Annotated in this window: 50 protein-coding genes (2 of these 50 only partly in view); 31 read left to right on the top strand and 19 right to left on the bottom strand. The window is 68.9% G+C overall.

Features of this window, described 5'->3' with window-relative positions:
- The 6 genes from AB0P21_RS25915 to AB0P21_RS25890 form a co-directional block, all read left to right on the top strand.
- Positions 1-706, top strand: the 3' portion of a protein-coding gene (locus AB0P21_RS25915) for a family 2 encapsulin nanocompartment cargo protein polyprenyl transferase (protein WP_363699773.1). It extends 347 nt beyond the left edge of the window; 706 of the gene's 1,053 nt are visible here — the last part of the coding sequence; its start codon lies off the left edge, out of view; it ends in the stop codon at positions 704-706.
- A 10-nt stretch (positions 707-716) separates the two neighbouring features.
- Positions 717-1,652 (top strand): 4-hydroxy-3-methylbut-2-enyl diphosphate reductase, encoded by a 936-nt coding sequence (ispH, locus tag AB0P21_RS25910; protein ID WP_363699772.1) that lies wholly within the window; start codon positions 717-719, stop codon positions 1,650-1,652.
- Entirely contained in the window at positions 1,649-2,803 is a 1,155-nt protein-coding gene (gene ispG, locus AB0P21_RS25905) for a flavodoxin-dependent (E)-4-hydroxy-3-methylbut-2-enyl-diphosphate synthase (protein WP_363699771.1), read from the top strand. The genes ispH and ispG overlap by 4 nt, the downstream gene beginning before the upstream one ends.
- A complete protein-coding gene (locus AB0P21_RS25900; RefSeq protein ID WP_363699770.1) occupies positions 2,800-3,567 on the top strand; it encodes a hypothetical protein in 768 nt (255 codons plus the stop codon). The genes ispG and AB0P21_RS25900 overlap by 4 nt, the downstream gene beginning before the upstream one ends.
- Before the next feature lie 14 nt (positions 3,568-3,581).
- Complete coding sequence (locus AB0P21_RS25895) at positions 3,582-4,871, top strand: hypothetical protein (RefSeq protein WP_363699769.1); 1,290 nt, start codon at positions 3,582-3,584, stop codon at positions 4,869-4,871.
- Positions 4,872-4,970: 99 nt separating this feature from the next.
- Positions 4,971-7,544: an AAA family ATPase gene (locus tag AB0P21_RS25890; protein WP_363699768.1), complete on the top strand. Its 2,574-nt coding sequence runs from the start codon at positions 4,971-4,973 to the stop codon at positions 7,542-7,544.
- 44 nt (positions 7,545-7,588) lie between these two features.
- On the opposite strand, the gene AB0P21_RS25885 is transcribed toward AB0P21_RS25890, so the two are convergent.
- The 4 genes from AB0P21_RS25885 to AB0P21_RS25870 form a co-directional block, all read right to left on the bottom strand.
- Positions 7,589-9,637 carry a phosphocholine-specific phospholipase C gene (locus AB0P21_RS25885; protein ID WP_363699767.1) on the bottom strand — a complete coding sequence of 683 codons (2,049 nt, stop codon included), beginning with the start codon at positions 9,635-9,637 and terminating at the stop codon, positions 7,589-7,591.
- 185 nt (positions 9,638-9,822) lie between these two features.
- The gene (locus AB0P21_RS25880) at positions 9,823-11,961 is read right to left on the bottom strand and encodes a M6 family metalloprotease domain-containing protein (protein WP_363699766.1); all 2,139 of its coding nucleotides are present in this window, start codon (positions 11,959-11,961) and stop codon (positions 9,823-9,825) included.
- Between the two features lie 100 nt (positions 11,962-12,061).
- Positions 12,062-12,478, bottom strand: coding sequence for a PaaI family thioesterase (locus tag AB0P21_RS25875; RefSeq protein ID WP_363699765.1), 417 nt, complete (start codon positions 12,476-12,478; stop codon positions 12,062-12,064).
- Between the two features lie 17 nt (positions 12,479-12,495).
- Positions 12,496-13,023, bottom strand: a complete 528-nt coding sequence (locus AB0P21_RS25870; RefSeq protein WP_363699764.1) for a type 1 glutamine amidotransferase domain-containing protein — start codon at positions 13,021-13,023, stop codon at positions 12,496-12,498.
- 62 nt (positions 13,024-13,085) lie between these two features.
- Here AB0P21_RS25870 and AB0P21_RS25865 point away from each other — a divergent pair, with 62 nt between their 5' ends.
- The 4 genes from AB0P21_RS25865 (at position 13,086) to AB0P21_RS25850 (ending at position 16,215) form a co-directional block, all read left to right on the top strand.
- Positions 13,086-13,739, top strand: a complete 654-nt coding sequence (locus AB0P21_RS25865) for an HAD family hydrolase (protein ID WP_363700225.1) — start codon at positions 13,086-13,088, stop codon at positions 13,737-13,739.
- Positions 13,740-13,817: 78 nt separating this feature from the next.
- On the top strand, positions 13,818-14,963 hold the full coding sequence (locus AB0P21_RS25860; RefSeq protein WP_363699763.1) for an NAD(P)/FAD-dependent oxidoreductase: 1,146 nt from the start codon (positions 13,818-13,820) through the stop codon (positions 14,961-14,963).
- Positions 14,960-15,538, top strand: coding sequence for an NAD(P)H-dependent oxidoreductase (locus AB0P21_RS25855; RefSeq protein WP_363699762.1), 579 nt, complete (start codon positions 14,960-14,962; stop codon positions 15,536-15,538). Before AB0P21_RS25860 ends, AB0P21_RS25855 begins: the two co-directional genes overlap by 4 nt.
- A gap of 14 nt (positions 15,539-15,552) precedes the next feature.
- Positions 15,553-16,215 carry a TetR/AcrR family transcriptional regulator gene (locus tag AB0P21_RS25850; RefSeq protein WP_363699761.1) on the top strand — a complete coding sequence of 221 codons (663 nt, stop codon included), beginning with the start codon at positions 15,553-15,555 and terminating at the stop codon, positions 16,213-16,215.
- On the opposite strand, the gene AB0P21_RS25845 is transcribed toward AB0P21_RS25850, so the two are convergent.
- The 5 genes from AB0P21_RS25845 to AB0P21_RS25825 form a co-directional block, all read right to left on the bottom strand.
- Positions 16,216-16,548: a hypothetical protein gene (locus AB0P21_RS25845; protein WP_363699760.1), complete on the bottom strand. Its 333-nt coding sequence runs from the start codon at positions 16,546-16,548 to the stop codon at positions 16,216-16,218.
- A gap of 69 nt (positions 16,549-16,617) precedes the next feature.
- Positions 16,618-17,475: a helix-turn-helix transcriptional regulator gene (locus AB0P21_RS25840; protein ID WP_363699759.1), complete on the bottom strand. Its 858-nt coding sequence runs from the start codon at positions 17,473-17,475 to the stop codon at positions 16,618-16,620.
- Between the two features lie 22 nt (positions 17,476-17,497).
- A complete protein-coding gene (locus AB0P21_RS25835) occupies positions 17,498-18,007 on the bottom strand; it encodes a DUF6879 family protein (RefSeq protein ID WP_363699758.1) in 510 nt (169 codons plus the stop codon).
- Positions 17,988-18,224, bottom strand: a complete 237-nt coding sequence (locus AB0P21_RS25830) for a hypothetical protein (RefSeq protein ID WP_363699757.1) — start codon at positions 18,222-18,224, stop codon at positions 17,988-17,990. The genes AB0P21_RS25835 and AB0P21_RS25830 overlap by 20 nt, the downstream gene beginning before the upstream one ends.
- Before the next feature lie 402 nt (positions 18,225-18,626).
- On the bottom strand, positions 18,627-18,830 hold the full coding sequence (locus AB0P21_RS25825; RefSeq protein WP_363699756.1) for an antitoxin: 204 nt from the start codon (positions 18,828-18,830) through the stop codon (positions 18,627-18,629).
- Positions 18,831-19,098: 268 nt separating this feature from the next.
- Between AB0P21_RS25825 and AB0P21_RS25820 the strand changes: the two genes are divergently transcribed.
- From AB0P21_RS25820 to AB0P21_RS25810, 3 genes are read left to right on the top strand one after another with little or no spacing between them, the layout of a single operon-like run.
- Positions 19,099-19,512: a hypothetical protein gene (locus AB0P21_RS25820; protein ID WP_363699755.1), complete on the top strand. Its 414-nt coding sequence runs from the start codon at positions 19,099-19,101 to the stop codon at positions 19,510-19,512.
- A gap of 12 nt (positions 19,513-19,524) precedes the next feature.
- Positions 19,525-20,133 carry a cell wall protein gene (locus tag AB0P21_RS25815; RefSeq protein ID WP_363699753.1) on the top strand — a complete coding sequence of 203 codons (609 nt, stop codon included), beginning with the start codon at positions 19,525-19,527 and terminating at the stop codon, positions 20,131-20,133.
- Between the two features lie 12 nt (positions 20,134-20,145).
- On the top strand, positions 20,146-20,985 hold the full coding sequence (locus AB0P21_RS25810) for a MauE/DoxX family redox-associated membrane protein (RefSeq protein WP_363699752.1): 840 nt from the start codon (positions 20,146-20,148) through the stop codon (positions 20,983-20,985).
- Positions 20,986-21,028: 43 nt separating this feature from the next.
- Here AB0P21_RS25810 and AB0P21_RS25805 read toward each other — a convergent pair whose 3' ends face one another.
- From AB0P21_RS25805 to AB0P21_RS25795, 3 genes are read right to left on the bottom strand one after another with little or no spacing between them, the layout of a single operon-like run.
- Positions 21,029-21,466, bottom strand: coding sequence for a TIGR03618 family F420-dependent PPOX class oxidoreductase (locus AB0P21_RS25805; protein WP_363699751.1), 438 nt, complete (start codon positions 21,464-21,466; stop codon positions 21,029-21,031).
- A 5-nt stretch (positions 21,467-21,471) separates the two neighbouring features.
- Entirely contained in the window at positions 21,472-22,134 is a 663-nt protein-coding gene (gene lexA, locus AB0P21_RS25800) for a transcriptional repressor LexA (RefSeq protein WP_363699750.1), read from the bottom strand.
- Entirely contained in the window at positions 22,131-23,594 is a 1,464-nt protein-coding gene (locus AB0P21_RS25795; RefSeq protein ID WP_363699749.1) for a DHA2 family efflux MFS transporter permease subunit, read from the bottom strand. Before AB0P21_RS25795 ends, lexA begins: the two co-directional genes overlap by 4 nt.
- 148 nt (positions 23,595-23,742) lie before the next feature.
- On the opposite strand from AB0P21_RS25795, the gene AB0P21_RS25790 reads away from it, so the two are divergent.
- The 5 genes from AB0P21_RS25790 to AB0P21_RS25770 are packed head-to-tail and all read left to right on the top strand — an operon-like array spanning position 23,743 to position 28,096.
- On the top strand, positions 23,743-24,525 hold the full coding sequence (locus AB0P21_RS25790; protein ID WP_363699748.1) for an NAD(P)H-binding protein: 783 nt from the start codon (positions 23,743-23,745) through the stop codon (positions 24,523-24,525).
- Between the two features lie 5 nt (positions 24,526-24,530).
- Positions 24,531-24,980: a cupin domain-containing protein gene (locus AB0P21_RS25785; RefSeq protein WP_363699747.1), complete on the top strand. Its 450-nt coding sequence runs from the start codon at positions 24,531-24,533 to the stop codon at positions 24,978-24,980.
- On the top strand, positions 24,977-25,195 hold the full coding sequence (locus tag AB0P21_RS25780; RefSeq protein WP_363699746.1) for a hypothetical protein: 219 nt from the start codon (positions 24,977-24,979) through the stop codon (positions 25,193-25,195). Before AB0P21_RS25785 ends, AB0P21_RS25780 begins: the two co-directional genes overlap by 4 nt.
- Complete coding sequence (locus AB0P21_RS25775; RefSeq protein WP_363699745.1) at positions 25,173-26,912, top strand: FAD-dependent oxidoreductase; 1,740 nt, start codon at positions 25,173-25,175, stop codon at positions 26,910-26,912. Before AB0P21_RS25780 ends, AB0P21_RS25775 begins: the two co-directional genes overlap by 23 nt.
- Positions 26,913-26,923: 11 nt before the next feature.
- Positions 26,924-28,096, top strand: coding sequence for a low temperature requirement protein A (locus AB0P21_RS25770; protein ID WP_363699744.1), 1,173 nt, complete (start codon positions 26,924-26,926; stop codon positions 28,094-28,096).
- A 2-nt stretch (positions 28,097-28,098) separates the two neighbouring features.
- Here the strand turns inward: AB0P21_RS25770 and AB0P21_RS25765 are convergent, their stop codons facing one another.
- On the bottom strand, positions 28,099-28,617 hold the full coding sequence (locus AB0P21_RS25765) for a VOC family protein (protein WP_363699743.1): 519 nt from the start codon (positions 28,615-28,617) through the stop codon (positions 28,099-28,101).
- 52 nt (positions 28,618-28,669) lie between these two features.
- On the bottom strand, positions 28,670-29,074 hold the full coding sequence (locus tag AB0P21_RS25760; RefSeq protein ID WP_363699742.1) for a DUF5997 family protein: 405 nt from the start codon (positions 29,072-29,074) through the stop codon (positions 28,670-28,672).
- 32 nt (positions 29,075-29,106) lie between these two features.
- Between AB0P21_RS25760 and AB0P21_RS25755 the strand changes: the two genes are divergently transcribed.
- From AB0P21_RS25755 to AB0P21_RS25740, 4 genes are all read left to right on the top strand, one after another.
- The gene (locus AB0P21_RS25755) at positions 29,107-29,799 is read left to right on the top strand and encodes a LysR family transcriptional regulator substrate-binding protein (RefSeq protein ID WP_363699741.1); all 693 of its coding nucleotides are present in this window, start codon (positions 29,107-29,109) and stop codon (positions 29,797-29,799) included.
- 79 nt (positions 29,800-29,878) lie between these two features.
- The gene (locus AB0P21_RS25750; RefSeq protein WP_363699740.1) at positions 29,879-30,307 is read left to right on the top strand and encodes a Fur family transcriptional regulator; all 429 of its coding nucleotides are present in this window, start codon (positions 29,879-29,881) and stop codon (positions 30,305-30,307) included.
- 49 nt (positions 30,308-30,356) lie between these two features.
- Positions 30,357-32,546 (top strand): catalase/peroxidase HPI, encoded by a 2,190-nt coding sequence (gene katG, locus AB0P21_RS25745; protein ID WP_363700224.1) that lies wholly within the window; start codon positions 30,357-30,359, stop codon positions 32,544-32,546.
- A 134-nt stretch (positions 32,547-32,680) separates the two neighbouring features.
- On the top strand, positions 32,681-38,167 hold the full coding sequence (locus AB0P21_RS25740) for a carboxyl transferase domain-containing protein (protein WP_363699739.1): 5,487 nt from the start codon (positions 32,681-32,683) through the stop codon (positions 38,165-38,167).
- A gap of 1 nt (position 38,168) precedes the next feature.
- Here AB0P21_RS25740 and AB0P21_RS25735 read toward each other — a convergent pair whose 3' ends face one another.
- The gene (locus tag AB0P21_RS25735) at positions 38,169-39,434 is read right to left on the bottom strand and encodes a helix-turn-helix domain-containing protein (protein ID WP_363699738.1); all 1,266 of its coding nucleotides are present in this window, start codon (positions 39,432-39,434) and stop codon (positions 38,169-38,171) included.
- An 86-nt stretch (positions 39,435-39,520) separates the two neighbouring features.
- Between AB0P21_RS25735 and AB0P21_RS25730 the strand changes: the two genes are divergently transcribed.
- Together AB0P21_RS25730 and AB0P21_RS25725 are read left to right on the top strand one after the other, a co-directional pair.
- Positions 39,521-40,618 carry a ferredoxin reductase gene (locus AB0P21_RS25730; RefSeq protein ID WP_363699737.1) on the top strand — a complete coding sequence of 366 codons (1,098 nt, stop codon included), beginning with the start codon at positions 39,521-39,523 and terminating at the stop codon, positions 40,616-40,618.
- Between the two features lie 13 nt (positions 40,619-40,631).
- Positions 40,632-41,789, top strand: coding sequence for an acyl-CoA desaturase (locus tag AB0P21_RS25725; RefSeq protein ID WP_363699736.1), 1,158 nt, complete (start codon positions 40,632-40,634; stop codon positions 41,787-41,789).
- 37 nt (positions 41,790-41,826) lie between these two features.
- On the opposite strand, the gene AB0P21_RS25720 is transcribed toward AB0P21_RS25725, so the two are convergent.
- On the bottom strand, positions 41,827-43,500 hold the full coding sequence (locus AB0P21_RS25720; protein ID WP_363699735.1) for a glycoside hydrolase family 9 protein: 1,674 nt from the start codon (positions 43,498-43,500) through the stop codon (positions 41,827-41,829).
- An 82-nt stretch (positions 43,501-43,582) separates the two neighbouring features.
- Here AB0P21_RS25720 and AB0P21_RS25715 point away from each other — a divergent pair, with 82 nt between their 5' ends.
- The 4 genes from AB0P21_RS25715 to AB0P21_RS25700 all read left to right on the top strand — a co-directional run bounded on the left by AB0P21_RS25715 (position 43,583) and on the right by AB0P21_RS25700 (position 49,552).
- Entirely contained in the window at positions 43,583-45,826 is a 2,244-nt protein-coding gene (locus AB0P21_RS25715; protein WP_363699734.1) for a transglycosylase domain-containing protein, read from the top strand.
- 49 nt (positions 45,827-45,875) lie between these two features.
- Complete coding sequence (locus AB0P21_RS25710; RefSeq protein WP_363699733.1) at positions 45,876-46,349, top strand: hypothetical protein; 474 nt, start codon at positions 45,876-45,878, stop codon at positions 46,347-46,349.
- 66 nt (positions 46,350-46,415) lie between these two features.
- Positions 46,416-47,171: a beta-phosphoglucomutase family hydrolase gene (locus AB0P21_RS25705; protein WP_363699732.1), complete on the top strand. Its 756-nt coding sequence runs from the start codon at positions 46,416-46,418 to the stop codon at positions 47,169-47,171.
- Complete coding sequence (locus AB0P21_RS25700; RefSeq protein WP_363699731.1) at positions 47,168-49,552, top strand: glycoside hydrolase family 65 protein; 2,385 nt, start codon at positions 47,168-47,170, stop codon at positions 49,550-49,552. Before AB0P21_RS25705 ends, AB0P21_RS25700 begins: the two co-directional genes overlap by 4 nt.
- A 54-nt stretch (positions 49,553-49,606) precedes the next feature.
- On the opposite strand, the gene AB0P21_RS25695 is transcribed toward AB0P21_RS25700, so the two are convergent.
- From AB0P21_RS25695 to AB0P21_RS25685, 3 genes are all read right to left on the bottom strand, one after another.
- Positions 49,607-52,117 (bottom strand): M28 family peptidase, encoded by a 2,511-nt coding sequence (locus AB0P21_RS25695; RefSeq protein WP_363699730.1) that lies wholly within the window; start codon positions 52,115-52,117, stop codon positions 49,607-49,609.
- 173 nt (positions 52,118-52,290) lie between these two features.
- Positions 52,291-53,295, bottom strand: coding sequence for a LysR family transcriptional regulator (locus AB0P21_RS25690; RefSeq protein ID WP_363699729.1), 1,005 nt, complete (start codon positions 53,293-53,295; stop codon positions 52,291-52,293).
- A gap of 58 nt (positions 53,296-53,353) precedes the next feature.
- On the bottom strand, positions 53,354-54,673 hold the full coding sequence (locus AB0P21_RS25685; protein WP_363699728.1) for an alpha-lytic protease prodomain-containing protein: 1,320 nt from the start codon (positions 54,671-54,673) through the stop codon (positions 53,354-53,356).
- A 165-nt stretch (positions 54,674-54,838) separates the two neighbouring features.
- On the opposite strand from AB0P21_RS25685, the gene AB0P21_RS25680 reads away from it, so the two are divergent.
- From AB0P21_RS25680 to AB0P21_RS25670, 3 genes are all read left to right on the top strand, one after another.
- Positions 54,839-55,564 carry an alpha/beta hydrolase gene (locus tag AB0P21_RS25680; protein WP_363699727.1) on the top strand — a complete coding sequence of 242 codons (726 nt, stop codon included), beginning with the start codon at positions 54,839-54,841 and terminating at the stop codon, positions 55,562-55,564.
- 69 nt (positions 55,565-55,633) lie between these two features.
- Entirely contained in the window at positions 55,634-56,332 is a 699-nt protein-coding gene (locus AB0P21_RS25675; RefSeq protein WP_363699726.1) for a response regulator transcription factor, read from the top strand.
- Positions 56,329-56,382: the start of a DUF4153 domain-containing protein gene (locus AB0P21_RS25670; RefSeq protein WP_363699725.1), read on the top strand. It continues 2,490 nt past the right edge of the window; the window shows 54 of its 2,544 coding nt (coding positions 1-54); its start codon is at positions 56,329-56,331; its stop codon lies beyond the right edge, outside the window. The genes AB0P21_RS25675 and AB0P21_RS25670 overlap by 4 nt, the downstream gene beginning before the upstream one ends.

The raw sequence follows: 56,382 nt of genomic DNA, 5'->3' as shown, positions 1-56,382 counted from the left end.
GCACCGGGCCACCGCCTGGTCGGTGTTCGGGCTGGGCGCGGCGATCCTGGCCGGCGACGCGTTGCTGAGCCTGGCGTTCGAAGTACTGGTTGACAGTGGCAACCAACACGCCGACGAGGCGGCCCGGATGCTGGGCTCCGGCGTCCAGGAGCTGGTCGACGGGCAGCTGTCCGACTCGCACTTCGAGACCCGCGACGACGTCGTCCTGGCGGAGTGTGTCCGGATGGCCCAGCTCAAGACCGGTGCGTTGCTGGGCTGCTCCACCGCCCTCGGCGCGCTCTTCGGCGGCGGGCGGCCGGAGCAGGTCGACCACCTCCGGCTGTACGGCGAGGATCTCGGTCTCGCCTACCAGTACGTCGACGACCTGCTGGGGATCTGGGGAGACCCCAAGGTCACCGGCAAGCCGGTGCACTCCGACCTGGTCCGGCGGAAGAAGTCGCTGCCGGTGATCGCGGCGCTGACCTCGGGCACCGAGGAAGGGCGCGAGCTGGCCGCGATGTACCACCGCAAGGCCGAGCTGTCCGCCGCCGAGCTGGCGCACGCGGCGGACCTGATCGAGAGCACGGGGGCCCGGGAGCAGAGCCAACTGCAGGCAGATGCCCTGCTGTCGGCCTCGCTGGGGGAGCTGGCATCGGCGCGGGCGATCGAGCCGGCCGCCGGTGAGCTGGAACAACTGGCCAGGCTGGCCACGCGCCGCGACAGGTAAGGGGGAACCGATGACGACACGCACCATCCTGCTGGCCTCGCCACGCTCGTTCTGCGCGGGTGTGGAGCGGGCGATCGAAGTGGTCGAGCAGTTGCTCGTCCAGCGCAGCCATCCGGTCTACGTGCGCAAGCAGATCGTGCACAACACCCATGTCGTCGCGGAACTGGAGGGCCGGGGAGCCGTCTTCGTCGACGAACTGGACGCCGTTCCGGACGGTGCGACGGTCGTCTTCTCCGCCCACGGAGTGTCCCCGGCGGTCCGCAGTGAGGCGGACCGTCGGGGGCTGGACGTGATCGACGCGACCTGCCCGCTGGTCACCAAGGTGCACGCCGAGGCCCGCCGGTACGCCGGTCGCGGCGACACGGTGATCCTGATCGGCCACGCGGGGCACGAGGAGGTCGAGGGCACGATGGGGGAGGCGCTCGAGCAGACCGTGCTGGTGGAGACGGTCGAGGACGTCGAGCGGCTGGAGGTGGCGGATCCGACCCGGGTCTCGTACCTGACCCAGACCACTTTGGCGGTGGACGAGACGACGGCCATTTTGGATGCCTTGCGCAACAAGTTCCGGGCGCTGAAGGGACCGTCCGAGGCGGACATCTGTTATGCCACCACGAATCGGCAGGAGTCGCTCGCGGCGATCGCCGAGGAGTCGGACCTGGTACTGGTGGTCGGCTCGACCAACTCGTCGAACTCGCGCCGGCTGGTGGAGCTGGCGCTGAAGCACGGGACGCCGGCGCACCTGATCGACGACGCGTCCGGGGTCGACGAGCACTGGCTGGACGGAGTACGGACTGTTGGGTTGACGGCCGGCGCGTCGGCGCCGCCGCGGTTGGTGGAGGGGGTGATCGACTGGTTGCGGGAGTTCGGACCGGTCGACGTGGTGGAGCGGGAGATCACCCGGGAGACGATCCACTTCACGCTGCCGTCGGCGGTGAGGCAGGCATGACCGCTGTCGAGCCGGCGGCCCGGCCGGCCGCCGCGCCGGTGGGGCTCGGCATGCCGGCCCTTCCCGCGTCTGCCCCGCGGCGCGCTTCGCGCGCGCTCGCGGTCGGAAGCGTTCAAGTCGGTGGCGGGGCTCCGGTGTCGATCCAGTCGATGACGACCACCCCGACCGCGGACGTCGACGCGACGCTGCAGCAGATCGCCGAACTGACCGCGGCCGGTTGCCAGATCATCCGGGTCGCGGTGCCGTCGCAGGACGATGCCGACGCGTTGCCGGCGATCGCCTCCAAGTCGGGGATCCCGGTGATCGCCGACATCCACTTCCAGCCGAAGTACGTGTACGCCGCGATCGACGCGGGCTGTGCGGCGGTCCGGGTCAATCCGGGCAACATCCGCAAGTTCGACGACCAGGTCAAGGAGATCGCGCGGACCGCGGCGGACGCGAACGTGCCGATCCGGATCGGGGTGAACGCGGGATCGCTGGACCAGCGGCTGCTGGCGAAGTACGGGAAGGCGACGCCGGCGGCGCTGGTGGAGTCGGCGTTGTGGGAGTGCTCGCTGTTCGAGGACCACGGGTTCACCGATCTCAAGCTGTCGGTGAAACACCATGACCCGTTGGTGATGATGGCCGCCTATCGCGAACTGGCGAAGCGGTGTGACTACCCCTTGCACCTCGGTGTGACCGAGGCGGGCCCGTTGTTCCAGGGAACGATCAAGTCGGCCGTCGCGTTCGGCGTGCTGCTGGCCGAGGGGATCGGGGACACGATCCGGGTCTCGCTGTCGGCGCCTCCGGTCGAGGAGGTCAAGGTCGGGATCGGGATCCTGGAGTCGCTCGGACTCCGGCCGCGCCGGCTGGAGATCGTCTCCTGCCCATCCTGCGGCCGGGCGCAGGTGGATGTCTACAAGCTGGCCGAGCAGGTGACGGCCGCTTTCGAGGGCTTTCCGGTGCCGTTGCGGGTGGCGGTGATGGGGTGCGTGGTGAACGGTCCCGGCGAGGCCCGGGAGGCCGATCTCGGCGTCTCGTCGGGCAACGGCAAGGGCCAGATCTTCGTCAAGGGCGAGATCGTCCGGACCGTCCCGGAGAGTCAGATCGTCGAGGCGCTGCTCGAAGAGGCGATGAGCCACGAGTGGCCGGCAAGTGAGGACGGCGAATGAACCTTTATCTGAGTGGGCTGTTCTGGGTGGTCGGCGTGATGGTGCTGACCGCGATCCTGGCGGTGATCCTGCGCCGGGCCCGGCAGCGGGTCGGCCGGGAGGCCAACAACGAGGTGGCCGGCCAGGTCTTCACCGTGGTCGGCGGGGTGAACGTGGTGATCGCCGCGTTCGTGCTGATCTCGCTGTTCGACCAGATGGACACCGCGCAGGAGACGACGTACGAGGAGGCCAACTCGCTGGTCGCGGTGCAGTGGGCGAGCGAGTCGCTGGCCGAGCCGGAGCGGTCGAAGATCCAGCAGCTGACCCAGTCGTACGCGACCGTGGTGTCCGAGCAGGAGTGGCCGGACATGCAGGCCGGACGGCCGGTCAGCGCCGAGGGCTGGACGCTGCTCAGCAACCTGCAGACCGCGGTCGAGGGGGCGAAGACCACCACCGAGCGGCAGGAAAACAGCCGGGTCGACGCGGCCGCGCAGATCTGGAAGGTCTACCAGTCCCGGCAGGTGCGGCTGAACTCGAGCGGTAGCGGGGTCAGCTCGGTGGTCTGGTTCGCGATCCTGGTCGGCAGCGTGATGTCGGTGGCGCTGATGTTCATGTTCGGCGGACCGGGGGTGTATTCGTACGCGATCATCGTCTCGATGCTGTCCGGCGCGATCGGGCTGCTGCTGTTCGCGATCTACCAACTGCAGAACCCGTTCAGCGGTGGCGCGAGTGTCGGCCCGGACGCTTTCGTGTCCGCTCTGGCCAGGCTGAGTCACGGCGGTTGACGGTGAACCGCTCGATGGCCGCTGCGCGGGACACGCGGCCGGTACTGCGTACGTCGGCGGGCGTGGCTGCCTTCCTGCTCGCCTGCGTGACGACCGTGATCGTGGCGGGCTCGTCGGATGCGGCGGCCGAGTGCTCGATCCTGCAGTTCCAGACGCGCGGGCACCACTCGCTGTCGCGGCTGGCGCGGATCGAGCTGCCGTCGGGCCGTAGTACCGATCTGGGACGGCTCGACTACCAGATCAACGCGGCCGGGTACGCGAAGGACCAGGACAAGGTCTACGGGATCGCCACCCACGACAGCACCGGCTGGCTTCGCCGCCGGCCGGTGCTGGTGGCCGTCGATCGCCGCGGCGCCGTCACCGACCTGGGCCCGGTGAGGGTTGGTGTCGGTGGGGTCGCCGATCCGACGGCCGGGGCGGTGGCGGGGTCGCGGTTGTACCTGCGGGACGGGCATCGGCTGTACACGATGGACGTCAACCCGCGCAGTACGACGTTCAAGAAGCTACTGAAGGTGGTGCATCTGGTGCCGCTGCTGCCGGCGTTGTCGGTCGACGACTTCGCGATGGATCCGTCGAGTGGGTTGCTCTACGGCATCTCCACGCTGGGTTCGTCGGCGCGGGTGGTCAGCATGGATCCGTTGACCGGCAAGGTAAGGGTCCGCGCGACCGTGCGCGGGCTGCCTGGGCACGACTCGTACAGCTCGGTGGTGATGTCGGGCGGGGCGCTCTTCGCGGTGCGGACCGGCTATGGGTCCCGTAGCCGGCTCTACCGGATCACGCTTGACGGGGCGTCGACAGAGCTGGCCGCGCTTCCGGCTTTGACGTCTTCGGATGCGGCTGGGTGTCTCTACGATCCGCCTCCGCCACCACCTCCGCCGACGCCTACACCTCCGCCGCCTTCGCCGACGCCGACGGTGACCCCAAAGCCCCCGACGCCAAAGCCCACTCCGACGGTGACACCTACCCGGACGCCCACACCGACGCCGACTCCGCGTCCTTCGGTGCGGCCGACTCCTACCCCTACGCCTACGCCTTCGCCAACTCCCACCCCGACTCCCGCGCCAGTCCTGGAGGTCCCACCACCGCCCATTCCGCCACCGCCGACCCCGACTCCGACACCGACCCCGCGTCCTCGCCCGATCCAGCCTTCGCCGACAGAGATCACCATCGCTCCGCAGACAGCGGCCACGCCGGTTCCCGAGGACCGCACTGTCCTGGTGCTGCGCCGCTGGTCGCTGGCCACCTTGCTGATGGTCATGATCGGTGGCGCCACGATGGCGGCCCAACGCCGGATGCACCGATGAGAGGCCTTCCGTGCATCGATGGAGATGCGTTGCCCTGGGAGTGTGGTCACACTGTGGGCGTACGTCTGATCGCTGTGTGTAGTGGTGGTAGGTGAGCTGGTGAAGTTGGTGGGGAGAGATCAGGAGCTGCGAGTACTGCGAACGGCGGTCCGCGCGGTTCCAGGACTGGTACTCGTGGTCGGGGAAGCAGGTGTCGGGAAGAGCCGTCTGGTGGCGGAGGTGCAGGCGTCACAGGGTGGACGCTGGCTGATCGGGCAGTGCCGGCCGGTCGAGGACCAGATTCCGCTGGCTCCGGTGATCGAGGCGCTGGGTGAGCCCGTACTGCGCTCCGGCACGCGTCACGCGGTCTTCAGTTCGGTGCTTGACCAGCTGGCGAGTGCGGGACCGACCGTGTTGCAGATCGAGGACCTTCAGTGGGCTGACCCGGGAACCCTGCAGTTGTTGAGGTTTCTGGCTGGCCGCTTGCCGCGCGACCTGGTGCTGATCGGGACGTATCGGCAGGAGGACACTCAGCATGCCGGTGAGATCACGGCGCTGGCCGGCTGCGTGCCGATCGGGGCGCGGGCGACCGAGATCCGGGTCCGGCCGCTCGACTGGAACGGCGTACAGGATCTGGCAGCGGAGCTGCTCGGAGTGAAATCGTTGCCGCCTGCCCTGACCGAGGAGCTGGTGAAGCGCACCGGCGGTCTGCCGTTCGTGGTCGAGGAACTGCTGCGCGACGAGACGCTCGGCCGCGGAACGATCGACACCGCGGCGGTGATCCGCGCGTTGGCGAACAAGCCGGCGCCGGTGGCGGTACGCGCCTCGCTCACCATCCGGCTGCAGCAGATCCCAGACTTCTGTCGCGAGGTGATCCGGGCTGCCGCGGTGCTTGATGCGCCTGCCTCGCAAGCGGTTCTCGGCGCCGTGGCCGATGTGAACGGGTGCCAGCTGACGACGGCGATGGACACCGGGCTGGCGCGCGGTCTGGTGGGTGAGCCGAAGTCCGGTTTGTACGACCTTCGGCATGCGCTGGCCCGGCGGGCGATCTACGAGACGATCCCGTCCGACGAAGTACGCCGGTTGCATCGCCGGGCCGTGAGCGCGTTGGCAGCTGTCGAGCCGCCGGATCATGCGCAGATCGCGGAACACTCGCGGTCGGGTGGGTCGCTGGATGACTGGATGATCCATGCGGAGCTGGCCGCGGATCACGCACAGGCCCGTGGTGATCATGCGGCGGCCGTCGGGCGATTGTCCGAGATGCTGGAGGTCGAGGCGCTGCCGTGGGCCGATCGGGCGCGGCTGGCCGTCAAGCTCGGTCGCGCTGCTGCGCCGACTGGGCAGTGGGCCTCGGCGGTCGCGACGATGCGGGCGGTGTTGGCTGGGTCGAGTGCGGTCAGCGCGGTTCGTGGTCGGTTGCGGTTGGCGGTCGGGGTGCTGTTGCAGGAGCAGGGCGGTGAGGTTCGCGTTGGACGGCAGGAGCTTGCGGCGGCGGTAGGCGAGTTGGGCGAGGATCCTGAGTCGGCCGCTTGGGCGTTGTCGGCGTTGGCCGTGCCTGGGTTCGGACCTGAGCCGATTGGTGAGCAGCGGGCTTGGCTGGATCGCGCGTTGCAGTTGGTCGGCGACCAATCTGAGGGGGCGGCGCAGCTCGCAGTACGGCGGAATCAGGCGCAGTACCGGTTGGCGCTGGGGGAGGTGGACGAGGCTGACGGGGTCGAGATCGCCGGTGGGTTGGCGTGGCTGGGGCACGACCGACGCAGTACTGCGTTGCTGGATCGGGCGGCCGAGACGGAGGATCCGTTCACCAGAACGGCGATCGCCGCGACCCGGGCCCGGCTGGACTTTGCCGCGGGCAACTGGGTTGGGTTGGCGGAGCGGTTGGCGCATGTCCGGCGCGAGGCTGCTGGATTGCCGTTGGTGCGGGCCGAGCTTGATCTGGTCGACGGGCGGCTGCGGCTGGCCCAGGGTGATGTTGCTGGCGGCAAGGAGCTGCTCGAGTCGGTGCTGATGGCAACGGCGGATGGTCCGTGGCCGCTTAGAGTCGCGGCGGTGGCGGCGCTTGGCCGGAGTGCCGGGGTTGGGGTGGAGGACTGTCTTGCTCTGGTGCGGCGCAAGGACGGGTGGGCCTGGGCGGGGGACCTGGTCGTGTGTGCTGCCAGCGGGCCGGGGGGCTCGCAGGGGTTGGCGGCGGAGTTTGCTGCCGCGGTAGCTGAGCGGGACGCGCCGGCCGCTGCGGCTGCTGTGTTGTTGGTGCGTGCTCTGGTCGAGGAATCGGTTGAGCTCTTCGACGCGGCCGCTGAGCAGTACCGGGTGCTCGGCCGGCGCTACGACGAATGCATCGCGCTGGAAGGCCGCGGGCTGCGGCTGCTCGCGGACGGGCAGCACGAGGAGTTGGTGTCGGTCGCGAACGCCTACGAGGCGATGGGCGCGCGAGGCGATGCTCGGAGGTGTCGCGAAGTACTGCGCGAAGCCGGAGTGGCCGTCTCGCCCAAGCGCGGTCGGCGCGGCTACGGGAACGCGCTCTCTCCGCGGGAGTTGGAGGTCGCCCGGCTGGCTGCCGACGGCCTGAGCAACAGTCGGATCGCGGCCAAGCTGACGCTGTCGGTCAGCACCGTCGAAGACCACCTGTCCCACGCAATGCGCAAGCTGGAGGTCCGGTCCCGCCACGACCTTGCCCCCCGCGTCGCACGCTGACAGCCCGTTCTGCCCTGGGGTTGCCAGGGCAGAACGGCTTGTTGTCAGGCGGTGATGATGGCCGGGTCGGAGACGCCTGCCTGGCCGGTCTCGACGTGACCGGCGAAGCGGCGCAGGAAAGCCGCATCCGCGTCGACGACCACCGACACGTCGTACCACTGCTTGCTGTGGTGCATGTTCAGCTTGTACTGCGTGCTCTTGCCCTTCAGCACCTTGATCCGCTTCGGGCGGCCGTCGTAGGAGTTCGTCAGGGTGAAGATGACGTCCGCGGCGCTGGTGTTGGTCAGCGTGAAGTCGAGGTCGCCGGTGCTGCCGTTGTGCCGCGCGGTGACCTCCACCGCGGAGCCCGGCTTGCTCTTGAAGCTGCGCAGGAAGCCGTTCGGGCCGTGCACGGTCAGGTCGGTCGCGCCGCCGGAGTACTGCGTGTTCCAGGTGTCGGCGATCGTCTTGCCGGCCTCGGTGGTGTAGGTCCACGGGCCGTCGGTGCGGCTCAGCGAGGTGATCAGGAACTGGCCGCCAGCCTCGTTGCCCGAGGCAAACGTCAGCCGGAACTTGCCGCCCTCGGTGGCGCCGTCGACGTACGGTGCGTAGGGCAACGGCCTGGTACGCCGGGAGCCGCGCTCCTGCACCGGCATCGCGCCGACAGCCGGCGGGGTCGGCCGGTAGTCCGGGTGCCGGTCGCCGTCCGGCGGCTGGTACGCCGAGGTGTCGGGCAGCTGGCCGGGCTGCTTCGCGTCCGAGCTGAAGTCGAAGGCCGAGGTCAGGTCGCCGCAGATCGCCCGCCGCCAGGGCGAGATGTTCGGCTCGTGGACGCCGAACCGCTGCTCCATGAACCGGATGATCGAGGTGTGGTCGAGCACCTCCGAGCAGTTGTAGCCGCCGGTGCTCCACGGCGAGACGACGATCATCGGGACCCGCGGGCCGAGGCCGTACGGGCCGGCGACGTACCGGGAGCTGCCGGGGAACAGGTCGGCGCTGACGTCGACGGTGGACAGGCCCTGGTTCGCCGACGCGGGCGGGATCGGCGGCACGACGTGGTCGAAGAAGCCGTCGTTCTCGTCGTAGGTGATGAAGAACGCGGTCTTGCTCCACACGTCCGGGTCGGAGGTGAGTGCGTCGAGGACCTGGGAGATGTACCAGGCGCCGTAGTTCGACGGGAAGTTCGAGTGCTCGGTGAACGCCTCGGGGGCCGCGATCCAGGAGACCTGCGGCAGGTTGCCGTTCTTGACGTCCGCGCGGAGGTGGTCGAACAAGCCGTCGCCGGCCTTCGCGTTCGTGCCGGTGCGGGCCTTGTCGTAGAGCGGGTCACCGGGGGAGGCGTTGCGGTAGTTGTTGAAGTACAGCAGCGAGTTGTCGCCGTAGTTGCCGCGGTACGCGTCGTCGATCCAGCCCCAGCTGCCGTCGGCGTCCAGGCCGTCGCCGATGTCCTGGTAGATCTTCCACGAGACGCCGGCCTGCTCCAGCCGCTCGGGGTACGTCGTCCAGCCGTAGCCGGCCTCGTCGTTGCCGAGCACCGGGCCGCCGCCGGTTCCGTCGTTACCGGTGTAGCCGGTCCACATGTAGTACCGGTTCGGGTCCGTCGCGCCGATGAAGGAGCAGTGGTAGGCGTCGCAGACGGTGAACTTGTCGGCCAGCGCGTAGTGGAACGGGATGTCCTCGCGGGTCAGGTAGGCCATCGTCGGCGCGGTCTTGGCCGGCACCCACTTGTCGAACTTGCCGTTGTTGTAGGCGGCGTGACCGTCCGGCCAGCTGTGCGCGAGACCCTGCAGGAACTGCATGCCGAGATCGTCGGCCTGCGGGTGGAACGGCAGGATGTCCTTCTTGCCGTCCGACTGGTGGAAGACCGACTTGCCGCTCGGCAACGTGACCGGGCGCGGGTCGCCGAAACCGCGGATGCCCTTCAGTGAGCCGAAGTAGTGGTCGAACGAACGGTTCTCCTGCATCAGCACGACGATGTGTTCGACATCCTCGATACTGCCGGTCCGGCGGTTGGCCGGGATCGCGGCGGCCTGCTCGATACTGCCGGCCATCGCGGCGAAGGCGGCGCTGCCGCCCGCGAGCTGCAGGAACCTACGGCGGTTGAGATCTGGCATGGCGGAAATCTCCTCGTCGGGCGGAACGGGAACGGGAACAACAGGTGGCCAGCGAGTGAAGAAAGATGCGCGTTTGGTGGCGGTTTCAAACCGTAACGGACGTGGTTAACGTTTGAGAAGCCTCTGGCGGCACAAAAAACGGTCAGGTCGCGAGAGCGCGACCTGACCGTTCGATGCTGCTCGCGCTAGCGGGCGATCGCCAGGCAGGTGGTGGTGGACTTCTTGGTCGGGTCGGACTCGGAGGTGGCGGTCAGGGTGACCTGGGCGAGCTTGGCGGCCTTGCCGGTGGGCTTGGCCTGGACCGGGATCTTGATCGTCGCGCCGGTCTCGGCGGTGGCGATGGCGTTGGGCAGCGAGACCGACCAGCCCTTGCCGGTGACCTTGGCCGCGACCCGGTAGACGTCGTTGTTCAGGTACTTCGCGACGTCCTCTGGGTGGGTGCCTTGCGGCGGGGCGGTCTTGCCGGTGTTGGTGAGCGGGAAGACGCAGGTGCTCACGCCGTCCCGGCCGGGCAGGCCGACGGTCGGCAGGACCCGTACGCCGCGCTTCTGCGGGCCGGCGCCGTCCAGGGAGCGGATCGCCACTGTGTAGGACAGCTCGCCCTTGGCGTTGCGGTGCAGGTTGGTGACGTAGAAGTGCAGCCGGTTGGCTTGGTCGACGTACTCGTACTCGCTGCCGGAGTTGGTGCCGGCGTGGAACAGCGCGTCGGACAGTTGGCGGTAGTCGCCGACCGTGATCGGGACCTTGGTGCCGTCGGGCAGCACGTAGTCGGTCATGCCGATGTCCTGCGGGTTCGCGTCGACGACCCACTCGAACGGCGCCGCGTCCTGGTTCTTGGTCTTCGCGAGCAGGACGCCGGAGTCGGGGGTGAACGAGTCGGTGCCGACCCGGTCGACCACCTCGAGGGTGTAGTTGTTGTAGCCGCCGCCGTCGCACATCGGGTCGGTGTTGATGTCGCACTTGGCGGAGAGGTCGCCGGTGCCGAGCGCGATGTTGATGCCGGAGAGTGCTTGAGCGCCTGGCTGGATCACGCGAGCGGTGACGTCGGCGACGACCACGCCCGACTGGGCGAGCGCCTCGCGGGACAACCGCAGTACGTTCTGCTCGTCGACCATCTCGAGCTTGATCTTGTTGCGCAGCATGTGTTGCGCGCCCATCGAGGCGCCACCCGTTGCCGGGATCATCCATCGGCTGTGGGGTCCGCCCGGGCCGTTGAAGGTCCCGCGGCTGAGCATCTCCCACGGACCGGAGTAGTCGCGCCGGGCCGGTACGCCGAACGGGTTGTTGTAGTTGTCGCCGATCCCGAGGATGTGGCTCAGCTCGTGCGCGTAGACCGACATGCCGGAGCTCTCGGCCTGCGTGGTCGAACCGCCGCCCGCGTTGGGCCACAGCGTCGAGCCGGCCGCCCACGAGGTCCACGGGACGTACCGGGTCAGCGACCAGTTCGGCAGCGCCGGGTCGGGCGGGCCGAAGTCGTCGGTGACGTCCTCCTTGGTCGGGAACTTCATCGACCCGAACTCCTGCCAGGTGGACGACTCGTCCTGCCCGGCGCTGAGGTAGTAGATGAAGTCGAACCCGGCCGGTACTTCGGCGCCCACATCGGCGACCCACGCGGCGCGGGCATCGGTGCGCAGGTTCTTGTTGCAGCTGTCACCGGCGGGACAGGCGGTGCCGCCCTGGAACTCCATCGCGTACTCGTGCGACTTGCCGGGCATCTGGTAGGCGCCGAAGGAGGTGAGCTCCACGCCGTACCGGCCGCCGGAGTCCTCCATCCAGTACTCGTGGATGGTGTGACCGCGGTTCAGCGCGTTCGGCTTGTTGAGGAAGTCGCGGTAGAAGCCGGCGACCTGGTCGCGCGGAATCCCGTTGGCCTCGACACTCGGGTTGCCGAACGGCGTCGAGCCTTTCGGCTGGGTCACCACGAACGGCTGGTTCGGGTAGTCGACCAGCACCAGCGCGCCCTTGAAGGTTCGAACCGACCCGGACTTGCTGGGATCGGCCCAGTTGGTGCCGGGCGGCTTCTTGTAGTCGGTCCACGTCATGTGGTCCGGGTTGACCCAGTTCTGCGGATCGATGGGCGCGCCGAAGCCAGGCTGCGCGAGCCGCTTCGCCGCCAACCCGGACTCCTGCCAAGGCTGCTGCTGCGGCCAATGGTCGAACTGCCAGGGATTGGCGGGATCAGCCTGTTCTGCGGCCGCGGCGGCCGGCCGATCCGCGCTGCTCGGCGAGGCGCCAGGCGCGGCAAAGGCAAGACCGGGAATCGAAACAGCGGCCACCAACGCAGTCGCACGCAGGGCAAGCCGAAGCTTTCGTTGCTCAGACACGGGCGGAGTCCGATCGACGAAGGAAAGATGCGGAACCTTCATCCTGCCCCATCCGCCACCCGACGGCCCAGCCGGTTTTCCCTTGACTACCGGAGAAAGGCTACTTCGGCCAGAGGATCATTTGGGTGCAGCGGAAGGTGGCGATCTTGCGGCTGGTGGACTCGTTGGTGACGTCGGCGTCCCAGACCTGGGTGGTGCGGCCGAGGTGGATCGGGCGGGCCTCGCACAGGACGACGCCGTCGCGGGCGGTGCCGAGGAAGTTGCTTTTGAGTTCGATCGTGGTGAAGCCGGTGGCGCCTTCGGGGAGGTTGGCCATGGTGCCGTAGCCGCAGAGGGTGTCGGCGATGCTGACGACGGTGCCGGCGTGCAGGTAGCCGTTCGGCGCCAGCAGTTCGGGGCGTACCGGCGTACGGGCTTGCAGGAGGTCTTGCGCGACCGAGGTGAACTCGATGCCGATCAGGCCGGGCAGGGCCCCGACGCCGAACTTGGTGAAGTCTTCCGGCGTGTACTGGGTCATGCCCGGCAGTATGCCAGTCAGCCGATGGCCTCCAGCAGCGCCTTGTTGAAGGCCGGGAGGTCGTCGGGGTTGCGGCTGGTGATCAGGTTGCCGTCGGTGGCGACGGTCTCGTCCACCCAGGTCGCGCCGGCGTTGCGGAGGTCGGTCTGCAGGCTCGGCCAGGACGTCACGGTCTTGCCCCGTACGACGTCCGCCTCGATCAGTGTCCAGGGCGCGTGACAGATGGCGGCGACCGGCTTGCCCGAGGCGACGAAGGCCTTCACGAAGTTCACCGCGTCGTGGTCGGTGCGAAGCGCGTCCGGGTTGGCCACCCCGCCCGGCAGGACGAGGGCGGCGAAGTCGTCGACCGACGCGTCGCTCACCACCTGGTCGACCGGCTGCTTCTCGCTCGCGGTCAGGTGGTCGAAGGTCTGGACCTCGCCGGTCTCCGGACTCAGCAGGACGGGCTGGTGGCCGGCCTCGGCGACGGCCTTCCACGGCTCGGTCAGCTCGACCCGCTCGATGCCCTCGGCGGCGACCAGGAATGCGATCTTCTTGTCAGTCATAACGGGCCGGTACCCGGACTGCGGTGGGTTACACAGTCCTGCTTAGGGTGGCGACCGTGAGCATGGTGAAGGTTTCGCACATCGTCTGGGACTGGAACGGCACGTTGTTGCACGACAACGAGGTGGTGCTTGCCGCAGTCAACGAAGTGTGCGCCGCCTTCGGGCGGGCGCCGCTGGAGTGGGAGGAGTGGCAGCAGTTCTACTCCCGCCCGGTCCGCGCTTGCTACGAGCAGGTGCTCGCCCGCCGGTTGAGCGATGACGACTGGATCCGGGTCGACCGGCTCTTCCATGAGCGGTACGACGCTTTGCTGCACACCAGCGTGCTGGCTCCCGGCGTACCGGAGGAGCTGGTTTGGTGGCTCCGGACGGGACACACGCAGTCGCTGCTCTCGATGTGGTTCCACTCCCAGTTGATCCCGACGGTTGCCGGGCATGGGTTGGCCGAGTTGTTCCAGCGGGTCGATGGGATGCCTGGTCAGGTCGGGGGCGACTCGAAGGCCGATGCGTTGGTCCGCCACCTGCGGGCGCAGAACCTGAATCCGGCGGACGTCGTACTGATCGGTGATGTGGTGGACGACGCTCTCGCTGCGGCGGCGGTCGGCGCGCCTTGCATCCTGGTGGCGACGGGGGCGATGACTCGCGCCGCGCTGGAGGCGACCGGTGTGCCGGTGGCCGACACGATCAGCGAGGCGATGAAGTACGTCGTACCGGCCTGACGAACTTGTTCGTAACGAACATGTTCGTTACTGTGGATTGAGGCAGGCAGACCTGCCTCGATCCACAGGAGGAGTCGCATGAGTACTCATCACCCCATCGCGATCATCGGCGCCGGGCTCGGCGGCCTGACGGCTGCGCGGGTTCTGCACGTGAACGGAATCGAGGCGACGCTGTTCGAGCTGGAGGCGTCGGCGGAGACCCGGGTCCAGGGCGGCATGCTGGACATCCACGAGGAGAACGGGCAGAAGGCGCTGCAGGCCGCGGACCTGTACGACGACTTCCGCAGGATCATCCATCAGGGTGGTCAGGCGATGCGGCTGGTCGGTCCCGACGGCACCGTTCACGTGTCCGAGGAGGACGACGGCGATGGAGGCCGGCCTGAAGTGGATCGCGGGGACCTGCGGAAGCTGCTGCTGAACTCGCTTCCCGACGGCACGATCCGGTGGGGGAAGAAGGTCACCGGCGCGCGGTCACTGGACGACGGGCGGCACGAGGTCACCTTCGCTGACGGATCCGTCATCACTACCGACCTGCTGATCGGCGCCGATGGCGCTTGGTCGCGGGTCCGGCCGCTCGTCTCGGACGCGCTGCCCAGCTATACCGGCATCTCGTTCGTGGAGATCGATCTGCTGGACGCTGATGCTCGCCACCCACGCAGTGCCGAGATCATCGGCGGCGGCATGTTCATCTGCCTGGGTGACGAGCGCGGTTTCCTGGCCCATCGGGAGACCGACGGCAGCCTGCATGTCTACACCGCGCTCAAGGTGGACGAGGGCTGGGCGGACACCATCGACTTCACCGATGCCGCTGTTGCCAAGCAAGCAGTGCTGGCGTACTTCGACGGCTGGGATGAAGGCCTGCGAGGGTTGATCGCCGACGCCGATGGTCCGTTGGTGCCGCGCCGCATTCACGCGCTGCCGGTCGGGCATGACTGGAAGCGGACCCCTGGCGTGACGCTGCTGGGCGATGCCGCGCACCTGATGTCGCCGTTCGCGGGGGAGGGCGCCAACTTGGCGATGTTCGACGGAGCGGAGCTGGGTCTGGCGATCGCTGCGCATCCTGGGGACACGGAGGCCGCGCTGACGGCGTACGAGGATGCGTTGTTCCCGCGCAGCTCGGCGAGTGCCGCTGACTCCGCGGAGAGTCTGGAGAGCATGTTCGGTGCGGACGGCCTGGAGCGGATGATCGGGTTCTTCGGCTCTGTGCAGGAGGATCGGTCATGAGAATCGCAGTGATTCTCGGCAGCACGAGGACCGGCCGCGCGGGTGCCGCTGTCGCCGATTGGGTGCTGGCGCAGGCGCAGGATCGGCCGGGAGCCGACTACACGCTGATCGATCTCGCGGTGGTCGATCTGCCGCAGATCGACGAGCCGATTCCGCCGGCCGCGGGACGCTACAGCGAGCCCCACACGCTGCGTTGGGCATCGACGATCGCTGGTTTTGACGGCTACGTGATCGTCACGCCGGAGTACAACCGGTCCTTCCCGGGCGCCCTCAAGAACGCGCTCGACCGGGTCTACGCGGAGTGGAACAACAAGGCGGCCGGCATCGTCTCGTACGGCGTGGACGGCGGCGTCCGCGCGGCCGAGGCGCTGCGCCCGGTGCTCGGTGCGCTGCAACTCGCGGACATCAACGCGGAGGTGACGCTGAACCTCCGCTCGGACTTCCAGCGTTTCGGCGCCGAGTTCACGCCGGGGGAGCACCAGGTGAAGGCGCTCGCGACCTTCCTCGACCAACTCGAGTCCTGGAGCGGCGCCCTGGCCTCGATCCGTACCGTGCCGGTCGCGTCGGCCGGCTGAAATATGCTGGCCCCATGCCTGCTCTGAGTCGCCGGGAGCGTCCCGCCAAACCCGCCCTCACCCGCGAGGGCATCGTCGACGCGGCCGTCCGCCTGATGGCGAGCGAAGGCCTCCAGCGAGTCACGATGCGCCGCCTCGCATCGGAGCTGGACACCGGTCCTGCGTCGCTCTATGTGTACGTCGCCAACACCTACGAGCTGCACGCGGCGATCCTCGACCGGCTACTGGCTCAGGTCGACCTGGCTGCCGGTTTGGACGATTGGCGCGAAGGCCTGCAGCAGGTCCTCGGCAGCTACACGGACATCCTGCTCGCCCACCCCAGCCTGGCCGTCTCCGCCCTCAACACCCGCCCCAATGGGCCGAACTACCTGGCTCTGCTCGACACCCTGCTCGCATTCCTTGCCGCTGGCAACATTCCGGCCGGTCAGGCGGCTTGGGGCGTCGACTATCTGCTGCAGACAGCCACCGCGACAGCTGCGGAGCATGCTGCCGACAACGCCGCCACCGACGCTCAGTGGCAGCAACTGTCCGACACTCTCGGTGCCGCCTCGCCTGCGGCGTACCCGCACGTTCACGCCCAGGCAGCCGATCTGGTCTCCGGTACGCCTGGTGAGCGCCGCCGCTGGGCGATCGACATGCTGATCAACGGCATCCTCGCCACCGCGCGCCCTGCCTGATCAGAGTGCTACGAGCACACGCGTGCCGGTCAACTGCTCGAAGTACTGCTTGATCTCGGCAGGAGGCCCGAGTACTGCGAAGTGCAGCATGCTCGGGAGTAGTACGGCGCTGAGTCCATCCGTGCCGGCGGCTTCTATCAGCGCCTCGAAGGCGGCCGGCCAGGTCTCCAGTTCCTCGACATAGATCTGCTGGAGACGGAAGCCCCGGACCTGCGCGAAGTGGGCCAGGCGGCCCTCGGCCTCACTCAGCTCGGACTCTGTCATCAGCAGATGCTTGCGGAGGTACCCGAGCGCCCGAGGAAGGTCGGGGCCGGCCTCGGCTGCATTGGTCATGCGGGAACACTAGGTTTGCCAATGGCAGCAACTCGACGAACTTGCGTGAGCTTGCGTACGGCAGAGCGCTCAGAGCTGCAGCTCGTCAAGGGCCGCGACAATGAGGGCCCGTGCAGCGGGGCCGTAGACCGCGAGCTTGGCGAAAGCGGCGAAGGTCTCGGCGTACATGGCGATCTCACGCGGGTGGGTGACAGTCAGGAAGCCGGAGACGAGTTCGACGTTGGCTTGGCTGTTGTCGAAAACGTAGAAGTCCTCGACAGGCCAGCGGCTGGTCCGGTCGACAGTGGTCGGGATGATGCCGAGGCTGACCGCCGGCAAGCTCATCACGTCGAGAAGATGACGGAGCTGCTCAGTCAGCACCTCCGGGCCGCCGACCTGACAGCGGAGTGCCGCGGTTTCAAGGATGAAGGCGAACCTGTGGTCGCCTTCTCTGAGGATGTGCTGGCGTTCCAGCCGCTCGGTGACGGCAGCTGCGACATCGTCGACGGAGATCTGCCGACGGTCCCGGATCGAGCGCAGTACGGCGGTTGTGTACGCCGAGGTTTGCAGCAGTCCGGGGATCATCGTCTGGGTGTACGAGCGGTACTGCTTCGTCCGCTCGTACAGATCGCGCACAGAGACGTTGAGTTGCTTCAGACCATCTCTCTCCGCACGTCGCCAGTCCAGCCACATCGAGTTGACGGCTCGGAGTTCGGCGATGAGCTCGGGGATCAGCTTCGCCGCTGAGCAGACTTCGCACCAGGCTCGAAGGTCGGCATCCGACGGCGCCTGCTTGGCGTGCTCGATTCGCGAGGTCTTCGCCTCGTGCCAGCCGGCTGCGTCAGACAGCCCGCGCGCGCTCAGCCCGGCATCGAGCCGGATCTCCTGCAGCCGGCCGGCAAGAGCCTGGCGTGCACTCTGCGCGCTGGAGAACTGAGAGTGGTTCATCGATTGAATGGTGGGCTTTCGGCTATCGGAGTACGTCGTACTGGTCGTGGTCGATACCGCGCTGCCAGGCGGCTTCGAACGCTGAGATGCACAACTTCAGCACTTCGGAGTCGGTGCTCACCTCATTGCCGACGAAGCGGCCGTCCCCGGCGAAGAGACAGAACTGCAGGACGCTGTCGTCGAAGATCCACACGTCATTGCCGGGCACCGCGAGATCGGACACGCGGTGGCGCGGTACCCAACGGATCTGCTCGCCTGCCGCGCCGTTCACCTGCGCGGTCATGGCGTGCTCGAAGGCGATGTACTCCGAGACCGGTTCGCTGACGATCCTCACGCGCTTCATCTGAATCCCGCGTTCGACCGCGTCGCGGGCGGTCGCGGTCCAACCGGCGTACTCCGTCACCGCCTGGTCAACGTCGCCGGACTGCCAGGCGACGTATCCCGGGTCGCCGGTCATGTACTGGTCACGGAACTCCAGTTTGAGCGCCGACCTCGTGCATCTCGCGAGCAACTCATCGAACGACTCCGGCACGGCACGCCTCCAGAATGATCTCGACCATGCGGGCCGGCAATTTCACGACAGACTCCGAATCCAGCAATGGACTGTCCACGGAGATCCTGGCCAGCATCTCCGCATCGGCGACCGTTTCACCTTGGAAGTAAAAGTCACCCGTCTCCTCGTCCCTGAAGACCGCCGGGCAGTTGTTGCCTGGGTTCTCGGGGTCCTTGCCATGGAATCTCAGCGCCATCGTGACCTCCGGTGTCGGGTTGTGGATGTCTCGGTCACATCGTCGGCTCACACCGGATGTCTAGCCAAGCGCACCCGCAGTACCGTCGCAAGTTCCCGCAAGTTTGTTGTGTGTCTGTCCCGTGGGGCCCGCTGAGTTAGCACTTAGCACCTTCAGCCGCGAGCCTGCCTGCAGGGGCGCGACCTAGCGAACATATTTTGCGTTTTCTCTTTCTTTTGGTGTGTCTGCTTGAACGCGATGTAACTTACGTACTTCTGTTGTTTTGTTTTCTGTTCTTCTGTCCGGCGTCCAGATTTTGGCTTCTATTGCTTTTCTGGTTTTTGGTGTTTTGTGGTTCTGTTTTCAGGGACGACGAAACGGGCCGCGAGCGAACGCTCGCGGCCCGTTTCGTGCTGAGAGGGGTTAGCTGATGTCGTCGTCCTGGCCGTCGAGGGAGTCGAGGCCGTCCTTGGCCTTGTCGGTGCCCTGGTCGATCTTGTCGCCGTACTTGCCGCCGGTCTTCTCGTCGACCGCGTCGCCGGCCTTGTCGAGGCCGTCGCTGATCTTGTCGCCGTGGTTGTCGACCGCGTCGCTGGCCTTGTCCTTCAGGTTGTCGAAGACACCCATGTCGAGATCCTTTCCTCGGAGTCGAGCGCCTGCGGTCTCGCCCCCTCCGCAGGGCGGTCTGCCGCGTCGTGACGCTCCGTACTCCGGCCATGTGCCCCTCCGCGCGGTTGCCAAACGCAACCTCCGGGCCGGTAACTCGGTGACGTATCAACCTTCCACCAGGGTGAAAAGTTACGAAATCTCACCCTGAGTTGTAGCTATCCCACTCTGAGCGAGGTACAAGGGTTGGGCAAGAGGTCGAAACCGCCCCTTAGACCTAGGAGGAACGATGGCTGGATTGCAAGGAGAAGTCTCGTGGTTCTGTTGCGGCAACGCATGGGGACCGTGTGGCTCGGCCGGCGGCGGTGCCTGTGGCACCTGCAAGTCGGGGAACTACCAGCACGCCTGGACCAACACCTCGGACGCCTGCTTCAACATCACCAGGCCCGACCGCTGCGGGATCACCGGGGTCTCCCGGCGGACCTGCGGCTACCGGCACGCCACCACCAACCTGTGCAACGGCAAGCGGGTCGTCACCAGCATCGCCGACTGCGGACCGCAGACCGACCTGTGGTGCGGTGAGCGCGCCTGCTGCGGTGGGACCTGCGCGACCAACCGGGTGCTCGACCTGACTCCGGCCGCGTTCAGCGCGATCGGGAGTCTGAGTGCCGGACTCATTCCGTGCCAGGTAGAAGCGGGCTAGGGGGACTGACTGATGGCAACCACAGTGAACCGCCGCACCCTGCTCAGCAACGCGGTACTGGGCACCACAGCGACCCTCGTCGGCGCCACCGCGATGGGCTCGCTCGCTCCTGAGACCGCGTTCGCCGCCCGCTCGCAGACCGCCGAGCCGGGTGACTTCGACCCGAACTTCGCCGAGGGCCGGGTGACCGCCCGCGACGACAGCATGATCCTGGTCTCCGGCTCCGACGGGCGCTTCCACCGGCTCCGGCTGACCGGCGGGACCAGCGTCTGGAAACTCCGGCCGACCACGCTCGACCAGGTCAAGGTCGGCGACGGCCTGTACGCCCGGGGCGTGCTGATGCCCGACGGCACGCTGGCTGTCGAGTCGGTCTGGGTGAACATCGTCAACCTGATCGTGCACGTCTCCGCGATCGGGATGAACGTCCTGCACCTCGACCACAACGGCTCGCGGGTCGTCGGCCACGTGATCCCGGGCACCAGCGCCGCGGTCTACAACGGCAAGCCCGCGGTCTCCGACTTCTCGATGGTCAAGGTCGGCAAGCACGCCCAGGTGATCGGCGCCTGGCGGCCGGACACCAACGAGATCGACGTCGCGACCATCTACGCGACCACGGCCTAGGGCGGCGGGCCGATGATGGCACAAGTCGCGGCCCTGCAGGCGCTGGTGATCAGCGCGCTGCTGCTCTGGTCGTCGTACGGGAAGCTGGTCGGGCCGCTGGTCGGTCCCAGGGCCCGTAAGACCGCCCTCACGAAGGTCGTCGGCGAGCAGCGCGCCGAACCGGCGTACCGGGTGGTGGGTGGGGTCGAGTTGCTGCTCGGCGCCACGTTGCTGCTGCCGCCGTTGTGGCAGGTGGAGAGGCTGGCCGCGATCGCCTTGTCGGTCGGCTTCCTCGGCTATCTGACCTACTCGCGGCTCGCGTCGCCGGACTCGTCCTGCGGCTGCGCGGGTTCGGCGATGGCGCCCGTCACGTGGCGGTCGTTCGGCAGGGCAGGCCTCCTGCTGATCGCCGCAGGACTGGCGTCGACCGCCGACGCCGGCTGGTGGGCATCGATGCCGGGGGCAACGGCTGTGGCGATCGTGGTGGTCGAGGCGATGCTGTTCGTCGCCTTGTCGGCCGAGCTGGATCGCTATTGGCTGCTGCCGTTGCGCCGGTTCAAGGTGATGGTCACGCACCCGCTGGCCAGCACCGCCTCGTACGACGTACCGCTGGCCAACTCGGAGCATCAGCTCCTCCGCAGCGGCGCCTATCGAGCAGTGAGCGAAGCACTGCGATCCGGCATCCGCGACACCTGGGACGAAGGCGATTGGCGCTTCATCAGCTACACGGCCGCGTACGACGACCGTGCGGCGACGGCCGTCTTCGCAGTACCGCGGCTGCGCTACAACCCCGATGAGATCCAGGTCGCGCTCGTCGACGACGAGAGCGGCGAAACCCTCTACAAGCCCTCACTGCTCCCAGTGCTGGCCTGACGATCACCTGAGGCTGCTGGGCCTGACCAAAGGCCCAGCAGCCTCAGTTGCTGTAGACCCGCGCAGGCACAACCAGTACTGCGGTACGCCGCTCGGCAACCATCACGCGGTCGTACTCATCCCAGTCGTCATGCGTGCCACCCGCGGCGGCGAAGATCTCCCGCAGCAGCAACCGCAGCGCCTCGGCGTCCAGCCACTCCTGCGCGTCATCCGGACCGGCCAGCAAAGCCTGGCCCTCGACGGTCGCCCACTGCCATCCCTTGCGGAACGTTGCCGTCACCTGCGGGCGTGCCCGCAGATTGGTCAGCTTGACCCGGCCGTAGGTGACGAACGCCAGCGTCGGCTCGCCGGTCACCGGGTGGTTGATGACACCCGCGTTGACCAGCGAGGACTGGATGGTGTGATCGGCGCGCAGCGTGGAGACCACCGCGAGGCCCTGATCGTCGCTCGCCAGCGCTGCTGCGTCCGCCAGAGTCGTCATGGCGATCAGACGCTGCGCAGGACGGAGACGACGATGCCGAGGATGACCGCGTTGTCGCCGTCGATCACCTCGTACGCCTCGTTGCGCGGTTCGAGGTACACGTGCCCGTTGCGGCGGCGGTAGACCTTGACGGTCGCCTCCTCGTCGATCATCGCGGCGACGATCTGGCCCGAGTGCGCCTCGGTCTGCTGGCGGATCACCACCATGTCGCCGTCGCAGATCGCGGCGTCGATCATCGAGTCGCCGCGGACCCGGAGCGCGAAGATGGTGCCGCGGCCGGTCAGCTCGCGCGGCAGCGTCAGGGAGTCGTCCAGGTGCTCGATCGCCGAGATCGGCGTACCGGCGGCGATGTCGCCGACCACCGGGACGGAGACCGAGTCGTCGGCCGGCCGCTGCGTCTGGCCGCCGTCCTGGAGGAACATCCGGACGTCGATCGGCCGCGACATCGACTCGCTGCGGCTGAGGAAGCCCTTCTCCTCCAGGCTGGTCAGGTGCTTCGACACCGTCGACGAGGAGCGCAGCCCGACCGCGTCGCCGATCTGCCGGGTGCTCGGCGAGTACCCGTGCTTGCCCACCCAGTCCCGGATGGCCACCAGGATCCGCTGCTGCCGGTCCGGCAGGCCGGCCGCGTTCAGTTGTTCGAAGGGGTCGAGGTCGTCGTAGGTCACCGGCTGGATTCTAGAGTGCGGGTCAGACAGTCTGCGATACAGCCATGCGGTGGCGGCGGCGCGATTCTCGGCGTACCGACAGTGGCAGCTCTCGACACGAAGATCGCGGCCACTCCAGCGGCGGCGAAGGACAGCAGTGCGGTGGCGATCATCGCAGGCCGGTAGCTGGCCGAGATCGTCTCGCTGAGGCTCATCCCGGCACCCCCGGCCAGCGCGGGCAGCAGCGCGATCGCCGCGACGCCACCGATCCTGGCGACCGTGTTGTTGATCGCTGACGCCTCACCGAGATCAGCGTCGTTGACAGCAGCCAGTACTGCGGCCGTCAGCGGCGTGACGGCGATACCGAGCCCGATGCCTTGCAGCAGGTTCCCCGGCAGCAGACCCGTCAGGTACGTCGAATCCGGTCCGAGCGCGGTCAGGTAGAGGAACGCGATGCCGACCAGCGCAGTACCGATCGCCATCGGCCAGCGTGGACCGAAGCGGGCAACCAGCGCGCCGCTCAGCGGGGAGATCAGCAGGAAGACGATCGTGGCCGGGATCAGCGCGGCGCCGGCTGCCGTGGCGCTGTAGCCGAGTTGGAGTTCGAGTTGCAGATAGAGGATGTACCCCGCGCCGCCGAGTGCCGCGTAGAAGAGGAACGTGCTCACGTTGATCGCGTCGAACTGCCGCGACTGGAACAGCCGCAGCCGGATCACCGGGGCGCGGCGGCGGGACTCGAGCGGGAACAGCACGATCACGCTGAGCAGGCCGATCACGCCGGCCAGCACTACCGGAGTACGGGACCAGCCGTTGGCGGAGCCTTCGGTCAACGCGTAGATGATGCCGCCGAAGCCGACCGCGGTCAGGATCGCGCCGACCACGTCGAGGTGTCCGTCGTGTTGCAGGTCGACGCTCTCCGGTACGCGGCGCAGCACGAGCAGGGCGGCGACGATCAGCGGCAGGTTGAGGAGGAAGAGCCACTGCCAGGACGCGTTGTCGACCAGCCAGCCACCGGCGTACGGGCCGATGGCCATGCCGAGGGTCGCGAGACCTGCCCACAGGCCGATGCCGCGTGCTCGGTCCTCCGGGCGAAGGGTGGCGTTCAGCAGCGCCAGGCTGCTCGGCACGGTCAACGCGCCGCCGGCACCTTGCAGGACCCGCGCGGCGATCAGCAGCCCGACCGAGTTGGCGAGCGCGCAGAGTACTGAGGTGACCAGGGTGATCAGCAGCCCGACGACGAGGACCCGGCGGCGGCCGTACCGGTCGGACAGTCCGCCGGCCACCAGCAGCAACGCGGCGACCGTGACCAGATAGCCGGTCACCACCCACTGCAGCTCCGCGACCCCGGCCCGGAAGTCCGAACCGATCGCGGGGATCGCGACGCCGACCACCGACGCGTCCAGGAATCCGATCGTCGACGCCAGGATCGTCGCGGTAAGCACCGCGACTCCCGTCGTACTGCGTAGTTCCGCTCTCGCCATGACAGCACCTCCTGCCCACCACGATCAGGCCCGAGCCCCGCCCTTCACACCAGTGGAACCCACGTGTCACACCCGGGGCCGCTGTCCTGTCCTAGTGGTAGAACCCGGTCGGCAACCGATGCCGACGGCAATGAAGGAGGAGTCCTCGATGAAGATCGTCGTGATCGGCGGCACCGGACTGATCGGATCGAAGGTCGTCGCGAAGCTCGGAGAGCACGGCCACGAGGCCGTCGCGGCGTCTCCCGCGAGCGGGGTGAACACGCTCACCGGCGAGGGGCTCGAGGAGGTCCTCAAGGGTGCCGACGTGGTGGTCGACGTCTCCAACTCGCCGTCGTTCGAGGAGGGCGCGGCGACCGAGTTCTTCCGGGTCGCGAACACCAACCTGCTCGCCGCCGAGGCCGCGGCCGGGGTCGGGCACCACGTCGCGCTGTCGGTGGTCGGCACCGACCGGCTGGCGGCCAACCACGACGACCCGAAGTCGACCGCCGGGTACTTCCGGGCCAAGGCGTTGCAGGAGCGGCTGATCCAGCAGTCCGGGCTGCCGTACTCGATCGTGCACGCCACCCAGTTCTTCGAGTTCGCCGCGTCGATCGCGGACGTCTCCACCGACGGCGACAAGGTCCGGTTGCCGACCGCGCTGATTCAGCCGATGGCCGCCGAGGACGTGGCGAAGGCCGTCGGCCGGACCGCGGTCGGCACACCGACCAACACCGTCACCGAGATCGGCGGCCCGGAGCAGTACGGGCTGGACGAGTTCATCCGGATCGCGCTGACCGCCCGCCAGGACCCGCGCACGGTCGTCGCCGACGACTCCGCGACGTACTACGGCATCCCGATCGAGGAGCGCAGCCTGGTCCCGGCCGGCGACGCGGTGCTCGGCGACATCCACCTCGATGACTGGCTGGCTGCCCAGGCCACGGAAGGGAAGTGACCCGGATGACCGAGACCCAGATCGACGAGGGCGTCATGCAGGACAAGGGAGTACCGGGATCGGGCGCCTGGCAGACCGGTCTCACCATGCTGCAGTCGGCGACGCCGCCGCACATCGCGCAGGACGCCGAGGTGATGACGGCGATCATCGAGTACCCGCCCGGCGACCCCGGTGCCCCGCCGCACCGGCACTCCGGACCGGCCTTCGGCTACATGCTGGAGGGCGAGATGTGGTTCGAGCTGGAAGGCGAAGCCCCGCGGGTGATCAAGGCCGGCGAGCCGTTCTGGGAGCCGGGTGGCGATGTCATCCACTACCGCGACGGCAACAACCGCTCGGACGTGCCGAGCAAGTTCGTGGTCACCATGCTCGGGGTGCCCGGCCGGCCGATGTTCGTGCCGGTCGAGGCGGACGAGCTGGAGCAGCGGAAGGACCGGCGGGTCCCGCCGCCGTCATGAGCAGCCCGGACGAGGAGTTCCTCGGCGGCCTCGAGCTCGAGGTCGACGCGGACCTGTCGATGATCGAGTCGGGCCGTCCGGACGCGGCCGCGGCGGTGGCCGACTGGCGCGACGACCCGGCCGAGATCGAGTACGAAGAGGCCAGTCTGCGCAGTCTGCGGGGTGCGATCGAAGCTCTGGAAGGAAAAGCTGATGGCGCTCACAGCACCGGCTGAACACCAGCTCGCCACCTCGGTCCTGGTGATCGGGACCGGGGGAGCGGGGCTGCGGGCCTCGATCGAGCTGGCCGAGCAGGGCGTCGAAGTACTTGCCGTGGGCAAGCGTCCGCGGGCGGACGCGCACACCTCGCTGGCGGCCGGCGGGATCAACGCGGCGCTGGCCACGATGGATCCCGAGGACAGCTGGCAGCAGCACGCCGCCGACACCCTGAAGGAGAGCTATCTGCTGGCGAACCCGGTCACGGTGCGGATCGTGACCGAGGGCGCGGCCCGCGGGATCGACGACCTGGAGCGGTACGGGATGCCGTTCGCCCGCGAGGGCGACGGCCGGATCTCGCAGCGGTTCTTCGGCGCGCACACCTATCGCCGGACCGCCTTCGCGGGGGACTACACCGGCCTGGAGATCCAGCGCACGCTGATCAACCGGGCCCTGCAGCTGAACGTGCCGATCCTCGACACGGTCTACGTCACCAAGATCCTGGTCCAGGACAACACCGTCTTCGGCGCCTACGGCTTCGACCTGAACGACGGCACGCGGTACGTGATCCATGCCGACGCCGTGATCCTGGCGGCCGGCGGGCACACCCGGATCTGGCGGCGGACCTCGTCGCGGCGCGACGAGAACACCGGCGACTCGTTCCGGCTCGCGGTCGAGGCGGGTGGCAGGATCCGCGATCCCGAGCTGGTCCAGTTCCACCCGTCCGGGCTGATCGAGCCGGAGAACGCGGCCGGCACCTTGGTGTCGGAGGCGGCGCGGGGCGAGGGCGGCCAGTTGCGCAACGACCTGGGTGAGCGGTTCATGGCTCGCTACGACCCGGAGCGGATGGAGTTGTCCACCCGGGACCGGGTCGCGCTGGCGGCGTACACGGAGATCAAAGAAGGTCGCGGTACGCCGAAGGGCGGCGTCTGGCTGGACGTGTCGCACCTGCCCCGCGAGACGATCATGCGCCGGCTGCCACGCGTCTACCAGACGCTGCTGGAGCTGCAGATGCTCGACATCACCCAGCAGCCGATCGAGATCGCGCCGACCGCGCACTACTCGATGGGCGGGGTGTGGGTGCGACCTGATGACCACGGGACCGGGGTCGACGGGCTGTACGCGATCGGCGAGGCGGCGAGCGGCCTGCACGGCGCGAACCGGCTCGGCGGCAACTCCCTGATCGAGCTGCTCGTCTTCGGGCGGATCGTGGGGGAAGAGGCCGCGAAGTACTCCAAGGAGCGTGCGGCGCAGGTGCGATCGGCCGACGTACTGGGTGAGGCTCGAGCTGAGGTCGACGGTTTGCTGGCCAGCGACGGGACGGAGAACGTACGGGCGCTGCAGCGGACTCTGCGCGACACGATGACCAACCACGCCGGCGTCGTTCGCGACGAGGAAGGGCTGCTGACCGGACTGTTCGAGCTGGCTCAGTTGTCCCAACGGATGGAGGAGATCGGGGTCCACCCGGACATCGCGGGCTTCCAGGATCTGGCGCATGCGTTCGATCTGAAGTCGTCGGCACTCGCCGCAAGGGCCACCCTCGACGCAGCGTTGATCCGCCGGGAGACGCGTGGCTGCCACAACCGGTCGGACTACCCCGAGCTGGACGAGTCGCTGCAGGTCAACCTGGTCTGGTCCGGACCCGGGCAGGTCGAGCCGGAGTCGATTCCACCCATCCCGGAGGAGCTCGCCGGTCTGATGCGGGACGTGTCCAGCGCCGGGAAGTTGGTCGAGTAGTGAGCCTGTCGGTGCGTTACCGGGTGCGGATGCGGGCGCGGCTGATCGACGAGCCGCACCGGGCGTCGAGTTCGCTGGAGTTGTTGTTCGACCTCACCTTCGTGGTCGCGATCGCCGCGATCACGCTGGAGCTGGCGCACAACGTGGCGGGCGGGCATGCCGGCGACGCGGTGATCCCGTTCCTGCAGGTGTTCTTCGCGATCTGGTGGGCCTGGATGAACTTCACCTGGTTCGCCTCGTCGTACGACACCGACGACGTCCCGTACCGGCTGGCCACGATGGTGCAGATGGCCGGCGTGCTCGTGCTGGCGGCCGGAGTACCGGCTGCGGCCGAGCACGCCGACTACCGGGCCGTGACGACCGGTTACCTGATCATGCGGCTCGGGCTGACGGCCCAATGGATCCGGGCCGGGATCGAGGATCCGGCCGCTCGCAAGACGGCGTTCCGGTACGCGATCGGGATCATGGTCCTGCAGGTGGGCTGGTTCCTGCGGATCGCCTTCGTCGACGGCATCGGTGTGGTGTCGTTCCTGGTCCTGGTCGTCCTCGAGCTCGCCGTTCCCTGGTGGGCGGAGCGGGGGAGGACCAAGACCAACTGGCATCCGCATCACATCGCCGAGCGCTACGGCCTGCTGGTGATCATCGTGCTCGGCGAGAGCGTGCTGGCCGCCACCCGGGCGGTGCAGCAGGCAGTGGAGACGCAGCACCTCACCGTCTCGCTCGTCACCGTCGCGTTGAGTGGGCTGGTGCTGTTGTTCTCGGTGTGGTGGCTCTACTTCCTGCACCCGGCGGGTGACGGACTGACCGATCGGCGGCATCGCTCGTACCACTGGGGCTACGGCCACTACGGGATCTTCGTCGCGCTCGCCGCGCTCGGCGCGGGCTTGGAGGTCAGCGTCGAGGCGACCTCACATCACATCGAGGCGTCCGCGACCACGGTTGGGTACGCCGTCGCGATCCCGGTCGCCGTCTTCCTGGTGCTGTTGCACGCGGTCCAGACCGCGATCAGCCCGGACCGCATCACCCGGCGTACGGCGGTGACCGCTTGTGTGATCGCCGTGTTGCTGGTCCCGCTCGCGGCACCAGCGCTGACCGTCACCGGCACGATCGCGGTCATCACCGCACTGGTGGTCGCGCTTACCGCGATCACCATCGCGTCACCGGTGACAGCCCGACCGGCCTGACCTCACTCGTTGGGGCGGGAGATGCCCAGTCCACTCCGAGCGTCCCGCCCGTACTTCGCCAGCTCGGCGGCCAGGTCGAGCCGGGAGACGCCGGACTTGCTCTTGTCCTCGTCGGTGAGCGAGCCGGACGGGATGATCCAGACGATCTCGAACTCCAGACCGTCCGGGTCCTTGCCGTACAGCGACTTGGTGGTGCCGTGGTCGGAGGCGCCGACCAGCGCGCCGGCGGCGGTCAGCGCCTTCTCCAGATCGGCCAGGTCGCCGAGCGTGTCGACCTCCCACGCGAGGTGGTAGAGCCCGACGGTGCTCTTGCCCGCGCCGGACGGACCTGCCTCGGCGCCGAGCTGGAACAGCCCGAGGTCGTGGTCGTTGGTCGAGTCGGGGGCCCGCAGGAAGGCCGCGCCCTGGTAGGCGTCGCCGCCCTCGGTGTAACCGAAGCCGAGAACGTCGCGGTAGAAAGCGACGCTCGCGGCCACGTCGCGCACGTACAGGACCGCATGATTCAACCGGAAGATCGCCATCGTCCCAGAATAGTTGAGGACTAAATCGGTGGCGAGACCGGTCGGCGGGCCGTCAGTGCTGCTGGTGCTGCTGCCTCTTGGCCTTGGCTTCCTTCGCGGCCTTCACCCGCTCCTCCTCGGCCACCACGTCGGCCTGGATCTCGCGCTCCCGCTGCAGCCACTCCGGGTTCTCCTCGCGGAGCTCGTCGATCTGCTCGGTGGTCAGCGGCTCGGTCACACCGCCGCGGGCCAGGCCGGAGATCGAGACGGCGAGCCGGGCGGCGACGACCGGGCGGGGGTGCGGGCCGGTCCGGCGCAGCTCGCTCAGCCACTCCGGTGGGTTGGTCTGCAACGCGTGGAGTTCGTCGCGGGACACGACTCCCTCCTGGAACTCGGCCGGGGTGGCTTCGAGGTACACGCCCAGTTTCTTGGCCGCCGTTGCGGGCTTCATGGTCTGGCTGGTTTTCGGCGACGTCATGAGAGCAGGGTATCGAGGGATAGCCTGCTCTCGTGACTGCACCGACATTCAGGCTCGCGTACGTTCCCGGCGTCACGCCGACCAAGTGGGTGCGGATCTGGAACGAGCGGCTGCCCAGGGTGCCGCTCGAACTCATCCCCGTGCCGGCCGCGGAGGCCGCTGATGTCGTCCGCGCGGGCGAGGCGGAGGCCGCGCTGCTGCGGCTGCCGATCGACCGGACCGGACTGCACGCGATCGCGATGTACACCGAGACGACAGTCGTCGTGGTACCGAAGGATCACCTGGTCACGGCGGCCGACGAGGTGACCGCGGCCGACCTCGCCGACGATGTCGTACTGCGCCCGCTGGACGACATGCTGGCCTGGGAACAGTTGCCTGGTCACCCTTTCGCGGAACGCCCGGCGACCACCGCGCTGGCGATCGAGTTGGTCGCGGCCGGGGTCGGGCTGCTCGTCGTACCGCAGTCGCTGGCGCGGTTGCACCACCGCAAGGACCTGACCTACCGGACCATCGTCGACGCGCCCGAGTCGAGTGTGGTGCTGAGCTGGCCGGAGGGCGAGCCGACCGAGTTGATGGAGCAATTCATCGGCATCGTGCGCGGCCGCACCGCCAACAGCTCGCGCCAGACGCCGACGCCGCCGAAGGCCAAGGCGGCGAAGAAGAAGGCCCCGCAGACCGCCAAGAAGCCGCAGCGGCCGCAACCACGAGGTAATCGTCGCCGCTGACCCCCCACCGCCGCGGCGAAGCCGCGTGTCGTTGTCTCTATTCTTGACTGGTTCCAGAAAAGGCGACAGACTGCGGAACGTGACGCCATCGACGGAGTTCGAGGACCGGCTGCGGGGTGCGGCGCTGCGCGTGACGCGGCCGCGGCTGGCCGTGCTCTCCGCGGTGCACGAGCACCCGCACGCCGACACCGACACGATCATCCAGTCGGTCCGCGGCAAGCTCGACGTGTCACACCAGGCCGTCTACGACGTACTGCGTGCGCTCACCACCGCCGGTCTGCTCCGGCGGATCCAGCCCTCGGGGTCGGTCGCCCGGTACGAGGGCCGGGTCGGTGACAACCACCACCACGTCGTCTGCCGGTCCTGCGGAGCCATCGAGGACGTCGACTGCGCCCACGGCTCCGCCCCATGTCTGACGGCAGCGGACGATCACGACTTCGTGATCGACGAGGCCGAGGTCGTCTACTGGGGCCTGTGCCCCAGGTGCTCCACGTCCAGAACTCCTTGATCCCGGAAGGTTTCCCGTGTCTGAAGGACCCAACGCCGAAGTCGGCGAGATGAATGACGAGAGCGGCGCCAAGTGCCCCGTGGACCACGGGCAGCTCAAGCACCCGACCGAGGGTGGCACCAACACCGAGTGGTGGCCCAAGCAGCTCAACCTGAAGATCCTGCGCAAGCACCCGGCCGTCGCGAACCCGATGGGCGAGGAGTTCGACTACGCCGCGGCCTTCGCGACCGTCGATCTCGACGAGCTCGCCGCCGACGTCGACGCGGTGCTGACCACCTCGCAGGACTGGTGGCCGGCCGACTTCGGGCACTACGGCCCGTTCATGATCCGGATGGCCTGGCACAGCGCCGGCACCTACCGGGTCCAGGACGGCCGCGGTGGCGCGGGCGCCGGCATGCAGCGGTTCGCGCCGCTGAACAGCTGGCCCGACAACGGCAACCTGGACAAGGCCCGGCGGCTGCTGTGGCCGGTGAAGAAGAAGTGGGGCGCCTCGGTCTCCTGGGCCGACCTGATGATCTTCACCGGTAACCGCGCGCTGGAGACGATGGGCTTCAAGACCTTCGGCTTCGCCGGCGGCCGCGCCGATGTCTGGGAGCCGGACGAGGACGTCTACTGGGGTCCCGAGGCCACCTGGCTCGGCGACGAGCGCTACACCGGTGACCGCGAGCTGGAGAAGCCGCTGGCCGCAGTACAGATGGGGCTCATCTACGTGAACCCCGAAGGCCCGAACGGCAACCCGGACCCGCTGGGCTCGGCCCGCGACATCCGCGAGACGTTCGGCCGGATGGCGATGAACGACGAGGAGACCGTCGCGCTGATCGCCGGTGGGCACACCTTCGGCAAGACGCACGGTGCGGCCGACCCGGAGAAGTACGTCGGCTCCGAGCCCGAGGGCGCGGGACTGGAGGAGCAGGGCTTCGGCTGGAAGAACAGCTTCGGCAGCGGCAAGGGCCGCGACGCGATCACCTCCGGCCTGGAGGTCACCTGGACCGCCACCCCGACCCGGTGGAGCAACAGCTTCTTCGAGAACCTGTTCGGCTACGAGTGGGAGCTCGACAAGAGCCCGGCCGGTGCCAACCAGTGGAAGCCGAAGGACGGCGCCGGGGCGAACACCGTCCCGGACCCCGAGGACGGCTCGCTGGTCCGTACGCCGACCATGCTGACCACCGACCTCGCGCTGCGCTTCGATCCGATCTACGAGCAGATCTCGCGCCGGTTCCTGGAGAACCCGGACCAGTTCGCGGACGCCTTCGCTCGCGCCTGGTTCAAGCTGACCCACCGCGACATGGGCCCGATCCAGCGCTACCTCGGCCCGTTGGTGCCGCAGGAGGAGCTGCTCTGGCAGGACCGCGTTCCGGCCGTCGACCACGAACTGGTCGACGCCGACGACATCGCCGGCCTGAAGGAGCAGATCCTCGGCTCCGAGCTGACGGTCTCGCAGCTCGTCTCCACCACCTGGGCGGCGGCCTCGTCGTTCCGGGGCAGTGACAAGCGGGGCGGCGCGAACGGCGCCCGGCTGCGGCTCGAGCCGCAGAACGGCTGGGAGGTCAACGAGCCCGACTCGCTGGCCCAGGTCCTGCGGGTGCTGGAAGGCATCCAGGAGTCCTTCAACGCAGGCGCCAAGAAGGTCTCGCTGGCCGACCTGATCGTGCTGGGCGGTGTCGCGGCGGTCGAGCAGGCAGCCAAGGCCGCCGGGCACGACGTCCAGGTGGCGTTCACGCCGGGTCGCACCGACGCCACCCAGGAGCAGACCGACGCCGAGTCGTTCGCGGCGCTGGAGCCGTCCGCCGACGGTTTCCGCAACTACCTCGGCAAGGGCAACCGACTGCCGGCGGAGTACCTGCTGGTCGACAAGGCCAACCTGCTGACCCTGAGCGCGCCGGAGCTGACCGTCCTGATCGGCGGCCTGCGGGTGCTGGGGGCGAACTTCCAGCAGTCGGCGCACGGTGTCTTCACCGACCGTCCGGGCCAGCTGACCAACGACTTCTTCGCGAACCTGCTCGACCTGGGCACGACGTGGAAGCCGGCCTCGGCCGACGACGGGACCTACGAGGCCCGCGGCGCCGACGGCGAGGTCAAGTGGACCGGTACCCGCGTCGACCTGCTGTTCGGCTCGAACTCCGAGCTGCGGGCGCTGGCCGAGGTCTACGCCAGTGACGACGCGCAGGCCAAGTTCGTGAAGGACTTCGTCGCCGCTTTCGTCAAGGTCACCAACCTGGATCGCTACGACATCAGCTGATTCAGTGTCACAGGACAGCCCGGGCCGTTACGGTCCGGGCTGTACTTGTGAGTTCTGACCCCGACTCGACGGTAGGGGTCGAGGCCTGGGAATGTGTGCGTTGACAGGTTTCCCGACGACAGGAGTACTGCCCGGTGTTCAGCCGTATCGCCATCGTCAACCGGGGAGAAGCCGCCATGCGGCTGATCAACGCGGTCCGCGAGCTCAACGCCGAGACCGGCAGCCAGGTCGAGACGGTGGCGTTGTACACCGACGCCGAGCGCACCGCGACGTTCGTCCGCGAAGCCGACCTGACCTACTCGCTCGGCCCGGCCGCCGACCGCCCGTACCTGGACCACGCCAAGCTGGAGCAGGCGCTGACCGAGACCGGGGCGGACGCCGCCTGGGTCGGCTGGGGCTTCGTCGCCGAGGACCCGGCGTTCGCCGAGCTGTGCGCCCGGATCGGGGTCACCTTCATCGGGCCGAGCGCGGAGGCGATGCGCAAACTCGGGGACAAGATCGGCTCGAAGCTGATCGCCGAGGAGGTCGGCGTACCGGTCGCGCCGTGGAGCCGGGGCGCGGTCGAGTCGCTCGACGCCGCGTTGGCGGCGGCGAACGAGATCGGCTATCCGGTGATGCTGAAGGCAACGGCCGGTGGCGGTGGCCGCGGCATCCGGATGATCCGCGACGAAGCCGACCTGCGCGAGGGCTACCAGCGGACCAGTGACGAGGCCCTGCGCGCGTTCGGCAGCGGCATCGTGTTCCTGGAGAGCCTGGTCACCGGCGCGCGGCACGTCGAGGTACAGGTGATCGCCGACGGGCAGGGGACCGCCTGGGCGCTGGGCGTGCGGGACTGCTCGGTGCAGCGGCGCAACCAGAAGGTGATCGAGGAGTCGGCCTCCCCGGTGATGACGGCCGACCAGAACCTCGAGCTCAAGCAGTCGGCCGAGCGGCTGGCGCTCGCCGTCGGGTACGCCGGCGCCGGCACCGTCGAGTTCCTGTACCAGCCGGCCGACAAGCTGTTCGCCTTCCTCGAGGTCAACACCCGGCTGCAGGTCGAGCACTCGATCACCGAGCTGACCACCGAGGTCGACCTGGTGAAGGCACAGATCCACGTCGCCTCGGGCGGCCGGCTGGAAGGTCTGCAGCCTGCCGAGCACGGGCACGCCATCGAGGCGCGACTGAACGCTGAGGATCCGGACCGTGACTTCGCGCCGTCGCCGGGCCGGATCGCCCGGTTGCGGCTGCCGTCCGGCCCGGGCATCCGGGTCGACACCGGCGTCAGCGAAGGCGACGAGATCCCGGCCGACTTCGACTCGATGATCGCCAAGATCATCGCCTACGGCCGGACCCGCGACGAGGCGCTCGGCCGGCTGCGCCGCGCGATGGCCGACACCACCGTGGTGCTCGAGGGCGGCGCGACGAACAAGAGCTTCGTCCTCGAACTGCTGGACCAGCCCGAGGTGATCGACGGCAGCGCCGACACCGGCTGGATCGACCGGGTCCGCGGCGAGGGGCGTCTGGTTTCGAGCCGGCACTCCGGCGTCGCGCTGATCGTCGCCGCGATCGAGGCGTACGAGGAGGCCGAGCGGGTCGAGCGGACCCGGCTGCTGGAGACCGCTCGCGGTGGCCGTCCGCAGGTCCAGCACGAGGTGGGCCGGGCGGCCGCGCTGAAGCTGCGCGGCGCGGCGTACAAGGTGTCGGTGGCGAGGATCGGCCCGCACCGGTACCGCGCGGGCGTGGGCGCCGGCGACGAGCTGCAGTACCTCGATGTCGAGCTGGACCGCCTGGACGCGTACGACGCCCGCATCACCGTCGCGGGCCGCAAGTTCCGCTTGATCACCGCGACGCACGGTCCGGTGCACCTGGTCGAGGTCGACGGGGTCACCCACCGGGTCAGCCGCGACGAGGGTGGCGTCATGCGCGCCCCCGCTCCCGCGCTGGTGGTCGCGACCCCGGTCGCGGTCGGCGCCGAGGTCGAGGCGGGCGCTCCGGTGCTGGTGCTGGAGAGCATGAAGATGGAGACGGTGCTCTACGCGCCGTTCAAGGCGATCGTCCGCGAGCTGCCGGTGTCGACCGGGATCCAGGTCGAGACGGGCGCGCCGCTGCTCCGGCTGGAGCTGATCGGCGACACCGAGGTCAAGGTCGAGGCCAGTGCGGGCGTCGACCTGGAGCTGCCGGAGCCGCAGGAGCGCGCGACGGCGGCCGAGCGGGCGACCCGTGGCCTGGACGACCTGCGCGGGATGCTGCTCGGCTTCGACATCGACCCGCGGGACGAGGGCCGGACGCTGACGGCGTACCTGGAGGCCCGGGCCGAGCTGCCGCAACCGCCGATCAGCGACGAGATGGAGGTCCTGCGGCTGTTCGCGGACTTCGCCGAGCTGAGCCGCAACCGGCCGGTCGGCGAGGACCTGAACACCGAGCTGCGGGTGCACAGCCCGAAGGAGCACTTCCACACCTACCTGCAGACGCTCGACACCGAGCGGGCCGGGCTGCCGGCCGAGTTCTGCGAGCGGTTGACCCGGGTGCTCAGCCGGTACGGCGTGACGGATCTGGACCGTACCGAGGAACTGACCGACGCGGTGTTCCGGATCTTCCTGGCCCAGCAGCGCACGTCTCCCGACGTCCTGCTGGTGACCGCGCTGCTGCAGCAGTGGCTTGTCGAGCCGTTGCCTGAGGCACCTTTGGACGCCGAGGCGAACGCGCTGCTCGACCACCTGGTGCTCGCCACCCAGCTGCGCTTCCCGGTGATCGGCGACCTGGCGCGCAGCGTGCGGTTCCGCTGGTTCGACCAACCGCTGGTCGACGCGGCCCGGGCCGAGGTGCTGTCGGTGGTCGGCGACGAACTGGCCACCCTCGCCCTCGACCCGAACGCTGCGGACTACGCCGCCCGGATCGAGGCGCTGGCCACGATCCCGGAGCAGATCGTCCGGTTCCTGGCCGAGCGGCTGGCGAATGGTGTCAACGGCAACGAACCGATGCTGGAGGTGCTGGTCCGCCGGCACTACCTCGAGCACGAGCTGCACAACCTGAGCAACGCGAGCGTGAACGGTCGCGCCGTCACCACGGCCGACTACACGCTGGACGAGCGGCCGACGCACCTGGTCAGCACGGTCGGCACGGTGGCCGAGCTCTCCGATCCCGGCAGCGAACTGGTCCACGACCTGACCGCCGAGATCGCCGGGCGTCCGGCCGGGCACGAGGCAGTCGCGGATCTCTACCTGTCCTGGCCGGAGACGCCGGAGAACCAGCAGGAGGCCTCCGACCAGCTGCGCGAGATCGTCGCCGCGCTGCCGTTCCGCTCCCAGGTACGCCGGGTCGCGATCGCCGTCGTGCCGGGCAACGGCCGCGAGGTCTGGTACTTCACCTACCGTCCGTCGTCCGACGGGATCGTCGAGGACGACAACGTCCGCGGCGTGCACCCGATGGTCGGCCGCCGGCTCAACCTGTGGCGGCTGCGCGACTTCCGGATCACCCGGCTGGAAGCGCCCGAGGACGTGCTGCTCTACCACTGTGTTGCCCGCGACAACGAAGCCGACGAGCGCCTGGTCGCGCTCGCCCAGGTTCGCCAGTTCGCCGTGGTCCGGGGCGAGGACGGCAAGGTCACCTCGCTCCCGCACGTCGAGCGGGCGATCGCGAACTGTCTCGAAGGCATCCGCCGAGCCCGTACTGCGCGCGGCGCGGCCGGCGCACGGCTGGAGATGAATCACGTCTGGGTGACCGTCTGGCCGGTGATCGACGGCCAGGTCGCCGAGCTCACCGCCCTGCAGCGCAACATCGCGCCGCTCACCTCGGGCGCGGGGATCGAAGAGGTCGTTGTCACCGGTCGCGTGATCGGCTCGAACGGTCAGCCGTTCCCGGTCGTCGGCCGGTTCTACTACCAGCCCGGCGCGGGTGTCGTGACCGCGGTCGAGCGGCCGGCCACCGAGCCGCTCAAGCCGCTCGACGACTACGCCCAGAAGGTACTGCGGGCCCGTCGCCGCAACACCGTCTACCCGTACGAGGTGGCCGGCATGGTGGTCGGCGCGGGCGGCAGCTTCGTCGAGCACGACCTGGACGACACCGGCGCGCTGGTCCCGGTCCAGCGTCCCCGCGGTCTGAACAAGGCCGGGCTGATCGCCGGTGTGATCAGCACGCCGACCCGTCGGCACCCCGAAGGCGTCACCCGGGTCGTCCTGAGCGGCGACCCGACCAAGGCGCTCGGCGCGGTCGCCGAGGCCGAGTGCGCGCGGATCATCGGCGCGCTCGACCTGGCCGAGCGGCTCGGCGCGCCGGTCGAGTGGTTCGCCGTCTCGGCCGGAGCGCGGATCTCGATGGACTCCGGTACCGAGAACATGGACTGGGTGGCGAAGGCGCTCAAGCGGATCGTCGAGTTCACCCAGGACGGCGGCGAGATCAACATCGTTGTCGCAGGCATCAATGTCGGCGCGCAGCCGTACTGGAACGCCGAAGCGACGATGCTGATGCACACCAAGGGCATCCTGGTGATGACCCCGGACAGCGCGATGGTGCTGACCGGCAAGCAGACGCTGGACTTCGCCGGCGGTGTCTCGGCCGAGGACAACTTCGGCATCGGCGGCTACGACCGGGTGATGGGCCCGAACGGCCAGGCGCAGTACTGGGCGCCCGACCTGGCCGGCGCCCGGGACATCCTGATGGCGCACTACGACCACACGTACGTCGTACCGGGGGAGAGCGGGCCGCGGCGCGCGCCGAGCTCCGACCCGCACGACCGCGACATCACGTCGTTCCCGCACGACCCGGCCGACGGCGGGTTCAGCACGGTCGGCCAGATCTTCGCCGCCGAGACGAACCCGGACCGCAAGAAGGCGTTCGACATCCGCACCCTGATGCGGGCGGTCTCCGACCAGGACCACCCGATGCTGGAGCGCTGGGCGGGGATGGCCGACGCGGAGACCGCGGTGGTCGCGGACACCCGGCTCGGCGGCCTGTCGGTCTGCCTGCTCGGGATCGAGTCCAAGCCGGTGCCGCGGCGCGGTTTCCCGCCTACCGACGGGCCGGACACCTACAACGGCGGCACCTTGTTCCCGCGCTCGTCGAAGAAGGCGGCCCGCGCCATCAACGTTGCCAGCGGCAACCGTCCGCTGGTGGTGCTGGCCAACCTGTCCGGCTTCGACGGCTCACCGGAGTCGATGCGCAACCTGCAGCTGGAGTACGGCGCCGAGATCGGCCGCGCGATCGTGAACTTCCGCGGCCCGATCGTGTTCTGCGTGGTCTCCCGGTACCACGGTGGCGCGTTCGTGGTGTTCTCCAAGACGCTCAACCCGAACATGACGGTGCTCGCCCTGGAGGGTTCGTTCGCCTCCGTGCTGGGTGGCGCGCCGGCGGCCGCGGTGGTGTTCTCCGGCGAGGTGAACAACCGCACCTCGGCCGATCCGCGGGTGACCGAGGTGTCCGGGCGCCTGGTCGAGGCCGAGGGCGCCGAGCGCGCCGCGCTCACCAACGAGCTGGCCGAGGTCCGCTCGTCGGTGCGGGCGGAGAAGCTGAGCGAGGTCGCGGCCGAGTTCGACCGGGTGCACAGCATCCACCGCGCGGTGGCGGTCGGATCGGTCGACGCCGTGATCACGCCGCAGGAGCTGCGCCCGCAGCTGATCGCGGCGCTGGAAGCCAAGCTGCCCTGATTCACCCCGGCTGAGTGGACCGTCCTGGACTGGCGAGAGCGATCGTCAGCTCCAGGACGGTCTGCGGGTCGTCGAGGCGCGGGCCGTAGAGGTCGCGGATCTGGCCCATCCGGTAGCGGACCGTCTGCGGGTGGACGTGCAGCGCCGCGGCGACCTCGTCGCGGCGACCGAGGTGGAGCAGCCACTCGCGCAGCGTCTCCTCCAGCCGCTCTGCCGTGCCGGGCTTCAGGGTTGCGAAGGGCGCGAGCACCTGGCGTCTGAGGTCGTCGAGGGCCGCGGCGTCGGAGGTGATCACGAAGGTGGTCAGGTGGCGCTCGGTGTCGAGCGGGGTATTGGGCTCGGCGGTCAGCCCGAGGTGGCGGGCTCGAAGGGCTCGCTGGTACGACGTGCGGACGCTGGTCCACGGTTGGGGTGGGCCTACCCATGCCTGGTAGCCGCGGAGGCTTCTGAGCAGAGCAGGGCGGGCTGAGCCGTCGGCGTCGGGGACCAGCAGGACTGCTACCTCGGCCGCGTCATCGTCGAGCTGGTTGTCCGGGTCGTCGGGCTCGGCAAGGTCTTCGAGGTCGGCTTCGGGACGCAGCGTTCGGGGGTCCAAAGCGCCCAGCATGCTGCGGACATGCGCGCTCGGCAGGATCACGGCCGTCAGCGTGCGCGGTGGCTCCCAGTCGGCGCGGCTCGCCCGGCTGATCAGTTGTTCGTCAGGATCGCCGTGCAGCAGACCGAGACCCAGCTCCTGGAGATAGCGCTCTCTGACCCGGCCGGTGGTCGCCAACTCGTCGGTGTGGCCGGAGACGCTGGCCGCGGACAGCTCGTCGATGTAGGCGAAGACCAGCTCGGCGAACCTGGCCAAGGTGTCGGCTGAGAGACCCGCTTCCACCGCAGTACGGGAGAGTTCGCGCCAGGACACCCGCGCGCCCACCCGGTACGCCGCGAGCAGGGCGTCCATCGCGCGGCCGCTGCGCGCCTCGCCACGGCCTAGGACGTATGCGCCTTCGAGCGCGGGTGCGAGCGGAGTACCGGGGTCGCCGCTGCTGGCCAGCCGGAGGAAGCCGCCGAGGGCGAGCTGGACGGCGCCGGCGATCTTGGCGCCCATCGGTCCGGCCAGGGCGTTGGTGTAGCCGGGGACCTCGACGATGATCGCGGTCACGGTCAGCTCGGCGATGTCCGCCAGCCGGGAGCGCAACAGCTCGACCGCCTGGTCGCCCAGCTCGAGCTCGGCGGCGCCGCGGGCCGTCCGGCTCGCGTGCTGGACCGGATCTTCGGCCATTCTTTGTTCCCTCCGAACAAGATCGCGGAACAGATTCACCGCTGACGGTCATGAAACTACACCTCGCGTCGAGGATGCTAGAAGACATGACCACGTTTGCGTCAGACGCCGAAGCCCCGGCCAGTCTCCGGGGCAGGCTGCGCGACCGGATCTGGAAGGTGGCCGCGGCCGCCACGCATCCGCTCGATCCTGCCGACTACCTCGACATGTTCCGCCCGCTGCGCGCCGGCGCCGACCTCCGGGCGCGAGTCGTCGAGGTCCGCCCCGAGACCGCCGACGCAGTGACCGTCGTACTCCGTCCCGGCGCCGCCTGGCGCGGCCACCAGCCGGGGCAGTACGTCCGGATCGGCCTCGAGGTTGACGGCATCCGGTTGTGGCGCTCCTACTCGCTGACGTCTGCTCCAGAGAGCGATCTCTTGACCATCACGGCCAAGGCGGTCCCGGACGGCCTGGTCAGCGCGCACCTCGCGCAGGAGCTGCGGCCCGGCCAGTTGGTGCATCTCGACCAGGCGGTCGGCGACTTCGTGCTGCCGCCGCAGGCGCCGCGCAAGGTCCTGTTCGTCACCGGCGGTAGCGGTATCACCCCGGTGATGGGGATGCTGCGCTCCGGGCTCGACCGGCTCGGCGATGTGGTCCTGGTGCACTCCGAGGCGCGTCCCGAGGACGTGATCTTCGGTGCCGAGCTGCGCGAGTTCGCGGAGGACGGCCGGCTCCGGCTGGTCGAACAGCACACTGACACCCACGGGCGGCTCGACGTCGCCGCGTTGGCGGACGTGGTACCGGATCTGGCGGAGCGGGAGACCTGGGCCTGCGGGCCGGCCGGTCTGCTCGACGCACTCGAAGAGCAGTGGGCGGCGCTCGACCTGGCCGGCGACCTGCACACCGAGCGGTTCAGGACCGCGCTGGCCGCGCCCGGCGAGGGTGGCACCGTCACCTTCAGCGGGACGGGCACGGTGGTCGAGCTCGACGGCACCACGCCGATCCTGGACGCGGGGGAGCAGAACGGGGTGCTGATGCCGTCCGGTTGCCGGATGGGGATCTGCTTCTCCTGCGTGCTCCCGCTGAACTCGGGCTCGGTCCGCGACCTGCGCTCCGGCGAGCTCACCACCGCGGCGCCCGGTGACGGCGTGCTCATCCAGACCTGCATCTCGGCCGCGGCCGGCGCGTGCGACATCGACTGTTGAGGAAGAGGATCAGATGACCGTTCTGCAGAAGAAGGCCGACAACCCGATCGCTCACCTCAGCGCCGCGGACATCGAGGAGATCGGAGCGCGCCTGGACGCGATCCGGGCCGAGGTGATCGCCGCCCGGGGCGCCTCCGACGCGGCGTACATCCGCAAGGTGATCAGCGTCCAGCGCAAGCTGGAGCTGGGCAGCCGGGCGGTGCTGCTGGCGTCGATCTTCCCGCCGGCCTGGATCGTCGGCACCGCCGGGCTGTCCGTGGCCAAGATCCTGGAGAACATGGAGATCGGCCACAACATCATGCACGGCCAGTGGGACTGGATGCGCGACCCGAAGATCCACTCGACGCAGTGGGAGTGGGACCACGTCTCGCCGTCGGAGCAGTGGAAGCACTCGCACAACGAGCTGCACCACACCTACACGAACGTGGTCGGCAAGGACAACGACCTCGGCTACGGCATCATGCGGGTGGACGAGGACCAGCGCTGGTACCCGGCGTACCTGGCGCAGCCGCTGTGGAACTTCATCAACGCCTGCTTCTTCGAGTACGGCATCGCGGCCTACGACCTGGAGCTGGGCAAGAACCTGGCCACCAAGGAACGCCGCCAGGACCCCGACTTCAAGGCCCGGACCAAGGAGGTCTTCAAGAAGATCCGCGGCCAGATGAAGAAGGACTACGTCATCCACCCGCTGCTGTCCGGCCCGTCGGCCCTGCACACGCTGGCCGCCAACTTCACCGCCAACATCGTCCGCAACCTGTGGTCCCACTCGGTGATCATGTGCGGTCACTTCCCCGAAGGCGTCGAGACGTTCGAGAAGAAGTCGATCGAGGGCGAGACCCGCGGCGAGTGGTACCTGCGGCAGATGCTCGGCTCGGCCAACATCTCCGGCGGCCGCGCGATGCACGTGATGACCGGCAACCTCTCGTACCAGATCGAGCACCACCTGTTCCCGGACCTGCCGAGCAACCGGTACCAGGAGATCGCGCCGAAGGTGCAGCAGCTGTTCCGCGACTACAACCTGAAGTACACGACCGGCCCGCTGCCCAAGCAGGTCGCGTCGGCGTGGTCGAAGGTGATCCGGCTGTCGCTGCCCAACGACTTCGCGGCCAAGGTCGGCGCTGCCGCCCGGCTCGGCCTGCGCCGAGGCCCGGGGCGTGAGCTGACCGCCTGACGGCGGACAGCTTCGGCACCGGGGCCGGGTTCTCCGGTCAGTGCGCGGCCGCGACCGCCAGCAGGAACCAGCCGGTGTGCGGGATCCACTGCTCCGCCCACCGCCAGGAGTCGCCTTCCGGTGCGTCGGCCGGCAGGAAGGCGACGTCCTGCTCGTCACTCCAGCCTGCCGTCACGCCGTTGACGATCCCGCCCGGCAGGTTGGGGAAGTCCGAGGAGTAGTCGGCGTTGTTGCGGCCACGGCCCTGCAGCATCGAGGAGTCGAACGGGTTCCGGCCGACGATCCAGGCGAGCTGGTCGTCGGCGAACACCCGCAGCCGGGCTCTGGTGTCCTGGTCGATCCCGTCGAGGCGAGCACAGGCGCTGGCGGCGGCTGAGAGCGAGGCGATCGCCGCGTTCTCGCCTTGCCACCAGTAGCCCGTCTCGTTGGCGTGTGGGAAGAAGAACCCCTCGCGAGGCTCCTCTCCGAGTGGCTGCGCGAGGCTCCGCGGGTAGCCGAACGGGTTGGGGACAGCCGCAGTACGGTCCAGCACGTCGACCATCGCCCGTACGGCGGTATCCCGGGCCGACGCATCGCCAAAGACCTCGGCGAACCGCAGCAGCGCGAGAATCGGCAGCCCGGGCTCTGCTGCATGAAAGAACGGCCGACCTGCCTCGTCTGCCCGGAAATAGCTGGATTGATACCGCTCGATCAGAGAGTCGGCTCTTCGCTGGGCCGCCTCGTGGGTGTCCACGCCGGCGGCCATCAGTTCGGTGGCGGCCAGCAGGGCGCAGTAGTCGTCGAGGATCGACTCGGTGCCGTCGAACAGGTACTCGAGGTTGTGCTTCTCGAGGTGGTTGAAGCCTTCGAGGGCAGCTGCGAGATAGGTGGCTCGCGAGAAGTCACCGTCCGCGTCGACGGTGGAGGCCCGGGCGAGCGCGGCGATGGCGAGTCCGCCGCCTTGGCGGTAGCCGGCTTGGTAGCGGGAGGTGCGGACGGAGTTCTGCAGTGGCGCGGTGATGACCCGCTCGGCGAGCTGCTTGGTGAGGGCGTCGAAGATGCCGGTGTAGAAGTAGCCGTCGGGGGAGCGGAAGCGGGTCAGGAAGTCGGCACCCCAGAGTGCCTCGTCGCGCAGCCGGGCGCTCAGCACCGGGACCAGTGCCGGCCGGTGCGCGGCCAGTTCGTCGCGGGCCGCGAGCATCGCCCAGGCGCACAGCGGGATCTGCTGCGGGCTCATGGTGGACGTGTAGGTCAGGTGCGACAGGAACTTGCTGGTGTCGCCGCTGGCGTCCAGCCATCCGCCGCGGGCGTCGACGGTCGCGCCGGATGGGTCGTCCCAGAAGCGCGCCGCGCGGTCCTTGCGGTCGATCTCGCCGCTCGACCGCATCGCCTTGAAGTAGGACAGCACGTCCGACATCGTCTGCCGCTGGATTCGCTCCGGCCCGACGACGAACGGCTCTGAGCACACCTCCTGCCCAGCGCTCACTACCCGCACGCGATAAGTGCCATCAGCAAGTACGTCGGGCAGCGGGATCCGCGCGTAGGGACCACCGGTCCACCCGGGCACTCGCTGCACCGCCCCGGGCCGCAGTACGACGACGCCGTCCGGACCGTGCAGCTCCGCGCTGAGCGGTCCCTCGGGGACGACGGCGATGACGGCCTTCGTCGCCTCGCTCCCGTAGCCGAGATGCGAGACCAGCACCATCGGATTCGATCCGTTTTCAGCATCCACCGAACCATCCAACACGATTCCGCTGCGCTCTGTGAGCAATTCGTGACCCTGCTGACCTACTCGACGCCGTAGCCTGTGCGCTATGCGAAACGGGGCCGCAGGCGGGGCTGCTCAGGCGTTGATCAAGTTCATCGCGGTGAGCGTGCTGGCCGGTGCCCTCGCGGCCGGGCTGGCGATCCCGCTGGCCGGCTTCATCGGGCACAGCAGCGCCGGCGTGGCCAACTCGGTGCAGGAGCTGCCGCAGGCGCTGCAGCCCGAGCCGATGGAAATCCGCAGCCGGATCCTGGCGGCCGACGGCAGCCTGATCGCCACCCTCTACGAGCAGAACCGGATCCCGGTGAAGCTGAGCGACATCAGCCCGATCATGCGCAAGGCGATCGTGGCGATCGAGGACTCCCGGTACTACGACCACGGCGCCCTGGACGCCAAGGGCACCTTCCGCGCGATGGTCCGCAACCAGTCCGCCAGCGAGGTCCAGCAGGGCGGGTCGAGCATCACCCAGCAGTTCGTCAAGCTGACCCTGGTCGAGAAGGCCAAGACCGAGGAGCAGCGGGCCCGGGCGACCGCGGTCACCTACGAGCGCAAGCTGGCCGAGCTGCGCTACGCGATCGGGATCGAGAGCCAGTACTCCAAGGACGAGATCCTGGAGATGTACCTGAACCTGGTCAACTTCGGCGACGGCGCGTACGGCGTACAGACGGCGGCGCAGCACTACTTCCGGGTCTCGGCCAAGGACCTGAACCTGGCCCAGGCCGCGATGCTGGCCGGGCTGGTGAAGAACCCGACCGGTTACGACCCGACCAACGACCTGAAGCGCTCCAAGGACCGCCGCGACGTGGTGCTGCGCCGGATGGCCGAGCTGGGCGTGATCACCACCGCGCAGGCCACCGCCGAGATCAAGAAGCCGATCGACCTGAGCCGGATGCGCAAGGTCAAGAACGGCTGCGCGAACTCGCCGTACCCGTTCTACTGCGAGTACGCCGTCTCCAAGCTGCTGGCGAACCCGGCCCTCGGCGCGACCGTCAAGGAGCGCGACCACTACCTGAAGACCGGCGGGCTGACCGTCCGGACCTCGCTGGACCCGAAGCTGCAGGCCGCCGCGCAGGCCTCGATCAAGCAGCACACCAAGCCCAGTGACACCGCCGTCGCGGCGATCACGGTGGTCGAGCCCGGGACCGGCCTGGTGAAGGCGATGGTGCAGAGCCGGCCGTACGGGAACGGGCGCAACCGGACGGCGTACAACTACAACGTCGAGAAGTCGTACGCCGGTGGCTACGGCGGGTTCCAGAACGGCTCCACGATGAAGGCGTTCACGGTCGCGGCGGCGCTGCAGCAGGGCCTGCCGATGAGCCACCGGATCGACTCGCCGGCCCAGATCGACCTGAGCGGCAAGAAGTTCCGGACCTGCAAGGGCACCACCGAGGACCCGAAGTACACGCCGAAGAACTCGACCAAGAGCGGCTACCTGACCATGGTCGAGGCGGCCCGCGCCTCCACCAACACCTACTTCCTGCAGCTGTCCCAGCAGACCGGGCTGTGCGCGCCGGCCACCATCGCGGCCAAGCTCGGGATGTACAACGCGCAGACGCTCGGCCCGCTCGACCAGGTGGTCTCCTTCACCCTGGGCGTCGGCTACACCACGCCGCTGATGCTCGCCAACGCCTACGCGACCTTCGCGGCCCGCGGCCTGTACTGCGACACGCGGGTGGTCACCGCCGTCTCGAGCATGTCGGGCCGGACGATCAAGACGCCGGGGCGGAACTGCAAGCAGGCCATCGCCAAGGAGGTGGCCGACGGCGTCAACCGGGTGCTGAGCGCGGTGATGGAGCCGGGCGGCACCGGTGGCAAGCTGAACTTCGGCCGCTACGACCTGGCCGGCAAGACCGGCACGATCCAGCTGAACCGCGCCGTCTGGTACGCCGGTTACGCGCCCAACCTGGCCGCGGCCACGGTGGTCGCCGACGCCACGCTGCCCTACACGAACCTGATGTACGGCCACACCCTCGACGGCGTGGACATCTCGGACCCGACCGGCTCCGGTACGGCGGGTCCGCTCTGGAAGACCGCGATGCAGGGCGCGCTGAAGGGGCTGCCGATCCGCCGTTTCGTCGCGCCGAGCGACCGGATGGTCAACGGCACCCCGGCCCAGCAGGCGGCCCAGAAGAAGATCGACGCGCTGCGGCAGCTCGCCGAGAAGAAGAAGCAGGAGGCGAACAAGCCGCCCGCGAAGCCGCCGGCCAAACCGCCGGTGACGCCCCCGGTCAAGCCGCCGGTCAAGCCGCCGACGAAGCCGGTCGTGCCGCCGCCGGCCGTCCCGGCGCGCTGAGCTGCAACGAATCGCACCGCGCGGGCGTCCCCTGCCTGAGGTGATCATCATGCGAGTTGTGACCGCGCTGGCGGCGTCCGTGCTGTTGTTCTCAGCAGCGTGCGGTGTCGCGCCCGAGCCGACCAACCAGGAGCCCATCATGACCACACCACCCTCCGCGGGCACACCGAGCCCCGAGAACACACCGAGCCCCGAGAACACGCCGAGCCCCGAGAACACGCCGAGCCCTGGGAACACGCCGAGCCCCGGGAACACCCCGTCCCCTGGGAACACGCCGGCCTCCGAGCTGGTCACCCAGGCCAAGGCGGACCTGGCGGCGCGGCTCGGGATCGACGTGGCCCAGGTGACGGTGGTGAGCTCTGCCGAGGTGACCTGGCCGGACGGCAGCCTTGGTTGCCCGCAGCCCGGAATGAACTACACCCAGGCGCTGGTCGAGGGGGCCAAGACGGTCCTCGAGGTGAACGGGACCCAGTACGACTACCACTCCGGCGTCGGCCGGCCGCCCTTCCTCTGCACGTCCTGACCTGGGTCCTCGCGCCGACCGGCTACGGTGATGAAGGAGTTCGGATCACCGACCGGAAGGCTTGTGATGTTGGGATTGCCAGGGCAGGTGAAGGTCTGCCTGTTCGATCTCGATGGGGTGCTGACCGACACCGCGGCGGTGCACGCGGCCGCGTGGAAGGAGATGTTCGACGACTTCCTCCGCGCCGAGGCTACGCAGACGGGGGCGGAGTTCGTGCCGTTCGACGCGCACGCGGAGTACGACGCGCACGTCGACGGCAAGCCCCGGGCGGATGGTGTGCGGGACTTCCTCACGTCTCGTGGCATCACACTGCCCGAGGGTGACCCGGACGATCCGCCGGGCACGCGGACGATCAACGGCCTGGGCAACCAGAAGAACGTCGCCGTACTGCGCCGCATCCACGACGACGGCGTCCGGGTGTTCGAGGGCTCCCGGCGCTACCTGGAGGCAGCCAAGGCAGCCGGCCTGCGCCGGGTTGTCGTGTCGTCGAGCGCCAACACCCGCGAGGTGCTGGAGGTGACCGGGCTGGCGCCGCTGGTCGAGCACCGGATCGACGGTGTGACGATCCGGGAGAAGGGTCTGCGTGGCAAGCCGGCGCCGGACACCTTCCTGGCCGGCGCGAAGTGGTGCGGGGTCGAGCCGTCCGAGGCGGTCGTCTTCGAGGACGCGCTGGCCGGAGTGGAAGCCGGCCGGGCGGGTGACTTCGGCTGGGTGGTTGGTGTCGACCGGGTCGGACAGGCCGAGCAACTGAAGGCCCACGGCGCTGACGTGGTGGTCAAGGACCTCGCCGAGCTGCTCGACGACGGAGGGCGGCAGGGATGATCGACCGCGGACCCCACCCGATCGAGCCCTGGCAGCTGCGCGAGACCGAGTTGCCGCTCGACAAGCTAGCCCAGGCCGAGTCCCTGTTCGCGCTCTCCAACGGCCACATCGGCCTGCGCGGCAACCTCGACGAGGGCGAGCCGTACGCGATCCCCGGCACCTACCTGAACTCGTTCTTCGAGCAGCGCCCACTCCCGTACGCCGAAGCGGGCTACGGCTACCCCGAGTCCGGCCAGACCCTGGTCGACGTCACCAACGGCAAGCTGATCAGGCTGCTGGTGGACGACTCACCCCTCGACGTCCGGTACGGCGAGTTGCACTCGCACGAGCGCTGCCTGGACTTCCGCACCGGCATCCTCAAGCGCGAGCTCGACTGGTCCTCACCGGCCGGCAAGCGGATCAAGGTCCGGTCCCGGCGGCTGGTCTCGCTGACCCAGCGCGCGGTCGCCGCGATCGAGTACATCGTGGAGGCGGTCGACCAGCCGGTCCGGCTGGTGCTCCAGTCGGAGCTGGTCGCCAACGAGCCGCAGCCGACCCGACCCGGCGATCCCCGGGTCGCCGCGGTCCTCGAGAACCCGCTGGTGGCGGTGTCGCAGGACAGCGACGACGAAGAGGTCGTGCTGATCCATCGCACCCGTGCCAGCGAGCTGATGATGGCCGCGGGCATGACGCACGAGGTCCAGTGCGACAGCCGGATGGAGGTGGACATCGACGTCCGGGAGGACTGGGCCCGCAACACGGTCATCTGCGAGCTGAAGCCGGGGGAGACCCTGCGGGTGGTGAAGTTCCTCGCCTACGGCTGGTCGAGCCTCCGGTCGGAGACGGCGATCAGCGATCAGGTGTCGGGCGCGCTGGCCGGGGCGAAGTTCTCCGGCTGGGACGGTCTGGTCGAGCAGCAGCGCACCTACCTGGACGACTTCTGGGATGCGGCCGACGTCCAGGTCGACGGCAACCAGGAGCTGCAGCAGGCGGTCCGGTTCGCGCTCTTCCACGTCCTGCAGTCCGGCGCGCGGGCCGAGCGGCGCGCGATCCCCTCCAAGGGTCTGACCGGCGCCGGGTACGACGGGCACACCTTCTGGGACACCGAGGGCTTCGTGCTCCCGGCCCTCACCTTCACGATGCCCGACGCGGCGGCCGATGCGCTCCGCTGGCGGCACAGCACGCTCTGGATGGCGAAGGAGCACGCGGAGGTGCTCGGCCTGCGCGGCGCGGCCTTCCCCTGGCGCACGATCCGCGGCCAGGAGTGTTCGGGGTACTGGCCCGCGGGCACCGCGGCGTTCCACATCAACGCCGACATCGCCGCGGCGATCAGCCGGTATCACATGGCCACCGGCGACGACACCTTCATCCGGGACTACGGCCTGGAGTTGCTGGTCGAGACGGCCCGGCTGTGGATCTCCCTCGGCCACCACGACCGGCACGGCAAGTGGCACCTGCCCGGCGTCACCGGCCCGGACGAGTACAGCGCTGTTGCCGACGACAACGTTTTCACCAACCTGATGGCCGCGCGCAACCTTCGGGTGGCGGCGACCTTCGCCACCCGGTTCCCCGACGACGCCCGGCGGCTGGGGGTCGACCCGGAGGAAGAGGCGGCCTGGCGGGATGCGGCGGCCGCAGTACACATCCCGTACGACGAAGAGCTCGGCGTGCATCCGCAGTCCGAGGGTTTCACCGGCTATGCGGTGTGGGACTTCGAAGCCTGGAAGGACAAGTACCCGCTGCTCCTGCACGCGCCGTACTTCGAGCTGTATCGCAAGCAGGTCGTCAAGCAGGCCGACCTGACACTGGCGATGTACTGGTGCGGCGACGAGTTCACGCCCGAGCAGAAGGCTCGCAACGTCGACTACTACGAGCGGATCACCGTCCGCGACTCGTCGTTGTCGGCCTGCGTGCAGGCGGTGACGGCGGCCGAGGTCGGTCAGCTCGATCTCGCCTACGACTATGCCTACGAGGCGGCGCTGATCGACCTGCTCGATCTGCACCACAACACCGGCGACGGTCTGCACATGGCGTCGCTGGCAGGCGCCTGGACTGCTTTGGTGGCCGGCTTCGGTGGACTCCGGGAGCGCGAGACCGGGCCTTGTTTCAACCCGGCGCTGCCATCCGGCCTGAGCAGGTTGAAGTTCACCGTTCGCTGGCACGGAGTCCGGCTGTGCGTGGAGATCGGCCGCGAACAGGTCACGTACTCCGTGCACGACGGCCCGGATGCCTCCGTCACGCTCTTCCACGCGGGGGAGGAGCTCGAGGTGACCGCCGGCAAGCCGGTCACCTGCGCACTCCTTCCGCGCAAGCCGTTGCTGCCCCGGCCGACGCAGCCGGTCGGCCGCGAGCCGCTCTCGGCGCTCGGCAACACCACGACCACCAGCCACCCGCACAAATGAGAGAGGCCCTCCCGTCGGGGCGGAACGGGAGGGCCACGCTTACCTCAGCTGCGACTACGGCGTGACCGCGGTCTTCCAGAGGGTGTAGGCGATGCCGTCGGCGGCACGGTTGAGCGCCGTCGCGTTGATGTTCGCCGTGGTGTCACACGACCGGTGGTAGCAGGGGTCGTACGACGCGTTGGCCGTCCCGCCCCACTTGGTTGCCTGGGCCGACGTCTTGCGGGCGCTGGCGCCGGTCGCGTAGCCGCTGGTCGGGATCCCGGCCGAGCGGAACGACGCGTCGTCCGAGCGGCCCGCGCCTTCGCGGTTCTCCTCCGGGCTCAGCCCGAGCGAGTCCCAGTACTCCTTCATCGGCGCCGCCACCGCGGTGCTGATGTTGTTCACGAAGTAGCCTCCGTTGGTCGAGCCGATCATGTCGAAGTTGTAGTACCCCTTGATCGCCGATCGATTCGTGGAGCTGAGCGAGTTGACGTAGAACTCGGAGCCGTTCAGGCCCTGCTCCTCGTCGGTCCACCAGGCGAACCGGACGTGCTTGGTCAGGCTCGGCTTGGCCGCGGCGAGAGCGAGCGCGTTCTCCAGCAGGGCGGACGATCCGGACGCGTTGTCGTTGATCCCCGGGCCGGCGCTGACGCCGTCCAGGTGCGCGCCGAACATGACCACCTGGTTGGCCGGACCGCCCGGCCAGTCGGCGATCAGGTTGCTGGTCTGGGTGGTGCTGCAGCCGCTGGTGCAACGCTGCTCGGTCACCGTGAAACCGGCTGCCTGCAGCTTCTGCTTCACGTAGGCGAGCGACGCGTTGTACCCAGCCGATCCGGCCCGGCGGTTACCGCCGTTGTTGGTGGCGATCGTGTTGAACTGCGTGAGGTGCGCGCGCACCTTCTGTACGTCGATGTCGGGGGCCGCTGCCACCAGCGGCTCAGCCGCGCCGCCGCCGGCTGCCGCAGTACAGGTGGGTTCACCAGGCTGGGCGCCCAGGCTGACGGCGGTCCAGGCGGCCTTGACCTTGTTGTACTTCGCGCAGGTCGGGTCGAGGTTCTTGGCCGCGTTCAAGGTGGCGATCCGCCACTTCGGGTAGCTCATCCCGGAGGTCTTGAGCAGCATCGCGTTGTAGAAGATCCGGCCGGCCTCCTTGATCCCGATCCCGGTCAGCGTGCTGCTGTTGCAGGTCGGACTGACCGGCTGGCCGTTGGTCGGATTGGTGCCCTCGGCAAGCAAGTAGAACCAGTGGTTCATCGGGCCGGCCGCGGCGTGCACCGACGACGGCAGGCTGGTCGAGTAGCAGTTCGGGTGACCGGAGACCTTGGACGGGTTGTACATGTAGCGGATCGGGCCGTTGCCGACCAGGTTGATCAGCTCGCCGACCTCGTAGTCGGGCTTGTCGTTCGGGTTGTTCAGGTAGTTCTCGGTCAGCGCACCCCAGATGTCGGCGACGGACTCCTGGCCGGGGTGGCCGGAGATGCCGCCCGGCGTCTTGGCGTCCAGGCCGTGGCCGTACTCGTGCGCGACCACGTCGGTCCCGCTGATCCAGGCGCTGGCGTTGTTGCGGCCGAAGACGACGCCGTTCGGGTTGCTGGAGTGGTTCCAGTAGGCGTTGGTGTCCGGCAGGCCGACCTCGGCGTCGGCCCAGTTGCCGGAGCCGTCCAGACCGTTGCGGCCGTACCAGTTCTTCAGCAGATCCCACTCGCCGGCGGCGATGTACATCACGTCGACACAGCCGGAGACCTTGTCGGTCTTGCTGCTGCTGCCCCAGACGTTGTCGGCGTCCGTCATGATCGCGTTGGTGCTGTAGTCGATGCACGACAGGCTCGGCCGGGCCGGGTCGGTCATCCGGTAGCTGCCGCCGGACGACGTCGTCCCGAAGGTCAGGCCGGCGCCGTTCCAGATCCCGCGACCGGAGCCGGAGGCGGTCTGCTCGGCGGTGTGGGACACCTTGCCGGTGGTCGCGTCGACGTACACGAGCTCCTGGCTGAGGCCGTCACCGTGGTCGTGGCCGGCGTGTTTTCCCTTGCCGGTCACGGGAACTTCCCAGGCGAGCACGGGCTTGGGTTGACCCACGACCAGTACTACGAGCTTGGGCGCGCCGGTGCCGCTGACGGTGGTGAAGGCCTTGCGGGCCGAGGTAGTCGCCTGCGCGGGCGTGAGCTTCGGTGTCGTGCTGACCGAGATAGTGGCCTGGGAGGCGGCCACCGTGGTCAAGACGTTGCCAGCGGCATCGGTCGACACGACGGCGTCGCCACCGACGACCTCGAGGCCCTGATAGGTCTTGTCGTACGAGACGTAGAAGAGGTCCTGCGTCTCGGCGTCACCGCCCTCGAACACACCGAGGCGGTTGTACTTCTCCTGCGTGCCCTTGCGGAGCGTGCCGAGTCCGGCGTTGACCGCGTGGTCAGCGGCTGCGACAGCGACGGCAGTTGCGTCGGGCGGAGTGGTCGGCACAGAAGGCTGCGCGGCGAAGCTGGTACTGGCCAGGCTGCCGGCGAGCAGAGCCGCGGCCAGTCCGCTGACGGCTGTCAGCTGACCGGCACGACGGCGGCGATGGGCGTGATGGGGTTTCGGAACTCTCACGTTCGGTACTCCTCACGGGGGCGGTGTGAGAAGTACCGTCGCCAATTGGCCGGAACGACGGCAAGTCATAGTCACCCTCGGTTGGCTCCGCTGACGCAGAGCAAGGGCAACCCTTCGGGTGAACACCGCTGCACCCCGCCGCCGACTGTGATGGCAGGGTGAACAGAGGGTGACTAATCGTTGACAATCAGCTCCGGGCTGTGATCCACACCCGCCACCCCGTACTGCGGACGCCCGGCCAGCCAGCCGCTGTAAAGGGGGCTACGGGCAATCGAATCGACGTACGCCAGACCGGCCAGCCGGATCACCTGATCAGCCAGTCCGGCCGCGGGGCCGGACGGATGCCAGCCGATCAGATGACGCCAGGTCAGCGGCACGCCGTCGAGCGGTACGGCGACGACCCCGGGCATCTCGCGAAACGTCGGCTGGCACAGCACCACGGCATCACCGGACTCGACCATGTCGATACAACTCACCACGTCGGTCTCGTACAGCGTGCTCGGGGTGAAGCCTGCCCGGCCGCAAGCAGCAGCGAAACAGTCCGCGAAACAACCGTCGCCTGGCGTCGCGCCCCACTCCTCGGTCGCCAGATCGGACAGTGGGACGGATCGCGCGTCGGCCAGTCGGTGATCGGCCGGCAGTAGGACGAAGACGGGATCGGTGCCCAGCACTCGCCAGGTCAGGCCGGGCTGGACCGGCGGCGGCGCTTCGCCGCAGACCCCGACGATGGTGAAGTCGATCCTGCCGTCGGCGACCATCGCGGCGAGTTCGTCGGCCGACCACGAGACCTGGGTGGTCACTCGCATGCCGGGGTAGTCCGAGGTGAGGTGATGCAGCAGGCGACCCAGCAGATGGCCGGTGGCCGAGCCGATCGTCAGGCTGGCCGGTACGTCGCCGTTGCGGCCGCCGCTGTTGCTGAACCGGGCAGCCTCTGCCTGCAGACCGGAGACAGCGGGGAGTAGGAGTCGGGCCCTGGCCAGGACGAGCTCGCCGAGCGGGGTCGGGCGGATGCCGGTGCGGTCACGCTCGAAGACGACCCCGCCCAGCACGCGCTCGATCCGCTGGAGCTGAGCGGTCAGAGCCGGCTGGGCGAGGCCGAGCGTGTTGGCTGCCTTGGTGATGGAACCCGCGTCGGCCACCGCGCAGACGATCCGGAGATGGCGAAGCTCTAGTTCCATGGGAGCAAGGTAGGCAACCGGGGACCGATCAGGAAGAGCCTGACCGGCCCCCGGCCGATCAGCGCGCCTGCCAGAGCGCGGGGACGACAGGCGGTTCCCAGCCGGTCTGCGCGGTGTGGCCTTGCAGGCACTGGTAGGTCCGGCCGCCGTAGGTGACGGTCGCGCCGGCCGCGTACGCCGTACCGGCTTGCCAGGTGGTTCCGCCCGGAGGAGTCGTCGGGGGAGTGGTGGGCGGAGTGGTCGGCGGGGTGCCGCCGCTGACGGTCAGGGTGAGGCCGTAGGCGCCGAGGATCTCGTTGACGGGCTGGAAGTAGATGACACCGCCGGAGGTGCAGTTGCCGGAGCCGCCCGACGTCACGCCCTGCGCCTGGTCGCCGGTCAGCCAGGAGCCACCGGAGTCACCGGGCTCGGCGCAGGCGTTGGTCCGGGTCAGGCCGGTGATGGTGCCTTCGGGGTAGGTCACCGACGCGTTCTTCTGCTGGATGGTGCCGCAGCGCCAGCCGGTCGTCGAGCCCGATCGGCAGACCGACGAACCCACGGCGGCCTCGGTCGAGCCCGCGACCGGCACCGTGCCGGGGTACCGGTTGACGAGTGCCCGCGGAGTGTTGCCCGCGGCAACTCTCACCCAGGCGTAGTCGTTGCCGGGGAAGCTCGATCCGGCGAAGGTGCCACTCGGCTGGGTGGTGTTGGCGCCGGTCTGGCCACAGTGGCCGGCTGTCACGAAGCCGCCGGTGACCGCGAACCCGACCGAGCACCGGGTGCCGCTGCCGATGTAGTAGGCATTGCCGCCGATCACATCGATCAGCGGACGCGGGCTCTCGGTGGAGATGACGAATCGCGCCGCTGCGGTGTCGACCCCGCTGGCCTTCGCGAAAGCCTTGGCCTGTTGGGTTTTCCCGGCCTTGGTCAGGACGACCAGTTGGTTGCTGGTGACATCGACGTACCAGCCGGGAACTGTCTTGGGAGCTGGTTGGGCGTCCAAGCGGCTCTTGAGTACGTCGAGTTGCGCCAAGCTGCGCGGCACGGTCTTCGGCACGGCACCCGCTGCCCGCACCAGGCCGGCGCGGGCGGGGTCGGTGATGCCGACCGTGAGGGTGCTTCCGGTCGGGTCGAGCCACGCGCCGGCGAACGTAGTACCGAGGCTGGTGCGCAGGAACCCTTCGACCTCGGCGGCTTTGCCCTCCCGTGCCATCCGGGCCCGAGCGTCGGCCGGACTGATTCGCAGATCACGCGCGAGCGCGCTGACCATCGCGTCGTCGGCGGCCGGGGGACCGGCGGACGGGGCCGCGTTGCTGGGGTTGATCGGGCTGAGACTGATGGCGGCTACCAAACCTGCTGCTGACAACGCGGCCGCGAGGGCGGCGATCTTTCGGGACATCTGAACTCCTGCCAGGGGGCGGTGCAGCTACGGATGTTGAACGGACCGTAGCCACCAACCAGACACCCGCGGACATCCCATTTGGGTCATACCGCGTCACAACCCGAGTGGCTGCGCTGTCCTGATAGGTAGGGCAGGTTTCAACCACAGCAGAGGAAAGTGACCATGAGTGAGCAGAAGCCGGTTGTCGTACTGGTGCACGGGGCGTTCGCGGAGTCGGCCAGCTGGAACGGCGTGATCGAGCAGTTGCAGGAGAAGGGACTCGACACCGTGGCCGTCGCCAACCCGCTGCGCAGTGTCGCGGGCGACGCGGCGTACGTGCGCGACGTGATCGCGTCGATCGGGCGGCCGGTCGTCCTGGTCGGGCACTCGTACGGCGGGTTCGTGATCACCGAGGCCGGTGCGGGCAACGAGTCCGTCGCCGCTTTGGTGTACGTCGATGCGTTCGCGCCCGACCACGGGGAGAACGCCTTCGAGTTGTCGGGCAAGTTCCCGGGCAGCACGCTCGGCGACGCGCTCAACGCCTACCCGGTGGCGACCGGCGGGGTCGAGCTGGTGATCAAGTCGGAGCTGTTCCACCACCAATTCTGCGCCGACGTGTCCGCCGAGCAGGCTGCCTTGATGGCCACGACGCAGCGGCCGGTCACCCAGACCGCGTTGACCGACGCGCTGCCGACCGAGAAGCCGGCCTGGAGCACCATCCCGTCCTGGTTCGTGATCAGCGACGAGGATCTCAACATCCCGGTCGCGCTGCACCGGTACTTCGCCGAGCGGGCCGGCGCCCGCACTACGCACGAGGTGGCCGGTGGATCGCACGCGTTGAGCGTCTCGCAGCCCGGTCCCGTCGCCGCGACGATCCTGGAGGCGGTCGAGGCGGTCTCCGGCCAGTAGCCGGATCCTCCACAAAACCTTCACGAGTCGTCCGCTACTTCTGACCAGCTCGGCTCCTACGCTCACAGCATGTCAGTGAGCGCAGTACGGCCGAAGATCCTCGTGGTCGAGGACGAGCCGGTGATCAACCAGGCGGTCACCGACCGGTTGCGCGGTTCGGGGTACGACGTGGTCCAGGCGTGGGACGGGCCCGGCGCGGTCGCGCAGTTCGCGGAGACGGCGCCGGACCTGGTGCTGCTGGACGTGATGCTGCCCGGGTTCGACGGCCACGAGGTGTGCCGCCGGATTCAGGCAGCGCGGCCGGTCCCGGTGCTGATGCTGACCGCGCGCGACGACGAGGCGGACATCCTGGTCGGCCTGGGCGTCGGCGCCGACGACTACCTGACCAAGCCGTTCCGGATGCGCGAACTGGTGGCCCGGGTCGGCGCCCTGCTACGTCGCGTCGACCGGGCCGCCGAGCTGGCCACCCGTACTGCGAACGACCTGGGCGAGCTGCGCGTCGACGCGGCCTCGCGCCGGGTCTGGGTCGCGGACACCGAAGTACACCTGACCCCGACCGAGTTCGACCTGCTGGTCTGCCTGGCCGCCAACCCCGGCGTCGTCCTGACCAGAGAGAACCTGTACGCCGACGTCTGGGGCTGGCCGGGTGCCTCCGGGACCCGCACCGTCGACAGCCATGTGAAGGCGTTGCGCGCCAAGATCGGCGCCGACCGGGTGCGTACTGTGCACGGCGTCGGCTACGCGCTGGAGCCCGGCGGTGCCGCATGAGCGGCCCGATCCTCAACCAGGTCACGTCGGTCAAGGTCAAGCTCGGCCTG

Origin of the sequence: Kribbella sp. NPDC056861, from assembly GCF_040687575.1 — a bacterium.
In the GTDB taxonomy this organism is placed as follows: Bacteria; Actinomycetota; Actinomycetes; order Propionibacteriales; family Kribbellaceae; genus Kribbella.
This window is presented reverse-complemented; position numbering and strand designations above follow the sequence as displayed.

Bases quoted from the DNA above. Each gene is read 5' to 3' on its own strand.
- ispH (WP_363699772.1), top strand. From the start codon at position 717: ATGACGACACGCACCATCCTGCTGGCCTCGCCACGCTCGTTCTGCGCG.
- ispG (WP_363699771.1), top strand. From the start codon at position 1,649: ATGACCGCTGTCGAGCCGGCGGCCCGGCCGGCCGCCGCGCCGGTGGGG.
- AB0P21_RS25900 (WP_363699770.1), top strand. From the start codon at position 2,800: ATGAACCTTTATCTGAGTGGGCTGTTCTGGGTGGTCGGCGTGATGGTG.
- AB0P21_RS25895 (WP_363699769.1), top strand. From the start codon at position 3,582: ATGGCCGCTGCGCGGGACACGCGGCCGGTACTGCGTACGTCGGCGGGC.
- AB0P21_RS25885 (WP_363699767.1), bottom strand. From the start codon at position 9,637: ATGCCAGATCTCAACCGCCGTAGGTTCCTGCAGCTCGCGGGCGGCAGC.
- AB0P21_RS25875 (WP_363699765.1), bottom strand. From the start codon at position 12,478: ATGACCCAGTACACGCCGGAAGACTTCACCAAGTTCGGCGTCGGGGCC.
- AB0P21_RS25870 (WP_363699764.1), bottom strand. From the start codon at position 13,023: ATGACTGACAAGAAGATCGCATTCCTGGTCGCCGCCGAGGGCATCGAG.
- AB0P21_RS25865 (WP_363700225.1), top strand. From the start codon at position 13,086: ATGGTGAAGGTTTCGCACATCGTCTGGGACTGGAACGGCACGTTGTTG.
- AB0P21_RS25860 (WP_363699763.1), top strand. From the start codon at position 13,818: ATGAGTACTCATCACCCCATCGCGATCATCGGCGCCGGGCTCGGCGGC.
- AB0P21_RS25855 (WP_363699762.1), top strand. From the start codon at position 14,960: ATGAGAATCGCAGTGATTCTCGGCAGCACGAGGACCGGCCGCGCGGGT.
- AB0P21_RS25850 (WP_363699761.1), top strand. From the start codon at position 15,553: ATGCCTGCTCTGAGTCGCCGGGAGCGTCCCGCCAAACCCGCCCTCACC.
- AB0P21_RS25845 (WP_363699760.1), bottom strand. From the start codon at position 16,548: ATGACCAATGCAGCCGAGGCCGGCCCCGACCTTCCTCGGGCGCTCGGG.
- AB0P21_RS25840 (WP_363699759.1), bottom strand. From the start codon at position 17,475: ATGAACCACTCTCAGTTCTCCAGCGCGCAGAGTGCACGCCAGGCTCTT.
- AB0P21_RS25830 (WP_363699757.1), bottom strand. From the start codon at position 18,224: ATGGCGCTGAGATTCCATGGCAAGGACCCCGAGAACCCAGGCAACAAC.
- AB0P21_RS25825 (WP_363699756.1), bottom strand. From the start codon at position 18,830: ATGGGTGTCTTCGACAACCTGAAGGACAAGGCCAGCGACGCGGTCGAC.
- AB0P21_RS25820 (WP_363699755.1), top strand. From the start codon at position 19,099: ATGGCTGGATTGCAAGGAGAAGTCTCGTGGTTCTGTTGCGGCAACGCA.
- AB0P21_RS25815 (WP_363699753.1), top strand. From the start codon at position 19,525: ATGGCAACCACAGTGAACCGCCGCACCCTGCTCAGCAACGCGGTACTG.
- AB0P21_RS25810 (WP_363699752.1), top strand. From the start codon at position 20,146: ATGATGGCACAAGTCGCGGCCCTGCAGGCGCTGGTGATCAGCGCGCTG.
- AB0P21_RS25805 (WP_363699751.1), bottom strand. From the start codon at position 21,466: ATGACGACTCTGGCGGACGCAGCAGCGCTGGCGAGCGACGATCAGGGC.
- AB0P21_RS25795 (WP_363699749.1), bottom strand. From the start codon at position 23,594: ATGGCGAGAGCGGAACTACGCAGTACGACGGGAGTCGCGGTGCTTACC.
- AB0P21_RS25790 (WP_363699748.1), top strand. From the start codon at position 23,743: ATGAAGATCGTCGTGATCGGCGGCACCGGACTGATCGGATCGAAGGTC.
- AB0P21_RS25785 (WP_363699747.1), top strand. From the start codon at position 24,531: ATGACCGAGACCCAGATCGACGAGGGCGTCATGCAGGACAAGGGAGTA.
- AB0P21_RS25780 (WP_363699746.1), top strand. From the start codon at position 24,977: ATGAGCAGCCCGGACGAGGAGTTCCTCGGCGGCCTCGAGCTCGAGGTC.
- AB0P21_RS25775 (WP_363699745.1), top strand. From the start codon at position 25,173: ATGGCGCTCACAGCACCGGCTGAACACCAGCTCGCCACCTCGGTCCTG.
- AB0P21_RS25765 (WP_363699743.1), bottom strand. From the start codon at position 28,617: ATGGCGATCTTCCGGTTGAATCATGCGGTCCTGTACGTGCGCGACGTG.
- AB0P21_RS25760 (WP_363699742.1), bottom strand. From the start codon at position 29,074: ATGACGTCGCCGAAAACCAGCCAGACCATGAAGCCCGCAACGGCGGCC.
- katG (WP_363700224.1), top strand. From the start codon at position 30,357: ATGAATGACGAGAGCGGCGCCAAGTGCCCCGTGGACCACGGGCAGCTC.
- AB0P21_RS25735 (WP_363699738.1), bottom strand. From the start codon at position 39,434: ATGGCCGAAGATCCGGTCCAGCACGCGAGCCGGACGGCCCGCGGCGCC.
- AB0P21_RS25730 (WP_363699737.1), top strand. From the start codon at position 39,521: ATGACCACGTTTGCGTCAGACGCCGAAGCCCCGGCCAGTCTCCGGGGC.
- AB0P21_RS25725 (WP_363699736.1), top strand. From the start codon at position 40,632: ATGACCGTTCTGCAGAAGAAGGCCGACAACCCGATCGCTCACCTCAGC.
- AB0P21_RS25715 (WP_363699734.1), top strand. From the start codon at position 43,583: ATGCGAAACGGGGCCGCAGGCGGGGCTGCTCAGGCGTTGATCAAGTTC.
- AB0P21_RS25710 (WP_363699733.1), top strand. From the start codon at position 45,876: ATGCGAGTTGTGACCGCGCTGGCGGCGTCCGTGCTGTTGTTCTCAGCA.
- AB0P21_RS25705 (WP_363699732.1), top strand. From the start codon at position 46,416: ATGTTGGGATTGCCAGGGCAGGTGAAGGTCTGCCTGTTCGATCTCGAT.
- AB0P21_RS25700 (WP_363699731.1), top strand. From the start codon at position 47,168: ATGATCGACCGCGGACCCCACCCGATCGAGCCCTGGCAGCTGCGCGAG.
- AB0P21_RS25690 (WP_363699729.1), bottom strand. From the start codon at position 53,295: ATGGAACTAGAGCTTCGCCATCTCCGGATCGTCTGCGCGGTGGCCGAC.
- AB0P21_RS25685 (WP_363699728.1), bottom strand. From the start codon at position 54,673: ATGTCCCGAAAGATCGCCGCCCTCGCGGCCGCGTTGTCAGCAGCAGGT.
- AB0P21_RS25680 (WP_363699727.1), top strand. From the start codon at position 54,839: ATGAGTGAGCAGAAGCCGGTTGTCGTACTGGTGCACGGGGCGTTCGCG.
- AB0P21_RS25675 (WP_363699726.1), top strand. From the start codon at position 55,634: ATGTCAGTGAGCGCAGTACGGCCGAAGATCCTCGTGGTCGAGGACGAG.